Source organism: Paenibacillus sp. FSL R5-0923 (assembly GCF_038009145.1).
Lineage (GTDB): Bacteria > Bacillota > Bacilli > Paenibacillales > Paenibacillaceae > Paenibacillus_AQ.
On record NZ_JBBPAT010000001.1, the window covers coordinates 1153433 to 1211103 of the forward strand.

Below are 57671 nucleotides of genomic sequence, written 5' to 3' on the forward strand. Positions count from 1 at the left end.
GGCTTTCGTTTTACGAAGCAGCGCGGAGAGCTGTTTAATGTTATTTATGTCGCTAATAATATTGGTGTAGCACTGGGAACGGCGTTAAGTGGTTTTTTGGCCGATATTTCTTATATGCTCAGCTTTGTGATGAACGGCGTAACTTCAGCGGTATTTGCGGTATTCTTTTTTGTATATCTCAAGAAAGTCGGAGGAGATTCTCCACAGGAGGTCGCAGAACACCAGAAGGCTGGTCCTGACAAACAATCTACCTGGAAGCTAATGGGGCATACACGAATTTATCTTTATATGGGTATTGCCTCGATGTTCCTACTATTAGGGAACTCTATCTGGAATACAGGGGTATCTCCGTTCATTATTTCTGAGGGCTGGCCTAAGAAGACTTATGGTTTTCTCTGGACGCTTAACGGAATTCTCATTTTTGCAGCTCAGCCGCTCGTAACAGTAATTAAACGCTGGTTCGCATCTACCTCAACGGCGCAAATGACAGTAAGTGCTCTATTTTATTTGGGTGGGTATGCTGTTCTTTTATGGATGCCGACTTATTCAGGTCTAGTGCTTGGGATGGTACTCGCTACGCTTGGGGAAATGCTGATATCTCCGGCCATGCCTTCCTTTATTTCGGATCATGCAGGTCGCAGTGCTCCTTTTTATTTAGGGCTAAGTGGAGGCATGGGGGCAGTCGGCAGGGTGATTGGACCATACTTAATGGGTAGGTTATACGATAGTGGAGGCTTAGCGCCTACCGCATGGTTGGCATGTGCGATGGCACTGCTGTCCGTAGGATTCTTTATCGTTCATGCGTATATCAACCGCCGAGGAAATTCATTGGAGCGGTCAATAGGATAGTTGAGAGTTGAGCATAGTGGATTCAAATGATCTACTGTGAATTCTATAGAGGTGCAAGGCAAGGGGTGTACATCTTTATGAAACTTAGCAACAGAGATAGGTTTATAATAAGGTTCTCAGAGATTAAAGACGTGCGGGAACTGATTCATCTGGATCATATGATCTGGACGGAGAACACTAGCCCGGGGCCATTAATGTGGCGTTCCCAAGAGGATTATCTACTGAATGCTCCCCCGGGTTCGCAGCTAGTAGCACTAAAGGATGACAAGCTATGCGGATATGTTGGGTTTGGCTGCCCTAGTCGAATGGAGAGTAACAGGCATGTGTGCGAGGTCAATATTGCTGTTCATCCGGATTATCAACGTTTAGGTATTGGCCGGCAGCTCATAGAGGCTATTAAGGAACACGCCGCAGATAACGCCATTCGTAAGCTGCGTCTACGCGTATTATCCTGTAATGAATCAGCGCTTTCTTTTTATCGTAAATGCGGGTTTGTGGAAGAGGGACGTCTGCGGGAGGAGTTTTATCTTGGCGGTCGATATGTGGATGAAATCTTTATGTGCTGCATGCTGACAGGAGGAGAAGGATATGGAGATTATCTCGCTTAATGTGGGGCGGCCGGTAACAGTGGATTATCGGGGGAAACCTTTGGAGACTGGGATTTATAAAATGCCTGTAGAAGGATCAGTTCAGCTACATATGAGCGGATTTGATGGAGACGGGCAAGCAGACCTTAAACATCACGGCGGTCCTGATAAGGCAGTTTGTGCCTATCCGATCGAGCACTATTCCTACTGGGAGCAGCAGCTTGGGAAGAAGCTGGAATACTCTGCCTTCGGAGAAAATATAACAACTGCCGGCTTATTAGAGACAGACGTGTGCATTGGCGATGTGTACGAAATAGGTACCACTGTGCTGCAGGTCAGCCAGCCACGTTATCCTTGCTTCAAAATCTCACAAAAGCATGGCCCGGCAGATCTCCCGGCTCAAGTGCTGGACACTAGATATAGCGGATTTTACTTGCGTGTGCTTCGTGAAGGAAAGATCTCAACCGGAGATGCGATTGTCAAAAAAGAAAGTGGAGCTGGCGGTGCGTCCGTGGCGCATGTACTACATTTAATGCAAGTAGGGCTGCAAGAGGAAGCTGCACTGGCATCTCTTGCGGAGCTAGGAACTCTCTCCGCCGTAGTGCGGAACAAGTTTCGAAAACAGCTGGGTCTGCCGGAGAGTTAAACACTATCTAAAAACCAAAATAAGCCTGGAGGCGTATGCCTTCCAGGTTTATTTCTATTTATGAGCTTATACTTGTTGCTTGCTTAGCCTAACTTAACCGAGCAGCTGCCATTCACTACGTAATAAACCGTATACGGCATGGTTGACGTAGCCGTCAGGCAGTTTCTCTGACTGTCTAATCACACCCTCAAGGACAAAACCAAGCCGTTCCGGGATCGCCCGGCTGGAAACATTTCCGGTCGCGCAGCGAATTTCTACACGCTGCAGCTCCATTTCCAGTAGTGCATAGTCTACTAGCACCCGACAGGCACTGGTCATATACCCTTTACCTTCATATCCTTCACCCAGCCAGTAGCCGATCCCAACAGATCGGTTATGCCAGTCAATCTGGTGATACCCAATAACACCGGCGAGCTCACCGCGAACCCATAGTCCAGCGGTAAAAGCACCATTGTCAGTGCTTTGTTTAACCGCATTTTTGATGAAATTTAGAGTGTGGGCCTGTTCCGTAACGGCATCCACCCAAGGGAGCCATTGTCGTAGTCGTTCCCGTGAGTGCTCTACTAACGCGAACATGTGCCGAGCGTGCTCTGGCATTAGCGGCTTTAACATCAGCTCTTCATCGATGACATAATTAAACAAGCGGTTGCCTCCTTTTTGGCACAAGGCCTTATGTATGATTATGGATTATTTCTTATGATTATCATGCTACTCTATCGCCCTGACAGAAGTCAAAAGGTCTAAAGACACTAAAAAATGATCCGTCCCTTGTGCCCCCTTTTATTGAACAATCTACGGTTAACGGGTATATTAGTAGGAAACATGTTTATACAAGAAGTAGTGTAACACTACAGAATGAAAGGTTGATAGCTGTGGAGAACCGTAGCACCCCCTCCAATTTTATTAAGAATGTTATTACCGAAGACCTCCGTACCGGTAAAGTAAAAGAAGTTATCACACGCTTTCCGCCGGAGCCGAACGGTTATTTACATATCGGACATGCCAAGGCGATCTGGATTAACTTTACACTGGCGGACGAGTTCGGTGGCAAAACTAACCTAAGATTTGACGACACGAATCCGGCTAAAGAGGATACGGAATATGTAAACTCGATTCAGGAAGATGTAAAGTGGCTCGGTTATGAATGGGAAGAGCTGCGTTTTGCATCTGATTATTTTGAGGAAATGTACAAACGTGCCGAATTATTAATTACAAAGGGCAAAGCCTATGTCGATGACCTCAGTGCGGATGAAATTCGTCAATTGCGTGGAACGCTGACGGAACCAGGAAAGAACAGTCCGCATCGTGATCGTAGTATCGAAGAGAATTTGGATCTGTTCCGGCGTATGCGTGCAGGCGAATTCAAGGACGGTGAGAAGGTTCTTCGCGCCAAGATTGACATGGCGTCACCGAACATTAACCTGCGTGATCCTGTAATTTATCGGATTACACATGCACATCACCATAACACAGGCGATAAATGGTGTATCTACCCAATGTATACCTTCGCTCATCCGTTAGAAGATGCTATTGAGGGGATTACTCACTCCCTTTGCTCGCTCGAATTTGAAGATCAGCGTCCATTCTACGATTGGGTTGTAGCTGAATGTGAGATGCCAGCTGTCCCTCATCAATATGAATTTGGTCGTCTGAATCTGGCTCAAACGATGACTAGTAAGCGTAAGCTGAAGCTGCTTGTAGACGAAGGACATGTGGATGGTTGGGATGATCCACGGATGCCTACGATTTCTGGTCTACGCCGTAGAGGATATACGCCGGAAGCGATTCGTAAATTCGTGTATGAAGCGGGTATCTCTAAGAGTCAGGGTCTGGTGGACCTGCAAATGCTGGAGCACTTTATCCGTGAGGATCTTAAGCTAACTGTACCGCGTACTATGGCTGTGTTACGACCGCTTAAGGTTGTTATCACCAATTATCCTGAAGGTCAAACAGAATGGCTTGAAGCGGAGAATAATACAGAGAATGAGGAAATGGGCGTACGTCAAATTCCGTTCTCGCGTGAAATTTATGTTGAGCGTGATGACTTTATGGAGAATCCGCCGAACAAATATTTCCGGTTGTTCCCTGGTAATGAAGTACGTCTGAAGCATGCTTATTTCATCAAATGTAATGAGGTTATTAAGGATGAGAATGGCGAGGTAGTGGAGCTGCATTGTACGTATGATCCAGAAACGAAGAGCGGAAGTGGATTTACAGGCCGCAAGGTAAAAGGTACGTTGCACTGGGTTGAAGCTAGCCAAGCGGTTCCTGCGGAATTCCGTCTATACGAGCCTCTGATTTCTGCTGAAGAAGCGGATGAGGCTGTGGAGGTTGAAGGTTTGGATTCCTCGGTAGAGAAATCGGAGCCTAGCTTCTTAGATCAGCTTAATCCTAAGTCCATAGAAATCCTGCAAGGGTTTGTTGAACCTGCGCTTAAGGATAGCGTGGCTCAGGATAAATTCCAGTTCTTCCGTCATGGCTATTTTAATGTGGATAGCAAATATTCGGCGCCTGGACATCTCGTATTCAATCTTATCGTTTCACTGAAGAGTTCATTTCAGCCTCCTAAACAAGGCTAAATAGATAAATTAATCAAGGTAACACCAAAAAGCAGGCTCAAACGTCCCGAATAGGTACGTTTGAGCCTGCTTTTTGTTGAATTATAATGCTTCGATGTCGAAGATCTCTTCATCTTCCTCTGAAGGGGGGCGATACCCTCCACGGCTAACAAAGAGCCACATGAAACCAAAGCCAAGCGTTCCAATAAGCGTCAAAAATACACCCGTCTGATACATGCTTTGTGCACCCAGATACTGATACATCCAACCTCCGAGAATACCTCCAATGAAACCGGATATCCCACTCCAGCTTAGGGTGTAGAGCGCTTGTCCGGAAGAGCGATAAGGCCGTGGAATCAGGAGCATCGTCAATTGGGTACCTACATAGAAAAAGCCGCCGAACGTTATGCAGTGTAAAATTTGAATGAACACCACTTGAAGGGCAGTAGTCGCATCAGCCATAAACCACCAACGCAAAACGAACAAACCACTGACCAATGCAAGCCAGCCGAGCAGAACAGAAATTTTACGTTTCAGGAACCGGTCACAGAGAACGAATACGCCTACCTCCAAAATGGAGGAGAGGAATACGGCAAGACCGATCATTTTTTTTGAGCCGCCCAGATCCGTAATATACAAGGATATAAATGTGGTGTTCATAGTGTTTGGAATGGATACCAGAATACCAAACAATAAAAAGCACAAGAAAAAAGGATTGAAAATCAACTTACTTAAGCCCTTATACGGCATCGGAGCTCTCATAATGGTATGGTTAATTTTAGGCAATACAAGAACGGATAGGATTGATGCACCTAGTAACGCTGTAAGCAGATAGGTCAAGATGGATACATCAGCCCAATCCAGGATAAAGCCGGCGACAATCGCAATCAGTGCCCACCCTATTGAACCCCAAAGCCGGAAAGAACGGAAGCGCTGATTAGTTCCGTCAATATAGCTGAGAATCATCGTGTTGCTTTGAGCAAATAGTGGTCCTTGGAAGAAATAGAACAAAATAATGGCGTTGTAGATCGTTTCATATGTATTTGCTCGAAACATAAACTGTGAGAACACTAGCGTTCCGAATAACATTAGCAAAACGATACGCCGTATATTCTGAGAACGGTCTGTTAAGAACGCCCAAAATGGATTTGCAAATATGGATACTAGCGCTCCCATAGAGAATAAGACACCAATCTCTAATTTGTTCATCCCTACATCCAGCAGGTATAGTTGAAAGAAGCTGGTGAAGAGGACCATGGTTCCATATACAAAAAAATTGAACCATTTTAAAGACGTGATAGAAGATGGAATAACGCCTTTTCGCAAATGGTTCACTCCTTTCTCACTAAATATCTTGCATGGAGTAGAGTGGCCAATAGTAGGCCCTTCTATCACTGTAACACGTGTTGAAAAGGGATACAAACACCCTTTTTTACTTTTTTACATTATTTTGGGTTTTATTTATGTTTGAGACGATAAGCGACAAAAAATGCGTGAACGCGTGCGTAGAAGGTACAAACGCTAAGTGTAACGGGCGTTATTTTGGCCTTTGACTATTCCCGCAGGATGGGAAATGACAAGGCAGTATTGTCTGATCGGCGCGTTTAACTTCAGTTTACAATCTGCAGATAGGATGGGTGTAAGGCGAGAAAGATATTACTATGCTTTTCTCGTAGAGCTATTTAGAAAAGGGGAGTCATTGTCATGAAGAAATCCGAATCCAAGCGAAAGATGGCGCTGAAGCCGTTCTTAACGCTACTAAGAGAAACCAAGCCTTCATACGGCTTATTGGCTATAGCCATTGCGTTAAGCATGATATCGACATTGGTCAGTCTGGTCATCCCGATGTTCACTAAGAACTTGGTGGATGGCTTCTCTTTGGCCTCCGTGAGCAAGCTGCAGATTGCGGGTATAGCAGCTGCATTTATTGCGCAGACCATTGCGGGAGGGATCTCTATCTATCTGCTCAATTATGCAGGTCAGAAGATGGTTGCAGGTCTGCGGGACCGACTGTGGCGTAAATTTCTAGTTCTGCCTGTGGCTTATTATAATGACAACAGAACGGGAGAAAGTGTCAGCCGCATGACGAATGATACAGGGATCATCAAAACGCTGATTTCTGAACATCTAGCCAGCTTATTTACCGGAGTGATCTCCATTGTAGGTTCGATCTCAGTTCTGCTATTTTTAAATTGGAAAATGACACTTGTTCTATTCACTGTTCTTCCACTTTCGGCGCTGATACTAGTACCACTTGGGCGGCAGATGTACAAAATTTCCAAGGGAATGCAAGATGAGACAGCTTCTTTTACTGCTACACTTAGTGGTGTTTTATCTGAGATCCGTCTGGTCAAATCCTCAGGCGCAGAGAAAAAAGAGTACGAGGCAGGCAAGACTGGAATTATGAACCTGCTTTCCTTTGGTATTCGTGAGGGCAAGATTAGCGCGATGATCAGTCCACTCGTCTCCTTTGTTTTTATGATGCTGCTTGTGGTCATTATCGGTTATGGTGGGATGCAGGTATCTTCCGGCGTCTTGACGGCTGGAGAACTGGTCGCCTTTATTCTTTATCTTATTCAGATTATTATGCCACTTACTCAGCTGACTACGTTCTTCACACAGATTCAGAAAGCTAAGGGTGCCTCAGAGCGTATTATTGAGACCTTGGCAGCAGAAGAGGAAGTATATGAGGGACAGGAAGAGGCAAATGGCGCAGAAGGTCCGATCTCAGTAGAGGGATTAAGCTTTGGATATAAAAATGGTGAGAAGGTATTGAATGATGTAAGCTTCCAGATGCTTCCTGGTCAGGTAACGGCTATTGTCGGACCGAGCGGGGGCGGCAAGACCACTTTGTTCTCGTTGCTAGAACGTTTTTACGAGCCTCAGTCAGGTCTGATAAAGCTGGGTGACAAGCCAGTGTCTACATTCTCATTGCGTTCGTGGCGGAAGCTTATAGGGTATGTCTCGCAGGAAAGTCCACTGTTGGCTGGTACGATTGCTGAGAATTTAACCTATGGATTGGATCGTGACGTTAGCAGGGAGGAGATGCACGCAGCAGCAGCAATGGCTTATGCAGATGGTTTTATTGATGCACTTCCTGAAGGATATAATACGGATGTCGGCGAAAGAGGCGTGAAGCTGTCTGGTGGACAGCGGCAACGGATTGCTATTGCTAGAGCACTGCTGCGGAACCCGAAGATTCTTATGCTTGATGAAGCCACTTCCAGTCTGGATAGCCAATCAGAAGCCGTGGTGCAGAAGGCACTGTCCAATCTGATGAAGGGTCGGACTACGATTGTAATTGCGCACCGTTTGGCTACTGTTGTAAATGCAGAGCAGATTATTTTTATGGAAAAAGGTCAAATTACCGGAAAGGGAAGTCATGAGGAACTACTGGAAAACCATGAGCTGTATCGTGAATTTGCGACCCAGCAGCTACAGATGAATAACCCCGAGGTTCAGGACATTGAAGAGGAGGCTCCAGTGCTACATGACAAAAATACTAGTAGTGGACGACGATCCACACATCCGCGAATTGGTAGAAGTATTTCTGAGAGCTGAAGGAATGGATGAGATCTATGGAGCTTCCGATGGACTGGAGGCTCTTCAGATTCTGGAAGGTAATAACATAGATTTAGCTATTATTGATGTGATGATGCCCAACATGGACGGCTGGGAGCTATGCCGGCGGATGCGCCAGAACTATGATTTCCCGATTTTAATGCTGACAGCCAAAGGGGAAACCTCACAAATTGTAAAAGGCTTTGAGCTGGGTAGTGATGATTATTTGGTCAAGCCATTTGAGCCGGTTGTACTTATTGCGAGAGTAAAGGCGCTGCTTAAACGATATCAGATTTCTGCCGCGCAAAGTGTGACCGTAGGCCGATTGCGTATGAATCGCAAAACCTACGAGGTGTCCTCAGAGTATGGGGAAATTACCTTGCCGCTTAAGGAATTTGAGCTGTTGTTTAAGCTGGGCAGCTATCCGGGGCAAACATTGACAAGAGACAGGCTGATCGAAGAAATTTGGGGTTATGATTTTGAAGGGAATGAGCGGACACTCGATGTGCATATCAACCGTTTGCGTGAACGGTTCAATCAGGATAACTATGGATTCGTTATTCGTACGATCCGTGGTCTAGGGTATCGGTTGGAGGGGCATGCATGAACTTGTTTAAAGATATTGTGAAGCATGTTTTGATGTTTATTCTCTTTCTTGCTGCAGCTGCGCTTTGCTGGACTGCGGCTTATTTTCTAATGAACCAAGTGAATGCTGCATATGGCTGGCCTTCCTCGAAGTATGTTTTGCAATTGGTCACCTTTCTAGTTGGCTTTGTGATTTTACTGCTGGTCTTTTTCTTATTTTCTATTTTCTTTCGTGGCTGGGAACGTGTCTTTTATAAATCGGTTATTGAAGGAATTCGCCGTATTTCCAAGGGAGACTTTGATGTTGTACTTGAACAAAATAGGGAATACCGTGAATTCGGCGAAATTGTAGAGAGTATTAACGAAATGGCTAGTGAGCTGAGTCAGATGGAGACCATGCGCCAGGATTTTATCTCCAATGTATCACATGAAATTCAATCCCCGCTAACCTCCATTCGAGGGTTTGCGCTTGCGCTGCAGGACGAAACCTTAAGTATGGAGAGTAAGAGGCACTATATTGATATTATTGTGGCTGAGAGTACCCGCGTATCTGGGCTCAGTGATAATTTATTGAAGCTATCAGCGCTCGAATCGGGTAATTTTCCGTTTGAAAATCAGGTTTATCGTCTGGATAAACAGCTTAGAGATACAATTCTGGCTTCTGAGCCACAGTGGCTGGAGAAAAATATTGAGGTAGAGGCCGAACTGGAAGAAGTGAATGTAACTGCGGTAAAAGATTTAATGACCCAGGTCTGGACCAATCTTCTTCATAACAGCATTAAATTCACTCCCGAGAATGGATGTATTCATATCAAGCTTCGAACGGTAGATGAGCGGGTAGAGGTGGAGATTCAAGATAGTGGGATTGGTATCTCTGAAGAAGACTTACCTCGCATCTTTGATCGCTTCTATAAGGCAGACAAAGCTAGAACAGCGAGCGGGGGCGGTAGTGGCCTGGGCCTATCACTGGTTAAGAAGATCGTTGAGCTGCATAACGGTAAAGTAACCGTGACCAGCCGACCGGGTGAAGGAACGGCTTTTGTAGTGAGCTTGCCAATGCCAAAGAAATAAATCGGCATTGTTTATGAAAATATGAATATTTACATAAACATGCAACAAAATCCGACATGTCTTTACAATTTTCTACTATTCTAAATATAGAATCTACGAAAATCCAAAAGACATCGGAGGATTAATCATTTTGAAGAAGAGCAAAATTCGCGTTTTTCTAACTAGTTCGCTTGCCGTATTATTGTTAGCACCCAACTTTTCATTACAGACAGTTTATGGTGCTTCAGGTGAATCGGCGCCTGATTTCAGGGATACAGCCTCTGAGCATTCAGGGAAATGGATGACAGGTGAATACCATGCACATACGTTTGAATCGAACGATGCTCAGGAGTCATTAAAAAGTGTGCTCGATGCTGCATTTGAACAAAATGGTTTTGACTGGATGGCATTGGCTGATCACCTTCGGGTATCTGACCGGGATGACGAAGGGGTGAATCTACCTGGCGGCTCCATTCCGATGTCTCAAGGTATTGTGGATTATCAGAATGAGAAAATTAAGAAGTTACAGGCAGAAGGCAAATATGCTGGAAAAATCATTTTTTCAGGCTTTGAGTGGGATATGCCCCAATACGATCATGCTGCAGTTGGGATTGTTACAGATCATCCAGGGTCCGCAGAAGCTTTGAAGGCTATTAATCAATTTGAATATTTATTTACTAATCGTGATGTAAGTATGTTCGATCCGGCAGATGTGGCTAAGTGGAGTGCGGCGGATACGAGAGCTTTTTCTACAAAAGAAGATACTCGCACAGCTATGAAATGGCTCAGTAGTCATTATCCAGATAGCTATGTACTGATCAATCACCCCTCCAGAAAAAATGGTACAAGCTCGGAGCTTAAAATAGAGGATATCCGTGACTTTAACAATATCAATCCGAATCTTGTCTTCGGCTTTGAAGGTATGCTGGGCAATCAGATGGCGAGTGATCGGGGAGAGACGCCTGAGACTTACGGAGGTACAGACGTCAAGGTTGCACAGCTTGGAGGAATGTGGGACGCACTGCTGGGTGAGGGCCGCAGATTTTGGAATTTTGCTAACTCTGATTTTCATTTCAAAACAAAAAATGATCAATTTTCCAGCGGTTACTGGCCTGGTGAATATTCCAAGAACTATACCTGGGTGGATGGCTCCGATATTAACGCTGTCGTAGATGGCATGCGGTCAGGGAAATCCTTCTCTGTTTTTGGGGATCTCATCAACGCATTAGAGTTTAACGTGTCTGGAGATGGACAAGAGGAAGAAATGGGTGGCGAACTGGACGTAAAACAAGGGGACGACCTAGAGCTTACGATCCGTTTCAAAAGTCCACAGCAAAATAATAATGGCGACGCTGTTAAGGTAGATCATGTAGATTTGATCTCCGGTGAAGTCCATGGCAAGGTTGATCCAGGTACACCTGATTACACCAAAGCGACTAACGATACAACAAAAGTGTTGAAACGCTTCACAAGCGAGGACTGGACTACAGATTCCGAAGGCTACAATGTTATTAAGTATAAGGTAGAGGCAGCGGACAAGGATCGTTATTTCCGGTTAAGAGGGACTAACCTTGGAACTGATGTTGCGGGAGAAACGGTTAACGGTGAACCGCAGATTGATCCAAAAAATAATACCGTCGATAACCTGACTCGTTTCGAAGAAATCAACGCCCGTAATTATAGTGATATGTGGTTTTATTCCAATCCCATTTTTGTGGATGTGGAGTCGTACAGCGATCAGCAGGCAGTTAACGATACTATGACTGCATTAGATCTAGGAGATACAAGCGCAGTAACTTCTGATCTAACGTTGCCTACCGAAGGCAAACACGGGACAAGTATTGTGTGGAAAAGCTCCAATCCGGTTCTAATGACGAATGAAGGTAAAATCATCTACCAACCTAAGAAGGATACGAAGCTGACCTTAACAGCTACAATTCAGCGGGGATTGGCTACGGAAACGAAGACTTTTGAAGTAACGCTAAGCGGAGATGATAGTATCACCCCATTGGCGCTTCATAGCACATTAAAGACTGAGAACGGACAAGCTTATTTAAGTGGTGACTGGACGAATCAGAGTGTTTCGGTAAGCGTGTATGCTAGCGTATATATTCCTGGTGCGGATGTATCCATTCAATTAGCGACTGATGTAAACGGAAATTTCCTGCCCTATGAAAGTGGGAAAGTGGTTGAGATTTCGGAAGAAGGCCAACATCAACTGCAATTCAAGGCAACGGATTCTTTAGAAAATAAGACAACATTGCCGCTTGCTGTGAATATCGATCGTACAGCACCTGTGATTACCCTGAAGGGGGATAGCCGTCTTAGTCTGACCCAAGGGGATGACTTCAAGGACCCGGGCGCAGACGTTACTGACAAGGTTGGGATTGCAGGCTCTATCCTGGTGACGGGAACAGTGGATGTTCAGACTCCAGGAACCTATACACTGAAGTACAATGCGACAGATTTGGCTGGCAATGCAGCTACTGAGATTGTACGCACAGTAGTTGTAACTGCGGGCACTAGCAGTGGAGAGGGGAATAATAACGGAGGAGGCAACGGACCAGTTGCAACTCCAGCTCCTACCGCGGCGCCATCTCCTACAGAGCAGCCTTCTACAACTCCGCGTGTGGAATTGGAGGTAAAAGCACAGCAGGGAGGAACGGGCACACTTAAAGACGTGGGCAGCTTTACGATTCCGGCTGGAGCGTTGTCTGGTAACAGCGAAATTGCCTTTTCGGTTATTGCTGCTGATGAGACACCAGCAATGGGCGCTCTTCAGGCTGTGAGTGCAGCAGTAGAGCTTACTAGTGACAAGGCAGGCATGCTCAATAAGCCTGTGAAACTGTCCCTCAATTACGATGCGACCAAGATTACATCGGGGCATAAAGCAGCTATCTACTATTACAACGAACAGCTTAAAAAGTGGATTTATGTTGGTGGTCAGAGTCAAACGGGTGGGACTATAACTGCAAGCTTAAATCAGCTTGCCAAATATGCTGTGTTTAATTATCAGGCCCCATCGATTACCGATTTGAATACTCATTGGTCCACGGCGTTTACAGACCGTCTAATCGGTATGGGTGTCATGAAAGGGTACGAGGATCATACCTTCCGTCCGAATGAGGATGTTACTCGGACACAGTTCGCTTCTATGATTGTACGGGCGCTTGGTTTGCAATCAACAGGTAGCACAGTGAAATTCGCGGATCAAAGTGCGATTCCAGCTTGGGCTGCAGATGATGTAGCAGCGGCGGTAAATGCCGGAATCCTTCGTGGATATGATGTGAACGGCAAAATGTTCTTCGAGCCTTCAGAAAAGATTACCCGTGCCGAAATGTCAGTTATGCTCGCGAATGCTTTGAAGGCTAATGCCCATAAGCAAACGGATAAAGAGGGGGACTTCGCGGATCTTACCTCCATTCCACAATGGGCACAGGCATCTGTAAAAGCGGGTGTTGAAGCGGGTATTTTGGGTGGATTCGAGGATAACACATTCAGACCTGAGAACAATGCTACAAGAGCGGAGGCAGCAACGACGCTTTACAAGCTGCTCGAGGCTCTATATCTATAATAGTGGATGGTGAAGGCTATCCTTTAATCTCTAAATGAAACGCCGCTTTTCCCAGATGGCTTGGGGAAAGCGGCATTTTTAATGAGACGGACTAGCCTCCAATTTGAGACATACGCCGAGCCGTCGGCGTGTGGCTTTGTGCTTTTTTCTCCAAGGCTAATGCCATTTCGTGGTTATGTGGCTTGTTACCCAGAGCTTTGCGGAATAAGGCCTGCACTGCTGCGGGATCGCTTATTAGGGGGCGGACATTGTACTCATCTTCCCAATACAGACAAGCTTTGATATGGCCATCTGCTGTTAGTCTTAGTCGATTGCAGTTATCGCAAAAGTGATCGCTTACGGGATGGATTAATCCGAACGTTCCTTGCGCTCCAATAACCCGCCGATTCTGGGAAGGGCCATTACCAGATGGCATCTCAGCTTCCTCGGTTTCCCAACCAGCTGAAGTACAAGCTTCTATTACAGTTTCCAGCGGCAGATAGGATTGGCGCCAAGAATCAGTAGCACTTCCGATGGGCATATATTCAATAAAACGTACATTTAGTGGACTGTTCAACGTAAGGGAGATGAAGTCTTTGATCTCGTCATCATTAATCCCTTTCATCAATACAACGTTAAGCTTGATCGGCTCCAGCCCGGCAGCTTGTGCTGCCTCGATCCCCTTTAGTACCTTGGAGACCTCACCGCCGCGTGTAATCATAGAGAAGCGATCTTGCCGTAAAGAGTCCAGACTGATATTCACCCGTGACAACCCGGCTTCTTTTAGCAGTGCTGCTTTAGCTGGAAGCATTAATCCGTTCGTAGTCAGTGAAATATCCTCGATCCCCGGAATGGCGGATATCATAGTTACTAGCTTCTCCAGGTCTTTGCGTACAAGAGGTTCTCCACCTGTTAGCCGTACCTTGCGTAATCCAAGTGGTGCTAGCGATTCCACAACTGCGGTGATTTCCTCATAGCTCAGAATCTCGTCCTGCGGCTGGAATTCCATCCCTTCCGCTGGCATACAATAAATGCAACGCAGGTTGCAGCGGTCGGTAACCGAAATGCGGATGTAGTCATGTAAACGTCCAAAAGGGTCCATCAGCGGCTCCATAGCGTTGCTCCCTTCATTTGTTGGTGTTTTGAATGCTTCCCGTCTTAAGAGGAGGCGAAGGTGTTTATACTTGTTTAGAATTTTAAAGATCACTCGCGGGTACGTCAATGAGCAAACTATTGAACGGGTTAAACTCCCCCTATTTGAATAAGGAGGGTTGTGATTTAATTGCATAATAATGGACAAACTAAATAGAATGACAAAGCCGAAATAGACTTGCGAAAATGTGACAAAAGTACGACAAATGAAGTGATTAGTCATAGAATGCTCACGGAAAGCGTTTTTAATATCCGATATAATCTAGGTGCGGATTACTTTTACGTTCACTTTTGCGAAAACAGAAAGGATACCGGAAATTGCACGTCGATCATGTGACGGTGTGTGACCGGGAAACCCAATGAGGAGGATTTGCAAAATGACTATGCAAACTGTTCCATCGCTCGCCGTGCCGGAGGCATTTAGCCATTGGTTGGAAAGTCGGGGATTAATATATCAGCTTTTAGTGGATTTTTTGGGTAGAAAACCATCACTCTCACTTGTGGCTCAGTGGAGCCGCAATCGCAAGATGAGTGTTGCTGCAGAGATGACGGAAGGCGGACGGGAACTGAAGCGCTATCTGAGTCAGGAACCGAATAAGCTACCCCATATATGTGAGAAAGAGACCCAAGAGTATAAACGGCTTATGCACGAACAGACAGTAAGCTCTTTTAAATTACGTGAAGCTGCTATTCTGGGTCGTTCTGAAGATTTCTGCAACGTGCTTGCTGATGTGTATACTTCCGCAGGAATTGTATTTAACAAATGTAATGGTGAAGCTGATGATCATATTGCTATTGAGCTGGAATTTATGGCAGTAATGCATGAGCGGATGTTGTACAATAGCTTCTCAATTAGAAGTGCTATGGATCTACTTGATATTCAGGTAGCCTTTTTGGAAGATCATTTACTGCAATGGACTCCACAGTTCTGTGAGAAGTTAAATGCAGCAACGAATAGTACGTTGTATTTGGGGCTTTCCCATATGCTCGCTGAGTTTCTACCCCTTGATCTGCAGATGCTGCGTTCCTGGAGAGCTTCGCTGGAGAGCAGTGCAACAGCAATGGTATAACAACACTATAATGCAGAGCCCGGCCTATAAATTAGGTCGGGTTTTTCTTGCTGTGGAAGTGTAAATAGTGATTTAATTGAAGCTCTAAGTGGAGCGATGAAATGAAGATCTGAGTGAAGTCCCAAATGACGATCCAAGTGAAGCTCTAGAAGAATAATTAGGGAATTTCTCCCTAAAACTCTGAAATTATTGGTCATAAGACATGTAATTAGGGAAAACCTCCCTATAATTCACCTGATTTGGCGCTAAATCAGGTGAATTAGCTATTTTTTAGGGAGGAATTCCCTAATTTCGTACATTTAGAGTGATTATCGGAAATTTTTAGGGAGTTTTTCCCTAATTAGTTTAGACCTACTGTCCACCGCACAACTACCCATCGCAAATCATGCACCGCCTACCGCACAACCGCCTATCGTCAATCCCCCGCCCGTCCAACCACTCATCTCCCACCTACAAAAGTCTACTGGGTTACTTTGCCCATTCCATAAAAAAGAAGCTGCCCCATAAGTAGTATTCACTACTTTGGAGACAGCTTCTTCATTTAGCATGTTTACTTGATTCGCATTTAGTGTTCTAGTCAATTACCTTTTTACTGCGGAATTTCATCAGGAATTCATACACGACTGGCACTACTACAAGTGTCAGCAGCGTGGAGCTGATCAAGCCGCCGATAACGGTAACGCCTAGCCCCTTGGAGATGATCCCTGCACTGTTTTCAAGTCCTGTAACCAGTGGCAGCAATGCACCAATCGTTGCAAGTGCAGTCATCAGGATTGGACGTAAACGTGTGCCGCCTGCTTCAAGCAAGGCTTGACGTGTGGTCATTCCTTCTTTTTCCTTATGAATAACGCGGTCGATGAGGACAATGGCATTCGTGACTACGATACCAATCAACATCAGCGCACCCATGAGGGAGGAGACGTTTAAGGTTTCCCCAGCGATCAGAAGGGCTACGAGTACCCCAATAATGGTGAAAGGAAGTGAGAACAGGATAGCAAATGGAGCTAATCCACCGCCAAACGTAACCACAAGCACGAAGTATACGATGGCAATAGCCGCCGCCATAGCAATACCTAATTGACCAAATGTGTCATTGATCTGCTCGGTTACACCACCGAAGCTAACCGTCACGCCATCTGGTAATTCCATAGCATCTATTTTTTCTTTCACGAGGTTTGAAGCACTATTGACGTCACTTGAAATAATCTCGGCAGTGACATCCACCTTCATTTTACCGTCCATACGAGTAATCGAGTCAGGGGAAGAGCCGTTTTCAATTTTAGCGACTTGCCCGATTGGCACGGAAATGCCTAGTGGCGAAGTCAATGTAGCCTCTTCCATTTCTTTAATACTCTTATACGTTTCTTTATCAGTTTCGATATAGACTTTGTAGTTCTTGCCGTCCATTTCTACTTCTGTGAGTACTGGGCGTGTACCTGCAGGAGCAAGCTTCATCGCAATTTGTCCCGCTGTAAGTCCAAGGGAGCTAAGCTTTTCTTGATCCGCTACAATCGTATATTGATCGTAAGCTTCTTTGAGACTTGTTTCGCCATCCTTGAAATTAGTGGTGTCAGCCTGTACGATCTTGGCGATCTCATCCGCTACCGGCTTAATTTGATCTAGTTCGTCTCCGAATACATTCACGGTTAACGTGCTTCCACCCATACCTCCGCTCATCATCGCGGACATATCGCCCCACACACCATCTGGGACTTCTGCGGTTAAGCCTTCGATCACCTTCTCTTTTACATTTTCGAAATCAGGAGTATTACTATCGTAAACGATGAAAAAGAGTCCTGAGTTGCTGGATCCGCCCATACCCATCGGGCCGCCGCCACCAATGGAATATTGCATTTTATCTACATGCTGCTGCGCTAAAATATATTTCTCAGCTTTCAGGCCTTGTTCTTGAACTTCTTCAGTTCTTTGTCCAGCCTTCGGTGAGTAGGTTAGCATAACCGTTTTATCCTCTTGGGAAGGCATAAAGCTAACGCCGATAGGCTTGATCAGGAACAAGCTGCCCGCCAGGAGCAGAACCGCTACTCCGAACGTAACGAGTTTATGGGAAAGACACCAGTTCAGAATCTTTTGGTAACCGGCAGACATTCTGTCTGGTTTCTCACTATGCGTCTTCTTACCTTTCAATCCGTTGCGGAACAGGGAGTGTGCCATTGCAGGAACCAGGGTAATCGCAACTACCAACGAAGCGAGCAGGGCGAAGACCATGGTTAAAGCGAAAGGCAAGAACAGCTCTCCAACCATACCACTTACTAGAGCAAGCGGTAAGAATACCGCGATGGTTACAATCGTAGAGGACATGATTGGTACGAACATTTCACGAGTGGCTGCACTGATTAATTCCCGGCCTTTTAGCTTCTCGCCAGATAACGAGAGTCGCCGGTATATGTTCTCTATGACTACAATCGAGTCATCGACTACCCGTCCGATGGCAACGGTCATCGCACCAAGGGTCATCATATTAAGCGTAATGTTCATTTGACGCAGACATAACACTGCGATCAGCAATGATAAAGGAATAGAGATGATAGAAATGATTGTCGAACGAATATTCCGCAGGAAGACCAAAATGATAATTACTGCGAAAAGGGCGCCAAATACAGCTTTGGACAACATTGTATTTACGGAGTCCTCAATCGGCTTACCTTGGTCAAGCAGAACTGTAAGGTCAATGCCTTTATATTGTGCTTTTAATTCTTCAGTTTTGTCCTTAACACCATTTACGACATCAACAGTGTTGGCATCGTTGGCTTTGACAATCTGGATACCGATCGATTCTTTACCATTCGTACGGGAGATCGATTCAGAATTACCAACAACCTCAATTGTAGCAAGCTCTCCCAGCTTCACGGTTGGCAATCCCATATTTGCAGCTCCGCCAGCAGCACTTCCGGCACCTGCATCGGCAGCGCCAGCTCCAGGAGCCCCAGCAGCACCAGTTGGCATAACTGGAATGGTCACATTTTTAAGATCTTCAACGGTGGTGATGTTGCCATCCACGACAACTGCCTTTTGAGCTTTGTCCATCTCGAACAGTCCTAGTGGAACACGGAGGGAAGAACCTTGAATGATCCCTTTAACCGTATCTTCGGTCAGTCCGTATTGCTTGAGCTTCTCTTGATTGAACTTAAGCGAAACTTCTTTGACGTATTGTCCAGAGATTTGAATAGAAGCAACACCCTCAACATCTTCAAGGGCAGGGCGAATATCGTTCTCGGCAATACGGGTTAGTTCCTCGAGATCTTCTGAATCCCCATTCGATAAACTAAGGGAGACGACAGGCATTGAGCTAAGGCTAAAACGGGAAATGGAAGGCTTTTGCACATTGTCTGGCAATGAGACCTCATTCAGCGCTTCGCGAACAGCTGCTGTAGCATTATCCAGATTCGTTCCATAATCAAACTCGATTTGGATACTGGAGGCATTCTCCAGAGAAGTGGAGGTGATTGTCTTTACACCATCCACATTGCGCAGCTTTTGCTCCAACGGTTTACTGACATCATTAACGACGCCTTCTGGTGCAGCCCCCGGATAAATAGTTGTTACGCTAAGATAGGGTATACTAATATTAGGTAAGGTTTCTTGCTTCATTGTCAGTCCGCTATACAAACCGGCAAATACAATAATTATCGTCAGAAGCCAAATGGCAAATTTGTTCCTGAGCGAGAAATTAATTAAGCTTTTCATAAGTGTTGTTTCTGCTCCTCTCGGGCCTTTTCTTTACGAAATAGGGCGCCATTTTGAAAATTTATAATACTCGCTATCCATGTTCTTCTCTCTCACGAACTCTTTATAGAGCAATTAACGAAATACGCATGAATGATTTGAAAAAGAGGTAACCAGCTTCCTCAATTCTTCCAATGGTGTAGTGAGCTCTGAGCAGGATTGGAGGTTGGACAACATCCCCTGTATGATTGCTTTGCGTGGGTGTGGTAAGAGGACTTCGCCTTCTAGAATGTTTAGTGATTCCAGCAAATCGGCTGACTCTTCGGGTTCTATACTATCTAATTTACTGACCGCAGTCTTCATGTCCTTAATGATCTGCAGTGGATTCTTGCGCTTACTCTCCTCATTCTCCTCCATCCAGCTTGCAAGAATGGTAGAGTTGATGAGAGGAGCCTGCTTACTTGTAAGAAGACCAGCTACAATAATATCTAGCAGATTCATTAGATGATCAGCCATAACGGCAAGGGACAAGTGGGTATCCTGACGAAAAATAACCGCAATATATGACTTGATTAGTCCATGACCTACAATACATAAATCTCCGGTATAGGGGATGATGTCTTTTCCATAAAGGGTCTCCATCTTCACCTGAAACCAGCGCAAGAAGGAAGCATTGTTTCTACGCAGCCATTCCGGTACTTCAGTATCAAATCCTTTTCCGGCAACTTCCTGAATTTGACGCTGTAAGAACTCACGTAATTCGTACACATGACTCAGTAGAATTTCTATTTGATTCCTAAGCTTTTCACGCGGTGTTCTTTGGGTTTCTTGTTCTTCACGTAATAAGGGATCACGAATCATTCGGTAACAATAGAGAAAAATACTGCGTTCCAGTTCTTCTTTGGATTTGAATACTAGATACAAGCTTCCCTTCGAAATTCCGCATAATTCGGCGATCTCTTGCATGGACGTGGAAGAAGAGCCTTTCACAGCGAATAACTGCATGGCGATCTTAATAATCTGTTCCTGCTTGTCCACAGTTTTATCGCTCATTGGGGGGATAACCTCCTTTCTGACTACCCAGTTCTATAATTGACTAATCGGTCAAAATAATTATATTCGATCCATCTTGTCATTACAAATTTCAGAACAGAAGGGTTACAGTTTTGTTGTAAATAGATTTTTACACAGTAATTGTCTAGGAAGATATAGGTTCTTCATGTAATATATAAAATGTGTCATTTTGGTGTTGCTTTTATGAATAAGAAGGTAGGTACAATATGAGAAGAGGACTTCAATCTATAATTATTATTGGGGCTTTCATAGCATTTTATTATTTTGGTTTTGGTATTTTTGGGAGTACTGCTGGAACAATTATTAGTATTTTCTCCACACTGACAGTCGTTTCAATTAGCTTAGCTATTTTTATGGAGAACCGTAATCCTTCTACTACGATGTCATGGATTCTTTTGCTTGCGTTGATCCCGGTGCTCGGTTTGGTCTTTTATTTTCTATTTGGACAGAATGTATTTAAACGTCGTAAATATGATAAAAAAGCACAAAGAGATCTTATGGCCTATGAGCGGATTGAGAATGACGCTTTGCGTACGCATCAAGATTGGTCGGTCTTTGACCCCTCGCGTCAAAAACTACTATTATTATCCAAGACTCTAGCGCGTACTCCTATTTCCTTTGCTTCAGAGACGCGCATCCTTACCAATGGTGAAGAGACGTTTGGAACATTACTGCTAGAGCTGCGACAAGCGAAGCACCATATACATATGGAGTATTACATCTTCCGTGCAGATCACATTGGAACGCGTATTCAACAGATTTTGATCGCAAAGGCGCGTGCGGGTGTATCTGTCCGATTTATGTATGATGCTGTGGGTAGTTTTCAGCTTTCTAAAGCTTTTTTGAAAGAGTTGGTTGATGCTGGAGTACAAGTGGCATCGTACGGTAATTCCACCTCCTTTTTCTCTAGCCGGGTTAATTACCGGAATCACCGAAAAATCGTCGTCATCGACGGTGATGTCGGGTTCATGGGTGGACTGAATGTGGGGGATGAATATTTAAGCCGCAGCAAAACTTATGGATTCTGGCGTGACACCCATATGTTAGTTAGAGGTGAAGCGGTACGGACGATGCAAATCATCTTCTTGCAAGATTGGATGCATACTACAGGTGAAAAAATACTGGAGCAGGATTATCTAACACCACAGCTACACTTTATGACAGGGGACGGAGCAGTACAGATCATTGCGAGTGGGCCGGACAATGAACGCCGTGCACTCAAAAATATATTTTTCTCCATGATCACCTCAGCTGAGAAATCAGTTTGGATTGCCAGCCCTTATTTCATTCCGGACGAGGATATCCTGACTGCGATACGTGTAGCGGCTATATCTGGTTTAGATGTTCGATTGTTATTCCCTGCTAAGCCGGATAAATGGATTCCGTTTCTGGCTTCGCATTCTTATTTCCCGGCATTGCTGGAGGCTGGAGTGAAGATTTATGAATACGAGAAGGGCTTTATACACTCTAAGCTGTTAATCGTGGATGGTGAAATAGCGACTATTGGTACAGCAAACATGGACATGCGGAGCTTCCATCTTAACTTTGAGGTAAACGCATTGCTTCTTCAGACAGAGAGCGTTACACGAATTGTTGCTGATTTTGAACGGGATTTATTGTCCACCACTCAGATTGTGCATGAGACCTTTATGAATAAACGCATGGTGGTACGTATACTGGAATCTGCCGCCAGATTAATGTCTCCATTACTATAACTTCATTACAGATTAAACCACCGCGGAGGGTGCTGCCTTCTCTGCGGTGGTTTTTGTTTAAAAAGTAGTAAAGCCCAGGTTAGTCTGCAGCCGGAACAGGATGTACTTGAACCAGGTCACATCGCTCTGGTAGGCCTCAAAAGGTAAAGTGAACGTATGACCCTCGTTATTCCATAGCCGATTAAAGTAGGCTTCCATATCTTTGAACAGCGGCTGATCTCGCTTCATAGAAATCCACAGATCATTCTCCAGATTGTAGTCATCTAGATTGCGTGTGGTGAAATTGGTGGAACCCCCAAGAATGATGGAGCTGCCGGTTTGTTTGGCGATAAAGAGCAGCTTTGGATGATATTGCTCTTTGGTTGTATTGTACCAACGAATAGAGATTTCACCGTTCGTGCGTTTGTTCAGATCCATGGCAACTGGACGGTTGGGGATCCCGATTTTATCACGCCCGAAGGCGTTCTGATTTGGATCCAGGATTAGGTTTACCTTAGCCCCGCGTGATGTAGCCTCTACCAACGCATCCAGAATGGCATCATCAGCAAGATAAAACATCCCCATCCATACGGTATCCCCCTTCCGGGCGGACCTAATGCCTTGCAGCGCATATTTGTATACCTTTCCTTCTGTTAAATAGCGAACTTCTAGAGCTTCCGCTGATGGTAGGTTCTTTTCTTGGGTGAAATTGGGCTTATGAAGTAGCAATGGACCTGCATCTGAAAGATTGGCTGCCGCCTGCTCGGTCTGGAGAATATCGGCAATAATTGGACCTTGTACCTCCAAAGCAATATTGGAGTGGTAGGCGCTGGCATCGTGAACATTTCCAGAGGAAATTAGTGCAGTGTTCTCACTGACAATTACTTTGCGATGGTTCGCCTTCACATTCAGCAGCTTCAGATAAGATCGAGCGGTAATATCCGGTCCACCACTGGCCATAAGATTGGGGATAAAGCCCTTACCGGATTGTCCGAACCATTGAATGAAGGTGCGCCAGACGGCTGAATAGGCAGGTGTAGAATCTCGCAGGTCATTAACATCGGTCATGATGACTCGGATCCCCACCGCCTTCATTTCTTCCAGAAGATGATTGGGCGCTGAGTTGTAATTGGTATTGACCTCATCGGTGATGAAGACAATCTCCATTTCGGGATAGGTTTGCTTTTGTGAGATTAATTTATCTGTCAGCATTCGACTGACTGGAGGGAATGACTGATCTTTATGGGTATAATCATTGAACAGGAACAGGTCGATGACTAAGAACTCCCTTGACTCCTCGATGATATGTAGCATTCTCGGAAGAATTTCACTCTCCTGCTTACCTGTGTCCGTACCGTCTGGATAGGTTAGGTCATGCCAGAAGGATACATTGTTCACTTTGTATATGGGACTTTCATAGGAAATCCCAACGGGTAGAGGTTTATGTGTCTGGTATATCATGACGCCGATTAACCAGAGAATTAGAATGACGCAAGCCCATATCACTCGTTTGCGGCGTCGTGAAGAGGTGCGTTTCTTTGGAGCAAAAGCATGGGTTCTATTTTGTATCGCTTGGGGCTGAACGGGTTGTTCACGATCTGATCTCATCGGAAGTTCCTCCTGAAAGTATTGCAGAGCACTTCCTTTATAATTATTGTGCTCCGGCGTGTACCAACCTATTAACACCTAGTGGGTAGAAATGAAGCATCCCTCGTATTTCACTCACTTCATATTGTAAATTCATCTGGAGGGATATGTTATAATAAGTACAGTTTAGGAATAGGAGGAACGGAGCATGAATCATACGCCAGAAGAGGCCGTACCATATGATGCGAATAGGCAGTCTGGCGCGGATCATGGCAATGGCCTACCAATTGTAGAGGTTTCGGACAAGAATTCTTTATTGCCTGCATCAAGGACAGGTGAACGCAAAATAGAGCATGTACGCCTTTGTCTAAATGAAGAAGTCGGTGGCGTCGGTGTGACTACGGGGTTTGAACATTACCGATTTCGGCATAATGCTCTTCCAGAGCTGAATTTCGATGATTTATCATTGCAGACCACGTTCCTGGAACGTGAACTGCGTACACCGCTGCTGATCAGCTCGATGACAGGCGGCAGTGCAGCTACAGGAGCCATCAATGCCCGACTAGCAGAGGCAGCACAGCGTCGTGGATGGGCGCTGGGGGTTGGTTCTGTACGAGCGGCGGTGGAGCGCTCTGAGCTAACCGAAACCTTTTATGTACGGGACAAAGCACCTGATATACCGGTTATCGCTAATATTGGCGCCGTACAGCTGTCCTATGGTTTCGGGATTGAGGAGTGTCGCCGCGCTGTGGATATTGCTGGTGCGGATTTTCTTGTACTGCATCTCAATGGTCTTCAAGAGGTCTTCCAACCGGAAGGGAATACTGGCTTTGCTTCCTTACTATCGCAGATAGCAAAAGTATGCCGTGCACTTGAGGTTCCTGTAGGTGTAAAAGAAGTCGGCTGGGGCATTGACGGTGATACAGCAGCACATCTTTATAATGCAGGGGTAGCTTTTGTTGATGTAGCGGGTGCAGGTGGAACATCCTGGAGTCAGGTCGAGAAGTTTCGGAGTAGAGACCCTATACGGCGCGCAGCGGCTGAAGCTTTCGCAGACTGGGGCACTCCAACCGCAGATTGCATTGCAGAGGTACGTGCTGTCTCCCCGAAGGGGGCATTGATTGGCAGCGGCGGCTTGAAGCATGGTGTGGATGCGGCGAAGGCATTGGCCCTCGGTGCTGATTTAGCAGGCTTTGGACGCAATCTTTTAGGACCGGCAGTAGATTCTGAAGAGGCGCTAGATGCTGCACTGGCTCAGGTAGAGCTGGAGCTTAAGATAGCAATGTTCGGCATCGGAGCTCCCGATTTAGCAACTTTACGCGGGACTTCCCGTTTAATACGTAAATAAAAGTATATGGTAAATATAGAAGTGAGGAAGTGAAAAAAGATGATGATTAAATTGGTTCATATGGATGAGTCTGCTTTTCAATTTTTCTTAGGTCAAGCTACTCGTGATTACGCTGAAGATAAGATTAAAGCCGGCGCTTGGGACCCTGAAATCGCGATGAAGCTGTCTGAGGAAGCTATAACACAGTCTTTACCTAAAGGGTTGAGCACAGATGGCGCTTATCTATATTCTATAGTAGAAATAAGTAGTGATATCCAGGTAGGATACATTTGGTTTAATGTAAGTGAAGGCCGCAGTGGCCGAGAAGCTTTCATTTATGATTTCTATATTTTTGAACCGTATCAGAGTAAAGGCTATGGCAAGCAGGCTATGGTCGCACTCGATGAAGAAGCCCGTGAGATGAACGTCACCAAAATCGGGTTACATGTCTTCGGTCAGAACAATCGTGCATTTGAGCTCTACAAAAAAATGGGATATACCGTAACTGACATTACGATGTCTAAAGATTTGTAATACTTAACGTGGAGACCTCGAAGGAGGTCTTTTTTGTGTTGTTCTAAGAAAACTAATGTAAATAATTGTGATAAATATATTTGAATTAGGAGGAATAGAAAAATATGATTATTAAATAAATTCCTGAAAATGGATTCAGCTATATGGAATATTGGAAGGGGGATTAAGGTGAGACCAAGGATTGTATTACCAGCGGCTTTATCTGTAGCTGCAATACTGTTACTGGTTAGTTGCAACCGTGGGGATTTGCCAGGGAAAAAGCAATCTGAGTCGGGGCAAGTTCAGGCAAGTCCGGTAGCGCCGGTAGCCTCTTCAAAGGTAGCGGAAGAACAGCTAGAAGCGGCGTTGTCTCCATTGACAGTGGAACAAAGATTAGAGGATTTTGATTATATGTGGAAGATTATTGAGGAGAACTACCCTTTCCTAGAGGTAAATAAGCGTCTAAATGGAGAGGATTGGCTTGCGAACAAAGAGGAGTACCGTAATGAAATTGCAGCAGTGAAGACAGATGATGAGTTTTTTAGACGAATGAGATTCATACTTAGCAGGTTAAATAATGGGCATACCAATTTTTTATCTAAGGAAGAATATCCATGGTTTCTAAACGCCTATGTTCAGGCAGGTTTTGGTTATGAGCCTTGGATCAACGTGTTTCAACAGCCAAATGTGTTGGCTCGTTACAACCAGAAACCTTTAGCGGAGCAGCAAAGCTCTAATGGCATCGTTAACGATATGAATAGTGGTGAGGCAGGGAGTCAGACAGGAAAGACTTCCGGGAATGTAAAAAAGGTTATTATAGAGCCAGAGAAAATAGCGTATCTAGGCATGCGAAGCTTTGCCGGAAGTCTCATGGAGATGGATAGTTCGGAGATTCGTGATTTTTTAATAGAAGTTAAAGATTATAAGACATTAATTCTAGATATCCGCGGAAATGGCGGAGGAAACAGTAATTACTGGAGAGCTCATATTGCTCCTCTGCTGATCAATAAACCTATCGAATACAATACATACTTACTTTATACAAGAGGCAACTATGCTGAGACCTTTATGCAGGCACGTCAGATCACAAGGGGGCAGCAGCCTATTACCAGCATCAAAGACGAACAGTTGCCTAATTTACCATCGGAGGCATTAAAAATGTTCAAGACATATAGTAAAAATACAGATGTAGTAATCCCACAAGAATCCGTTGGTTTTAAAGGAAAGATCTATTTGCTGGTTGATAACTCTGTGTATTCATCAGCGGAAGGTCTTGCAGCCTTTGCAAAAGGCACCGGGTTTGCAACGGTTGTTGGTGGCAGAACAGGTGGGGATGGACTAGGGATGGATCCACTTGTCGTTGCATTGCCTAATAGCGGTTATGTATTCAGATTTTCCTTTGAGATGGGACTTAACTCTGATGGAAGCTGCAACGAGGAAGTGAAGACAGTCCCTGATGTGGAGGTTGATCCAGATACTTCTAAGCCCCTATTGGATCAGCCGGCGGTGCAAAAAGTATTGGAACTTGCCAAATCCTATTGAAATGGGTTCGCTTGGATAAGGCTGGATTGACACAACTGTAAGACATCCGGTGTTGCTGGAGAATATGTTCTAATATATAATGGTTTAGATCGTATTACTTATTCGGATGATCAATTTAGCTGAAAATAGGAGTTGTCATATAAATGGCTTTGAAAGCGGGAATCGTCGGTCTTCCTAACGTAGGAAAATCCACATTGTTTAATGCAATAACGCAAGCGGGAGCAGAATCCGCAAACTACCCTTTTTGCACGATTGACCCTAACGTTGGTGTCGTTGAAGTTCCGGACGAACGTCTTGATAAACTGACTGAGCTGGTACAACCTAACAAGACTGTACCTACTGCTTTTGAATTTGTTGATATCGCTGGTCTTGTGCGCGGTGCGAGTAAAGGTGAGGGACTAGGCAACAAGTTCCTAGCTCATATTCGCGAAGTAGACGCTATCGTTCATGTCGTTCGTTGTTTTGAAGATGAGAACGTTACCCACGTGGATGGAAAAGTAAATCCGATCAGCGACATTCAGACCATTAATTTGGAACTGATTCTTGCTGACATTGAGAGCATTGAGAAGCGGATTGAGCGTTCCCGTAAGAACATCAAAGGCGGCGACAAGAAATACGCTCAAGAAGTTGAACTGCTTGAACGCGTCAAAGAAGTGCTCTACGAAGATAAACCTGCACGTAGTATAGAATTGTCCGATGACGAGAAGGTTATTATCCGTGATCTTCATTTGTTAACATTGAAGCCTGTGCTGTATGCAGCGAATGTAAGTGAAGAAGAAGTAGCAAGTGCTGAGAATAATCCTTATGTGCAGCAAGTACGTGAATTTGCAGCAACTGAAGGTGCTGAAGTTGTTCCGATCAGTGCTAAAGTAGAAGCTGAAATTGCCGAGCTTGAGGGCGAAGATAAAGCGATGTTCCTAGAAGAACTTGGGCTAGAAGAATCTGGTCTGAACCGCTTGATCAAAGCGGCTTACAAACTTCTAGGCTTGTATACGTATTTCACGGCAGGCGTTCAGGAAGTTCGTGCGTGGACCATTCGTAAGGGAACTAAAGCACCCGGAGCTGCTGGTGTAATTCACACAGATTTTGAACGTGGATTTATCCGTGCTGAGGTAGTGGCTTACGCAGATCTTTTGGCAGCAGGCTCAATGAATGGTGCCAAAGAACGTGGTCAACTGCGTCTAGAAGGTAAAGAGTATTTGGTGCAGGACGGCGACGTTATGCATTTCCGTTTCAACGTTTAAGAGGACTGAAGCATACTAATGATAAGAGGGTCATCTCAGTCGGTAGAGGGTATCTACTGCTGGGATGATCCTTTTTTTAAAATATAAGACATTTATTAAGGGATTTACGCGTACAGAACTGTAGCCATTTCACAATATCTTTGGTATAATATAAAGTCGTATATCTAATTTTATGACATATGTTTTAATCGCTTTATTTGCGAATTTGAAATTGAACTAGGAGAGGTGAATTCCCTTGTTGGACCGATTGCAATCCCTGGCGGACCGCTATGAGAAGCTCAGTGAACTGCTTTGTGATCCGGATGTTGCAAACGACAGTAAGAAACTGAGGGATTATTCCAAAGAACAATCAGACCTACAGCCTGCATTTGAGGCGTATACTGAATATAAGAGTGTAATGGAAGAGCTTGAAGCTGCTAAGCAGATGCAAGGCGAAAAGCTTGATGATGAGATGAAGGAAATGGTCAAGATGGAAATTGACGACCTTTCCAAACGTCAGGTAGAGCTGGAAGAGCAAATCCGTGTATTGCTACTGCCTAAAGACCCGAATGATGATAAGAACGTAATCGTCGAAATTCGTGGTGCAGCGGGTGGAGATGAAGCTGCATTGTTCGCTTCCGACCTTTATCGGATGTACACCCGGTTTGCAGATTCACAAGGCTGGCGCGTGGAGCTAATGGATGTCAACGCGAGCGATCTTGGTGGATTTAAAGAGGTAATCTTCCTTATTAACGGCCGCGGTGCATACAGTAAGTTGAAATACGAAAGTGGTGCGCATCGCGTACAACGTATCCCAGCGACTGAATCCGGTGGACGTATTCATACCTCTACTTCTACAGTATCGGTGATGCCGGAAGCTGAAGCATTTGAGATTGAAATACATGATAAAGATATTCGTGTGGATACCTTCTGTTCAAGTGGTGCAGGCGGACAGTCTGTAAATACGACCAAGTCTGCAGTACGTGTAACCCATGTACCTACGGGCATCGTTGCTACCTGTCAGGACGGTAAGTCACAGAACTCCAATAAGGAAAAGGCGCTTCAAGTGCTTCGTGCCCGTATCTCCGATATGAAGCGGCAGGAAGAAGAAGCAAAGTATGCTGGTGAACGGAAGAGCAAAGTAGGTACGGGTGATCGTAGTGAGCGTATCCGGACGTATAACTTCCCGCAGAGCCGGGTTACAGATCATCGCATTGGCTTGACACTGCACCGTCTGGAGCAGGTTATGAACGGAGAAATCACTGAAATTATTTCGGCTCTTTCAATTGCTGAACAAGCTGATTTGATGGATAGTATGGACAATGGATAATAATGCTTTGAACGATGGCGTATTTGTCATGTCGGAAGTGAAAAGCATCCGGGAAGCCTTTGCGGAGGCTTCTTCTTTTTTGAGCCAGAGCGGTTGTAATGAACCGCAGCGCAGTGCGCAGTTACTGCTTGAGCATGCGCTTGGCTTATCCGGAGCGGCGTATTATATGGCGCTGGCGGATCCTTTTCCAGCTGCGATCAAGGAAGCGTGGGAGGCGGGAGTTACCCGCCGTAGTAAGGGTGAGCCGGTGCAGTATATCATCGGCGAGCAAGAGTTCTACGGGCGTCCTTTTGAAGTGACGCCAGATGTGCTTATTCCACGGCCGGAGACGGAGCTGCTCGTCGAGGCGATTTTGCGGTACGGCGCGGAGCTTTGGCCGGACGGCACGGTTGCGCCGAGTGAACCGGCGCAGGAAGAAGGCGCTGCTTCGTTAGCAGCAGCGCAAGATCGTGCGGGCGGCGCGGAAGGTGGACGCGCCGTACGGCCGCTGACCGCCGTCGATATCGGCGCCGGCAGCGGAGCGATTTCCGTCACGCTGGCGGCGGAAGCGCCGGCGTGGCGGGTCTGCGCCGGCGATATTTCGCCGGCGGCCCTAGCTGTGGCGAAGCGCAATGCGATGCGCTCCGGCACAGCCGTGGACTTTCGGCTCGGCGATCTGCTCGAGCCGTTCGCGGGGATGGAGACGGATATTCTCGTCTCCAACCCGCCGTACATTCCCGGCGAGGATATCGCCGGGCTGCAGCGTGAGGTGCGCGACCATGAGCCGCGCACTGCGCTGGATGGCGGAGCGGACGGGCTGGACCCGTACCGCCGCATGATGGGGCAGCTGGCGCTGCTCCCGGCACCGCCGCGCCTGATCGGCTTCGAACTCGGCTTCGGACAAGCCGAGCAAGTGGCCTCGCTACTTGAAGCGGCGGGCCATTGGAAAGAGATCATCACCATTAATGATCTGGCTGGAATTCCACGTCATGTGCTAGGTATAGCACGATAATACTGCATGCTGTGCAGGGGACTCCTGTTGATCGGGGAGTAAAATTGTATTTTCAACCCGACTTCCTTTACAATAGAATTTAACCGGACTTCTTGGTGAAACATAAAAGAAAGCCCAGATTTAGAGTAGGGAGGCAGAACGTGCTTCAGAAGATTAAAAAAATTGATGGTGCTATCGTAGTCGTTCTGTTATTGCTCATGACTGTCAGCATCTTCGCCATATATAGTGTGACTCATGGAAGAGAAAAGCTGGACGGACATCATATCCGTATGATGATGTATTATGCAATTGGCTTTATTGCTTTTATTGGAATGACCTTTTTAGATTACAGAATTTTAGTGAAATACGCGCTATATATTTATTTGTTTGGAATAGGTATCCTGGTCCTCGTCAGCTTTTTGGGCGAGACCAAGAATAATGCCCAAGGCTGGTTGTCCCTCCCTGGAGGACTGAGCCTTCAGCCTGCCGAGCTATTCAAGCTAATATTGATTCTATTTCTGGCAGCGATGCTTGTTCGTAAGAATAAGAGTAAACTCTTGTTTTGGCGGGATGTTGTGCCGCTCGGCCTCTTAACCTTATTTCCGTTTCTTATTGTCCTTACACAGAATGACCTTGGGAATGCCTTGTCTTACATCGTGATTCTTGCAGGTCTGTTGTGGATTGGAAATATTAAGTACACTCACGCATTAATCGCTTTGGTGATTGTAGCAAGCTCTGCGATTGCCGGAATTATGAGTTATATCCATTATCATGACGAAATTAAAACGTTTCTTAACGATATTGGCCGTTCGCACTGGATTGAACGTTTCGACCCATGGCTTGTTCCGGATAAAGCGACAGCGAAAGCTCTTTATCATACCAAAAACGCCAAGCTTGCGATTGCCTCAGGTGGGATGAGTGGAGAAGGCTATATGAACGGTAGCTCTGTTCAGACAGATCGGGTGCCTTATACGTATTCAGACTCTATCTTTGTGCAGATTGCCGAGGAATTTGGCTTTGTCGGTTCTGCATTTGTGCTGCTACTGTATTTTATCCTGATTCACCGAATGATTCTGATTGCGCTGGAAGCCAGAGATCGAGCAGGTCCATTTCTGATCGTCGGCATTGTCGCGATGATGCTGTATCAGATTTTTGAGAATATCGGTGCGTTTATTGGTCTGATGCCTTTGACAGGTATCACATTGCCATTCATCAGCTTCGGAGGTACCTCCCTGCTTATTAACATGGCCAGCATTGGGCTGGTAATGAGCGTGCGTCTGCATGGTCGAGATGTAGAGGAAGATTTGCCTAAGCCTACTCCTTATGCAGCCGCCAAACAGGTTTAATCACTAAATCAAAAGATAACCGTCAGAAACTCGTCTTTTAAGGATGGGAACTGGCGGTTTTTTATTATGGGAAGTGAATCTCTGATATCGGGTGTATTACATAAATTTGGAATTGTGGCCTTGAATGCTCTACAATAGAAAGGAGAGACTTTCCTCAGGTGAGGGTGGTTGGAACCTTAATAGAGTAAGGGGTTTGCGTATGCTTAAAAAGCTCAAGAAGATCGATAGCGTGATTCTTATTGTTCTGGTTATGCTGATGGTTATTAGTATTCTTTCGATATACAGCGTGACTAATGGTAGATTAGTTCAGAAACTAGATGGGTTCCATCTACAAATGCTTAAATACTACATTGTAGGGTTTGTAGCATTTTTTGTGCTTACCTTCGTGGACTATAGGATATTTGTTAAATATGCTCTTTATATTTACATCTTGGGTATTGGTCTGCTAGTGTCGGTTAGTTTTTTTGGTAAGGTAAAGAACGGTGCGCAATTAGGGCTAGAGATAGGTGGACTTAGCTTTCAACCTGCGGAGCTTTTTAAGTTGATATTGATTCTTTTACTCGCGTCCATACTGGTCCGTAAACAAGGAGCCACGCTAACCTTCTGGAAGGGAGTCGTTCCGCTGGCGCTTCTTACATTGCTCCCTTTTGCCATAGTTATTGTACAGAATGATCTCGGAAATGCGCTAAGCTACATCGTAATATTAATCGGTCTTCTATGGATCGGGAATATCAAAATTTCACATGCACTCATCGGATTACTAATCGTTGGCGGATTGGGTCTTGCAGGAATTCTGAGCTATATTCACTATCATGATGAAGCGGTATATTTTTTTGAGGAGACCCTTGGCAGGAAGCATTTAGTGGATCGTTTTGATCCTTGGCTCGTACCTGATTTGGCGTCAGATGATGCAAGCTATCACACGAAAAATGCTAAAGTGGCTATTGCCTCCGGAGGGATGAGTGGCGAGGGGTACATGCAAGGAAGCTCTGTGCAGAGTAACCGTGTTCCATATACCTATTCGGATGCCATATTCGTACAGGTTGCGGAGGAGTTTGGGTTTGTGGGTTCAGCGCTGCTGCTGCTGCTCTTTTTTATTCTTCTTCACCGGATGATACTGATTGCTCTAGAGAGTAGGGAGCGTAGTGGTCCGTTTTTGATTATTGGAATTACGGCAATGCTGCTATATCAAATCTTAGAGAATATTGGAGCTTTTATCGGCCTAATGCCGCTTACGGGAATTACACTTCCGTTCATCAGTTATGGAGGCACATCTCTTTTAATTAATATGGCATGCATGGGGATTGTAATGAGTGTGCATCTTTATGGTCGGGATGTTGAGGAGGATTTGCAGTTGCCTAAGGCGCTTGCTGTAAAATTATAGATTTAATAGATTCATAGGTTTGCAGTCTCTCATCTCTGGACATACTACTAGCATGAGAGTTAAGAGGAGAGGGGCTGCGACAAATGAACGATAATCATATGGATAAAAGAGATTCCTTACGTGTAACTTTTAAGTATACTGCCATTTTAATTTGTTTTTTTATGATCGTTATCATGGCCTGGGAAGGTCAAAAAACCGATGCAGCAGTAGCCGAAGTATCGATTCCACAGGATTCTATCCGGCTGCGTATTCTGGCGAATTCGGACGGAACACAAGATCAACTAGTGAAGCGGCAAATCCGCGATACAATCGTAGAGCAAATGAACCAGTGGGTAACTGCACTTGAGGACCCACAGAGTTTAGAGCAGGCACGCGCTTTAATTAGAACTCATCTACCAGAGCTTAATGCACTAGTTGGATCGGAGCTAGAGAAACGTGGTATTCAATATTCTTATAAAGTTGAGCTGGGTGTAGTTCCTTTTCCGACCAAATTATACGGTGGAACAGTCTATCCGGCCGGAGAATACGAGGCTGTTCGGGTAACGCTGGGTGAGGGAAAAGGGCAAAATTGGTGGTGCGTACTGTTTCCGCCGTTGTGCTTTATCGATGCGGGTTCTGGAGATGCGGCGGCACCTGCTGCTAACAAAGGGGCGAAGACCGTTTCGGCTGCCGGGGCAGATAGCGGAGTTAAGGCGCAACCAGCAGTAGGAACAGCTGTACAAGCAGATTCTTCGGCAAAGGATGTTGCGGCAGCGGATTCCGCAGAGCCAGAGGTACGGTTCTTCGTTTGGGAACTGTTGCAAAACCTTTGGAACTGGATTAGCGGATTATGGTCGTAATGCTGATGTTAGCCCTTTGGTTTTGTGGAAATGGTCTATAGTTTTGAATCTAGATATGTTACTATTTCATAAGCAGATCGACTGCGGCGCCTTCATTGGGGCCGCTTTTTGGTAAGATTAGAGTTAATGAACCTCCAGAGTATTTATCCTAAGATTGCAAGAAAAGCTATTGTTCAATATATATCCTGTAGAAAGCCTGTGATGAGAATGAATGAACCACACGACCCTTTATTCGCCGTTCAGCGGCGGAGTGGAAATAGAAATGAGACTGTATATTGGGAACTGGATTTGCTGGAAGATGCAGCTTCGGATTCCGGTGTACTTCAGCCAAGTGAGGAGAATAAGTTAGCCATCGTGGAGGCGGCAGCCATGCTTCGTGAAGGTGGAACGGTCGCTTTTCCAACCGAAACGGTCTATGGACTTGGAGCGGATGCACGAAATACTGCGGCAGTTGAGGCTGTTTTTGCGGCAAAAGGGCGACCGTCTGACAATCCCCTAATCGTGCATATTGCTGATCCAAGTGCTTTGGACGAGCTGGTTACAGAAGTGCATCCTACGGCTGCGGTATTGATGGATGCTTATTGGCCAGGACCGCTGACAGTTGTTCTTCCTGTTCGTGAGGGTGTTTTGTCATCCTGTGTAACGGCAGGACTGGACACGGTAGGTGTTCGTATGCCTGATCATCCGGTAGCTTTGGCGCTGATCAGTGCAGCGGGCTGTCCCGTTGCGGCACCTAGTGCTAACCGTTCCGGTCGTCCGAGTCCGACCTTAGCTTCACATGTGATGGAAGACTTGGCCGGATACATTGGCGGTGTACTTGATGGCGGCGCCGCCGGAGTTGGACTGGAGTCAACTGTGGTGCAGGTGCAGCCTGATGGAAAGGTTGCCGTACTTCGCCCTGGTGGGATTACTTTGGAGCAGTTAGCTGCTGTAGTGGGAGCAGAAGCTATTGCTGCTGAGCCGGTTGTGGTTAAAGAATTTGGAGCTTCCGCAGCAGCGGAAGCTCCAGTAGCCACTGCACCGAAGGAGCGCCACGGTGCAGAAGCTGTTTCCGCCAGCTTGGCGCCACGCGCGCCGGGCATGAAGTACACGCACTACGCGCCGCGCGGCTGGCTCGGTGTGGTGAGCGGATCTTCTCCGCAACGTGTTGCGGATGAAGCCGCGAGTCTACTTCAGGCGGCACAGCTGAACGGCGAAGTAACGGGCTTACTCCTCTTCGAGGAGCATAAGCCCCTCTATCCCGCCGATCCTGCCGCCTGCGTTCTTTCCCTCGGCTCGTTATCCTCGCCGGAGGAAGGGGCGCGCTCCCTATATGCCGCGCTGCGGCGCTTCGATGAAGCGGGAGCGACTTACATCTTGGCCGAGGCTTGTCCGTATACGGGCCTCGGCGTAGCTATTATGAACCGGCTTATGAAGGCAGCCGGTGGTTCCGTCATTGATGCCGGATAGCCACGGCGACCTTTCTATCCAGCTATAGTATAGGTTCTTCGAATCTGAAATCTCCTATGAAGTCATGATTACCCCCTTGTCCGCATATCGTTGTTGTACAAGATATTTCGGACTTGGGGGGTTAAGCATGGGCATAGGAGATGTATATGCCGGTTGGGGACAGACAGTTACTATTGCTATAATGGCGATTGCATTAGGGATGGATGCCTTTTCGCTCGGAGTAGGGATCGGGATGAAAGGGATTCGTCTGCTGCATATTCTGCAAATGAGTGTGCTCATTGCTTTTTTTCATATGCTGATGCCTCTTCTAGGTTTATTGACTGGAAGTTATGTCGGACATTTGCTAGGTCAAGTAACAACTTATGCCGCAGGAGGGCTACTTGTGCTGTTAGGCGGACATATGGTGTATAACTCCTTTCGTCCGGAAGTGGTAGGTACGCGAGCTATGAATCACCGAACCTTATGGGGAATGCTGCTTCTATCACTCAGTGTAAGTGTGGATTCTTTTTCCGTTGGGGTATCCTTAGGGATGTTTGTGAATGGTGTACTTCTGACTATACTAGCTTTTGGTGCCTGTGGAGGTCTGATGTCAATTATCGGCCTGCTTCTTGGGCGGCATGTCAGTCGTGGACTCGGGGAATATGGGGAAGCACTGGGCGGGGCTATTTTATTGGGGTTTGGCTTGCTATTCATCTTTTGATACAATAACGGCATTACAATATTTTAATTTCATGGGGGTGCAAAAGCATGTTGCATATTTTATTCGTCTGCACCGGTAACACATGCCGTAGTCCTATGGCTGAGGGGCTTTTACGAAAGCTTGCGAAGGAACGCGGAATCGACCTGGAAGTGCGGTCTGCAGGTGTATCTGCCATTTCTGGTACTTCTATATCGAGACATGCTGCAGCTATTTTGCGAGAAGAAGGCATTCATGATCATTTAGAGTCGTCGCAATTAACAGGGCAATTCGTCGCTTGGGCCGATCTTGTACTTACCTTAACCAGTGGACATAAGCAACATTTGCTACAGTATTTTCCGGATGCCGTAACAAAAACATATACATTGAAGGAATACGTGCATAACGAAGAAGCTGTGACTGAGGATATTAAAGAATTGGACAGCCTTTATGCAGATGCTGAGTTAAGCATAGCTCTAGGTGGTGAACCCAACGCAACGGATCTACAACGAATGATTGAAATCCGCCAGCGTATCCCAAGCTTTGATATTTCTGATCCATTCGGGGGTACGCGTGAAGATTATGAGCTTACTGCTGCTGAGATTCGCACTTCGTTGTTTAGTTTATTAGATAAACTGGAATCCTTACGCCATTTGTAAATGGTTGATTTTCAGTCGGCTTTGCTTTAAGATGAAAGTACAACTAATCGGTTCCGATGTAACTGGCGACAAATGTGGATCAAACCACGATGGAGCATCGGAATAAACGGCCGGTCGCCTGGGCAAAAGAGCAAATCCGCAGCTACCTGCGGACTGCTCTTTTTTGTTTAAATGAAGCTTGTTTGAAGCTTGAGGAGGTAGGGTGATGGACAAAGTTGTGGAGTTATCTTTAACTGAAGCTACTGTCACTGTGTTAAGGGAGTTGGCGGAAGCTGGTAACCTTGGATCTGGTAAAATTGTTGTCCTAGGAGTTAGCACAAGTGAGGTCGCTGGTGTCCGTATTGGAACCGGTGGTGCGCTTGAAGTCGCACAGCAACTGCTTGAAGGGGCTCGTTTGGTCGCAGCGGAAAAAGGATTTCATCTCGTTTATCAGTGCTGCGAGCATCTGAATCGTGCGCTTGTAATGGAACGCTCTTTGCTAGAGTCGCTTGGGCTAAATGAAGTTTCAGCTGTACCTATACCTGGTGCTGGCGGTTCGATGGCTGCGGCTGCCTATCGCTCTATGAAAGATCCTGTTCTGGCGGAAACGATAGAAGCGCATGCTGGCTTAGACATTGGTGAGACTCTTATAGGTATGCATTTGCGCCGCGTGGCAGTTCCTTTTCGACCGACCTTACGGTACATTGGAGCAGCTAGAGTGAACGCAGCATGGGCCAGACCTCCGCTTATTGGCGGCGAACGTGCGGTTTACCGCACTCTTGAAGAGAGTGGTTCACAGGTTTGTGATTGATGAACTTAGATTTATGTTTTTGCAGAAACGTAGACCTAAAGCTTTTTCGTGGCGGGCAAATCGTTTCTATTTAAATACAACATATCTACACACACTAGGGAGGAAATAAGAACATGGAACAATTACGTAAGAGTGACCCGGCAGTACTGGAAGCAATGGAACTGGAACTGAAACGTCAGCGTGCCAACATTGAGCTTATTGCCTCAGAGAATATCGTTAGCGAAGCCGTAATGGAAGCCATGGGCTCAGTGCTTACGAACAAATATGCAGAAGGCTATCCAGGCAAACGGTATTATGGTGGCTGTGAAGATGTGGATATCGTTGAGAATCTGGCTCGTGATCGTGCAAAAGAATTGTTCGGTGCGGAACATGTCAACGTACAGCCTCACTCTGGAGCACAAGCGAATATGGCTGTATATCTCGCTGCACTTAACCCGGGCGACACGGTTCTTGGCATGAACTTGGCGCATGGCGGACATTTAACGCATGGTAGTCCAGTAAATGCTTCTGGATTACTCTATAACTTCGTAGCTTATGGGGTACAAGAAGATACTTTCCTAATTGATTATGACGAAGTACGCAAAGCAGCCTTCAAGCACCGTCCTAAGTTGATTGTTGCTGGTGCAAGTGCGTATCCGCGCATTATTGATTTCGAAAAACTTGGTGCTATCGCCAATGATGTCGGCGCGTTGTTTATGGTAGATATGGCCCATATCGCAGGTCTTGTTGCTGCTGGTCTTCATCCGAGCCCGGTTCCTCATGCTCATTTCGTTACAACTACAACACATAAGACTTTACGCGGTCCCCGCGGAGGTATGATTATGTGCAGACAGCCATGGGCAGCTGCTATCGATAAAGCCGTATTCCCTGGTTCCCAAGGTGGACCGCTGATGCATGTCATTGCTTCAAAAGCAGTCGCATTCGGCGAAGCTTTGCTGCCATCCTTTAAGACTTATGCTGAGAATGTAGTGAAGAATGCAAATGTTCTCGCAGAAACACTGATTAGCGAAGGGGTTAACATTGTATCCGGTGGTACAGATAACCACTTGATGTTGCTTGATACACGTAACCTGAACATTACCGGAAAAGATGCGGAAAAAGTACTAGATTCCATCGGAATCACTGTGAATAAAAACGCAATTCCATTTGATCCTACAAGTCCTTTCGTAACAAGCGGTATTCGTATTGGTACACCTGCGGTTACTTCCCGTGGTATGGACGAGCAAGCTATGGTGGTTATTGGCCGCATTATAGCTAATGTTCTGAAGAATCCGAAGGATGAAGTGAAATTAGCTGAGGCAGCTCGTCAAGTTGCTGATTTGACGGATCAGTACCCACTATATCCAGAACTGAAGTACTAGTTCCTATTCGTATTCATTAATAAATTCACCTCCACCGAGTCCTGATTTTAGGGTTTGGTGGAGGTTTTTGTTGTTTATTGTTCACAATATTATATGGGTGAATTGATGGAAAATCATGAAATCAATCATGAAAGTTCATGGAACTTTCATAAACAATAGTGAAAAAAATGTGAATAGTATGAAAAATGCAAATTTGCACAACCTAATCAAGGTTTTATTCCTGAAAAGGCAATGGAATTTCCAATCCTTACCTTTATAAGCGAAGGAAAATACAGGGGTAGGGGTTCAATATGGATACATGTGCCTTTCTAGGTGAAATGCGGCGATGGGAATGCTATAATAGACAGGATTTAGCCATAGAGAAGCAAAAGCGCTTTCTAGGGTTATAGACACGACTTACAATTACCGGAGGGACAGGAAATGGGAAAATTGGTGATTTGCGATCATCCTTTAATTCAACACAAACTAACATTTATTCGCGACGTAAGAACAAACACGAAGGATTTCAGAGAGCATGTTGACGAAGTTGCCACATTGATGGCTTATGAGATAACACGTGATATTCCTCTAGAAACCATTACAGTACAAACACCGGTCACTGAAACGGAAAGCAAAGTGATTTCTGGAAGAATGCTTGGGCTTATCCCTATTCTTCGTGCTGGTCTGGGTATGCTTGAGGGCGTTCTGAAGCTTCTTCCTGCTGCTAAAGTAGGACATGTTGGCTTATTCCGTGATCCGGACACGCTTCAACCGGTTGAGTATTACATCAAGCTTCCTACAGATGTACAGGAACGTGAGCTGATCGTAATTGATCCAATGCTAGCTACGGGGGGATCTGCGATTGCTGCTATTACCTCGCTGAAGAAGCGTGGCTGTACACAAATTAAAATGATGAACCTGATTGCAGCTCCAGAAGGTGTTGCTGCGGTTCAAGAGGCTCACCCAGATGTTGATATTTATGTAGCTGCGCTTGATGATCATTTGAATGAGCATGGATATATCGTTCCGGGACTTGGCGATGCTGGAGATCGTTTGTACGGAACTAAGTAAATAGTAATTCATAATAGGATATAAGAAATTTGTTTATTTTTTGATGAGAGGGTAGGGGTTATGTCCAAAATTAAAGTGATGACTATTTTCGGAGTGCGCCCCGAGGCGATCAAGATGGCTCCTCTAGTTCTTGAACTGAAGAAGCATCCTGAGCACATCGAGTCAATTGTATGTGTAACAGCACAGCACAGGGAGTTGCTCGATCAAGTGTTGGAAGTGTTCAATATCACTCCTGATTACGATCTGGATGTGATGAAGGATCGTCAGACGCTTAATGAGATTACTATTCGAGTACTTGAAGGCCTGGAACCTGTACTCAGAGAGGTTAAACCTGATCTCGTATTGGTGCACGGGGACACATTAACGACGTTCCTTGCAAGCTATGCCTCTTTCCTGCAGCAAATTCAGGTTGGGCACGTAGAAGCAGGACTTCGGACATGGAACAAATTGTCTCCGTATCCTGAAGAAATGAACCGTCAGCTTACAGGTGTATTAGCAGACCTGCATTTCGCTCCAACGGATTGGTCAGCTAGTAATCTGAGACATGAGAACAAAAAAGAATCAAGTATTTATATCACAGGCAACACTGTAACCGATGTGTTTCAATATACCGTACAGCCTGATTACCGGCATCCTGTTTTGGATTTTGCTTCAGGAAAAAAACTTATTTTGATGACTGCTCACCGTAGAGAATCGCAAGGTGAACCGCATCGGAATATCTTCCGGGCTGTCAAAAGAATCGCTGATGAATTCGAAGATGTAGCCATTGTTTATCCTGTGCATCCGAGTCCTGCCGTTAAGGAACCTGCACATGAAATTTTGGGTGGACATCCAAGAATTAAGCTGATTGATCCGCTGGATGTCGTGGATTTGCATAATTTTTATCCGCATACCCACTTGATATTGACCGATTCTGGCGGTTTACAAGAGGAAGCTCCTTCATACGGAGTACCAGTACTTGTGCTTCGTGATACGACGGAGCGTCCTGAAGGGATAGACGCTGGAACGCTAGAACTTGTGGGCACGGACGAGGAGAAGGTGTATGCACGGACACATGCTCTTTTGACTGATAATGAGCTCTATCAGTCGATGAGTCGGGCCGCCAACCCGTACGGAGATGGCAAAGCCTCCCAACGAATTGTCAATGCGATTTTGCACCATTTTGGTGTAAATAAGGAACGTCCTGAAGAGTTTCACAGAATGTTCACAAAAAATAAATAATTTCATTTAAAGTAATATCTGATCTGATTAAAATCAACATACAGTGAAACTGTACGGTTTATATGGTTTTGGAACATTTTGCTGTGATTATTTTCATGTTTTCAAGGGTTTTTGGGCAATGTTCAATGAATTGACAAAGACTCCAGAAATTCAGTAAAATTAGTTGGGATTGTAGCCATGAAAGAACAAAATAGCAGGGACAGCTTGTTACAGACCGCGCTTATCATTGGAAGTGCAGGCACTATACTCGCCGCTTACATTGTTATTGGTTTTTTTGCGGCAAGGTGGCTGAAAGACTTGATGGAGGGGCCAAAATATTGGCTCGCTATTGGCACTATAACCGGAATGATTCTGGGAATTGTGAACGTCGTCCTGTTAATTAAAAAATTTTTGGGGGAGCAGAATGGATAATATGACTCCCATGATCAATACCGTCACTAGAGTTACGCTCGTCCTTATGGCAGGACTCTTAATGGGCTGGGCGCTTCATCATGAGACCAGGGATTTTACACTGGGCATGACTCTGGGTCTGGTGGCGGGATTGGTAAACTTTCGTTATCTGGCCGTCAAGGTTCGACGGGTAACGCAGTCGATTGCGAGCAACGAAGGGAATGCCTTCAGCCTCGGTTTTGTTACACGGATTAGCTTCGCAATTTTGGTCACCATGTTCGCGGTCAAGATTGAGCATTTTTCCCTGGTAGCAACTATTTCGGGCGTATTCATTCCTCAGCTTCTCGCCATTCCTGCGGGGATATATCTGAGTGTGAAGAACAAACTTTAACCAGATTAAAGAGAAAGGGGGATGATACTATGCATGAGATGCCGAAAATCTTTGTCGGGGGAATACCGATAGATATATCAGCCGTATTGATGCTTCTGATCAGTTGTACAGTAGTATTTGTGCTGGTGATGCTGTCGGTTCGTAAGCTTTCGGTTGAGAATCCATCTAAGCTTCAGAATTTTATGGAATGGGTTGTTGAATTTGTAGAGGGTGTCATAAGCAGTGCCATGGACCTGAAGAAAGGAAAACCTTACATATCTTTGGGGCTAACGTTGATTCTGTTTATCTTTGTTTCCAACCTTCTTGGATTGCCCTTCTCAGTTGTAACTGAAGCACATGGACCTGTAACCGTGTTTGGCCATGTGATTGAAGCAACCAGGAACTTGGCGCATGGTGATCATGTTGAGATCTTATGGTACAAGTCGCCGACTGCTGACATTAATATCACTGCAGGATTGGCAATTATTGTGTTTATACTGATGAACTTCCTGGGCATTAAGCTCAATGGCAAGCATTATTTCAAACACTATATTGAGCCGTTTCCAATCTTTTTGCCACTGAACATTATCGAGAACTTGGCAAAACCAGTAGCTCTGGCAATTCGTCTATTTGCTAACATCTTTGCCGGAGAAGTACTGATTACAGTCATTTTGAAACTGGGGATTCTCAGTATTCCTTTCCTGGCTGTATGGCAAGGCTTCAGTATTTTCGTCGGGGCACTACAGGCGTTTATCTTTACGATACTGACGATGGTTTATATCGCACAGATGACGATTCACGAAGAAGAAGCACATTAATGAACTGCTGCGAAGGGAACGGTTATCGTCTGATTTTCTTTCGCGGGAGATATCTTATATCATTAAACACAATATGAACCAAAATTAAAGGAGGATATTTACAAATGGAATATTTAGCAGCAGCAATAGCGGTTGGTTTGGGTGCACTTGGTGCAGGTCTTGGTAATGGTATGATCGTTAGTAGAACAGTTGAGTCCATCGCTCGTCAACCAGAAGCTCGTAATGCGCTTCAAACAACAATGTTTATCGGTGTAGGTATCGTCGAAGTTATTCCGTTGGCAGCAACAGTTATCGCATTCCTAATCATGTTTTCATCTTAATAAACCGTATTTACGGTTTGGCGGGGACGGCCGATGCCATCCGCGCCTTACTTTTGTATACGTCCGCATGACGCGGTAATGGAAGGGAGTGACCTCAGTGGAAATTGTTTGGACAAACATCTTATTTTCAATTGTAGCCTTTGGGATTCTATATTTCTTGCTCAGTAAGTATGCGTTCAGCAAACTGTTCGCAGTTATGGAGAAACGCCGTGAGCTGGTAATGCAGCAAATGGATGAAGCTGCGAAGACTAGAGAGCAAGCGGTCGCGTATGTGGAAGAGCAGAAGCAGGCGCTGAACAGTGCACGCCAGGAAGCTCAACAGATTATTCAACAATCGCAAATTACTAGTAATCAACAGGTAGAACAAGCTTTGGCGCAAGCTAAAGTTGAAGCTGCACGCGTCAAAGAAGAGGCCGTGCGCGATATCGAGAACGAGAAGAATAAAGCAGTGGAAGAGTTGCGCAGCGAAATTGGAACGGCATCTGTTCGTATTGCTTCTAAACTTCTTAAGAAAGAAGTTAGTGCTAGCAGTGAGCAGGAGCAGCTTGTGAACCAATACCTCAATGAGGTAGGAGGCCGATCATGAGCCGCGATACGGTAGTTGCCAAGCGCTACGCTAAAGCATTGTACAGTGCAGCGGTAGAGAAGGGGATTACCCTTGAAGTAGAAGAACAGCTCAAGGCAGTGGTCGAAGTATTACATTTAGACCAAGAGGTACAGCGGTTTATTCTTGCACCACGTATCTCGGAGTCCGACAAGCTGAAAGTGCTGCGCACAGCACTTCAAGATAAGCTCTCTCCTATTGTAATGAACATTGTAGAACTGTTAGTAGAGCGAGGCAGAACCGATATTTTTGCCGAACTGCTGGATACGTATATCAAGATTGAAGGAGACGCTCTTGGCATTGGTGATGCTAAGGTATACTCCGTTTATTCTTTAAGTGAAGAAGAACAAGCGGCTGTAGCTGCAGAATTCGGCCAGCTAGTAAACCGTAAAATTCGGGTTACGAATGTGGTCGATCCAAGCCTGCTGGGAGGACTGAAGGTTTATATCGGCGATACGCTGTATGACGGAAGTCTTTCTAGTAAATTGGAACGTCTCGAGAAATCCTTTAATGATAAGCATAGAAGATAGGGGTGAGGATATTGGGCATCAGACCTGAAGAGATCAGCACTTTGATCAAAAGTCAAATTGAGCAATATAAAGCCGATATCGAAGTTGCCGAAGTGGGCACCGTCATTCAAGTCGGAGACGGTATCGCTCGTGTCTACGGTCTGGAAAACGCAATGGCAGGCGAGTTGCTAGAGTTCTCCAACGGTGTAGTGGGCATGGCGCTCAATCTGGAAGAAAGCAACGTCGGTGTTGTAATTCTGGGTGAGTACAAGGAAATTCGTGAAGGCGATCAAGTAAAACGTACTGGACAAATCATGCAAGTTCCAGTTGGAGAGGCCCTTCTGGGTCGTGTTGTTAACGCACTCGGTATGCCGCTTGACGGTAAAGGCCCAATTCAAACGACGGAGTTCCGTCCGGTTGAGAATAATGCTCCTGGTGTTATCGACCGTAAATCGGTTCATGAGCCAATGCAAACTGGTCTTAAAGCGATTGATGCGATGGTACCAATTGGTCGTGGACAACGCGAACTTATCATTGGTGACCGTCAAACAGGTAAGACTGCAATCGCAATCGATGCGATTATCAACCAAAAAGGCAACGGAATGAAATGTATTTATGTTGCCATTGGACAAAAACAATCCACAGTAGCACAGGTTGTAGAAACTCTCCGCCGTCATGGCGCGTTGGAATATACAATCGTTGTAACTGCTTCGGCTTCAGAGCCATCCCCACTGTTGTATATTGCTCCATACGCAGGTTGCGCAATGGGCGAGTACTTTATGTACAAGGGCGAACACGTATTGATCATTTATGATGACCTTTCAAAACAAGCTTCGGCTTATCGCGAATTGTCCTTGCTGCTTCGTCGTCCACCGGGTCGTGAAGCGTTCCCTGGTGACGTGTTCTACTTGCACTCCCGTCTTTTGGAACGTGCGGCTAAGCTTAGTGATGAGCTTGGTGGTGGTTCATTAACCGCGCTTCCGTTCATCGAAACACAAGCATCTGACGTATCGGCTTACATTCCTACGAACGTAATCTCGATTACAGATGGTCAAATCTTCCTTGAATCCGATCTGTTCTACTCTGGTCAACGTCCGGCGATCAACGTCGGTATCTCCGTTTCCCGTGTAGGGGGCTCCGCTCAGATTAAAGCGATGAAGAAGGTAGCTGGCTCGCTCCGTTTGGATCTTGCTCAATATCGTGAACTTCAAGCTTTCTCACAGTTCGGCTCAGATCTTGATAAATCCACGCTTGCTCGTCTGAATCGCGGAGCACGTATGATGGAAGTTCTGAAACAAGGTGTAAATCAGCCGTTGTCTGTTGAGCATCAAGTGCTTAGCTTGTACACAGCTGTAAAAGGATACTTGGATGATATTCCTGTTAAAGACGTAAAACGTTTTGAAAAGGAATTCCTTGCTTACATGGACAGCAGTGCTGCTGAAGTTGCTCAATCCATCAGAGATACCAAGGATTTGACAGCAGATAACGAAGCCGCTCTTAAAGCAGCGATTGATAAATTTAAAAGAGGCTTTGCTACTAGCTAATATAGATCGTACCTAAACGATTCTTACTAAGTGAGCTTTGGCTATGCCGAAGCTCAGGCTATTACTTATAAAGTTGGCTTTGAATTCGTCAAAGCTAAGAAGATGCTTACGAAGTTAGCTTTGACTTCGTCAAAGCTTTAAGGTGGTGAAATCATGGCAAGAAGCATGCGTGATATTAAACGTCAAATTAAGAGTGTTCAAAACACAAGACAGATCACAAAAGCGATGGAAATGGTAGCCGCCTCCAAGCTGAGAAAAGCCCAGGAGAAGGCAATTGCCGCCCGTCCTTATGCTGAGAAGCTGAAAGAGGTTGTATCGAGCATTGCTGCCGGTACAGAAGGCGTTCAGCATCCCATGCTGGTCAGTCGCCCTGTGAAAAAAACTGGTTATCTTATCGTGACCTCTGATAGAGGGCTTGCGGGAGGATACAACGCTAATATTTTACGTAAGGTGACGATGCTCATCGCGGAACGACATAAATCCAAAGATGAGTACGCCTTGTTCGTTATCGGTCGTAAAGGCCGTGACTTCTTACGCCGCCGTGAATATCCGATTGTACAGGAAGTTACTGAGCTATCGGATGCGCCGAAATTTGCTGACATTAAGTCTATTGCTAATTCGGCAGTACAACAGTTTGTAGATGGTACGTATGATGAGTTGTACGTTTGCTACAACCAATTCGTCAATGCGATTACCCAGATCCCAACCGTTGATCGACTGTTGCCTATGGAAGGCGTAGGAAATCATGAGCATCATGAAGCGACTGCAAATTACGAATATGAACCTTCACCAGAAGGCGTACTCGAAGTACTACTTCCGAAATACGCCGAAACTTTGATTTATAGCGCAATTCTGGATGGCAAGGCCAGTGAGCTGGGTGCGAAAATGACAGCGATGGGCAGTGCAACAAAGAACGCGTCGAAAATGATCGGAGAACTTACCCTTACGTACAACCGTGCCCGTCAGGCGGCAATTACGCAGGAAATTACCGAGATCGTGGCCGGAGCGAACGCTCAGTCTTAAAAATACAAGAACAGTTAAGCAGCGTGCTTGACTTGCCTTGTATTTTACGAGAAACAGTGCCGCATGGAGCGATACATAGTATCGCCCGCTTCTGGAGTATGGCTCCTTAAGAACGGCACTGCAGTTCTTCTTAAAATATAAGAAAGTATAGGTTTTACACTATACAAAATGCTTATATTTCTACGAGAAACGGTTGTCATCTTTATATGACGACAACGTCGTTTCTTCTTGATGTAACAGCTTTCGAGGAGGGAAATGAAGATGAACAAAGGACGCGTTGTAAGCATTATGGGTCCGGTTGTCGATATTGAATTTGAACGCGGCCAATTGCCCGAGATATTCAACGCTATCAAAATTGAAACCGTCTTGGACAATGGTCGCCAGATTAACCTAACACTTGAGGTTTCCAATCACTTGGGAGACAATTTGGTACGTTGTATCGCGATGTCTTCTACAGATGGTCTGGTTCGCGGACTGGATGCGATTGACCAAGGTGGTCCTATTTCGGTTCCTGTTGGGGAAGCGACATTAGGCCGGGTATTTAACGTACTTGGAAATCCAATTGATAACGCTGGTGAAGTTGTTGCTGAAATAAAGAACCCGATTCACCGTTTGGCTCCGACATTTGATGAATTGTCGACACAAGCCGAAATTTTGGAAACGGGTATTAAAGTTATCGACTTGCTTGCACCTTACGCTAAAGGCGGTAAAGTTGGTCTGTTCGGCGGTGCCGGTGTAGGTAAAACAGTAACGATTCAAGAATTGATTAATAACATTGCCCAAGAACACGGCGGTATTTCCGTATTCGCGGGTGTGGGTGAACGTACTCGTGAAGGTAATGACCTTTATCACGAAATGACGGACTCCGGCGTTATTAAGAAAACAGCAATGGTGTTCGGACAAATGAATGAGCCCCCAGGCGCGCGTCTACGCGTAGCTTTGACCGGTCTTACTATGGCGGAATATTTCCGTGATGTAGAAGGTCGCGATACGCTGCTCTTTATCGATAATATATTCCGCTTTACCCAAGCGGGTTCCGAAGTATCCGCTCTTCTCGGACGTATGCCGTCCGCGGTAGGTTACCAACCAACCCTGGCTACTGAAATGGGTCAGTTGCAAGAGCGTATCACTTCTACCAAAAAAGGATCCGTTACTTCCATTCAAGCAATCTACGTACCAGCGGATGACTACACTGACCCTGCTCCGGCAACGGCGTTTGCTCACTTGGATGCAACAACTAACCTTGAGCGTAAGATTTCCGAGAAGGGGATTTTCCCAGCGGTTGATCCACTGGCTTCCAGCTCGCGTCTGCTAGCTCCGGAAATTGTTGGTGAAGAGCATTACAATGTGGCACAAGGTGTTAAACAATTGCTGCAACGTTATACCGAACTTCAAGACATCATTGCCATCTTGGGTATGGATGAATTGAGTGAGGATGATAAGGTTATCGTAGCTCGTGCTCGTAAAGTTGAGCGGTTCCTGTCACAGCCTTTCCACGTAGCTGAACAGTTTACCGGCTTCAAGGGTAAATACGTGCCAATCAAAGAAACTGTACGTAGCTTTAAGGAAATCCTGGATGGTAAGCATGATGATCTTCCAGAAGCAGCGTTCCTTTTTGTGGGTACAATCGAAGAAGCGGTTGAAAAAGCGAAATCGATGTAACACTGAGCTTATTGAATGCTTTCGAAGCGAGCTTTACTTCGTAAAGCTAAGTGTATGCTTTCGATGAGAGCTTTACTTCGTAAAGCTTTAAGGAGGAATGGAAGTGAATACCTTTTTGTTGGAAATTGTCACGCCGGAGCATCTCGTCTATTCTAAACAAGTGAATAGCTTGACAGTACGGGGAGTCGAAGGCGAGTTGGGTATTTTGCCGGGACACATTCCGCTTGTGACTCCACTTCAGGTTGCTCCGTTATCCGTCAAATCGGACGGTGTTACGATCTCCATCGCCGTTCATGGCGGTTTCGTTGAAGTGCATAAGGACAAAGTAACAGTGCTGGCCGAAAGTGCCGAACTGCCAACGGATATTGATATTGAACGCGCCGAGGCTGCTAGAGAACGCGCTCAGCGCCGTCTCCAGACTCGTAGCAAACAAGATGATATCGATCACCGCCGTGCGGAGTTGGCGCTGCAACGCGCTGTTACACGGATTAAAGTGTCCACTGGTAAAGGACAACAGTAGGATATAAGCGGTCAAGCTCTAAGCTTGACTGCTTTTTTTGTTATAGTAATCTATGTAGTAAAGGTTAAGATTTCTTCATTTTTTTGGATATTGGCATTGAATTGTTTAAAAATTTGTAAAAGTACTGGATTCTTTTGCCCTGCACAAGTATGATATAAGAGTCGATTTCCGAGTAATACGAACACGGAGGGTTAGCATGGGGGATATATTGTCCAATGGATGGTCTAGTGCCGCTGGAACCAGCAGCATGATCTCAATGATTGTTTCTTTGCTCAGTGTTGTATTATCTTGGTGGGCATTGCAGAACCTTAAGCTGGATTTGGTCATAAGATATCCCAAGAGTCCTCAAGGAAGGCTGCTGCACTTGCTTCTGGCTATTGTACTTGGTCGTTTTGTTGCAGGATTCTTTCTGGATTACCTTAGCTGGAGTGGGATGATCCGCTATATGTTTTAGGAATATGTAGTTTGGTTATAAGTGTCATAGGTCGCAATGGTCAAAAAGTGTCGAATAATAAGGTTTTATTATGTCAACACTGAACTTTAAGGAACATGCCCGGCTGAATGGGCGTATTGATGGAGTATGCGAATTTTTTTGCAATTACTTTTAATCTAAAAAATAATTTAAGAAATAATGGACGCGGAGGGAAACCGAAAATGAGCAAATTTATCGTCCGCGGTGGCAACAGATTGACCGGGAGCGTGAAAGTTAGCGGCGCAAAAAATTCCGTATTACCGATCATAGCCGCCTCTCTATTGGCAGAAGAAGGAGTAAGCGTCATTGTGGACGCACCTCCGCTTGATGATGTAATGACGATTTCAAAAATGTTGGAATCTCTGGGTGCAGGGGTTACATATCAAAACGATATTATCCAGGTGGATGCTACAAACATCACTTCCTGTGAAGCACCTTATGAATGGGTACGGAAAATGCGGGCATCTTTTTTAGTCATGGGTCCTCTGTTATCACGGCTTGGTCATACAAGAATTTCTTTGCCTGGTGGCTGCGCCATTGGCACACGACCGATTGATCAGCATTTGAAAGGATTTGAAGCGCTTGGTGCAGAGATTAGTCTCGGCCAGGGCTACATTGAAGCGAAAAGTAACGGTCGCCTGCGCGGAGCCAAAGTGTATTTGGATGTAGCTAGCGTGGGTGCGACCGAAAATATAATGATGGCAGCGGCACTCGCCGAAGGCGTGACCGTGATTGAGAATGCGGCTAAGGAGCCTGAAATTGTCGACCTGGCCAATTATTTGAATGGTATGGGCGGAATCGTTCGCGGTGCGGGTACAGGTGTTATCCGTATTGAAGGCGTAGAACGTCTGCATGGCGTTAAACATCATGTGATTCCTGACCGTATTGAAGCTGGTACCTATATGGCTGCCGCAGCAATTACAGGTGGGGACGTATATGTGGAAGGCGCAATCGCTGATCACTTGGGACCTGTTATTGCTAAGATGGAAGAGATGGGTGTGACCATTATTCCTGATGAGAATGGGGTTCGTGTAATTAGTGACAAACCTCTTAAAGCTGTTGATTTGAAGACTTTGCCGTATCCAGGCTTTCCAACGGATATGCAGTCACAAATGATGGCATTATTGCTGCGCTCTGAAGGAACTAGTGTTGTTACAGAAACTGTATTCGAGAACCGGTTCATGCATGTGGATGAATTCCACAACATGAATGCTGAGATTAAGATCGAAGGTCGCTCAGCAATCGTTACAGGTAATGCGCAATTGGTCGGAGCCAAGGTTTGTGCTACGGATTTACGTGCGGGAGCTGCGCTTATTTTGGCAGGTCTTGTTGCTGAAGGCACTACTGAGGTAAGCGGAACTCATCATATCGACCGTGGATATGTACATTTGGCTGAGAAGCTGTCTGGACTAGGTGCGGAAATATGGCGTATCTCCATGGAAGACACAGCCGCGCAAACGGTGAAGGACGAAACTCTTAAACCAGAAGTAGCCAAGAGCGAATCAAGCAAAAGCGATGAGGTTAAACCTCGCTTTCAGGTTCAAGCAACTTGGGTATAATATCAGTCATTAGGTGAGAACAGGCTGCAGTGATGCGGCCTGTTCTTTTTTTAAATAGAAGAGTTTATATGGTCTACGCTATAAAATATCCTTATATTTCTCGCATAAACGCTTACCGTCCTTATAGGGACAGCGAAGGCGTTTTTGCTTGTATTATTAGAAAGTAAATCTGAATCCTCATCTAATGAGGTTTTTTTTCGTTTGTGATTTTTTAACGCGGGGCATAGTGATAGATACGAGAAAGCTACTCTCTTTCTCTCAAATATTGTTCTAGTAGTTGCTGTAAATTCATATCTATAAGAATCAACAGTGACTCACGGAAGGAGCCATAGAGATGAAAGATTTCCGCTACTTGCGACGTAACAAGTCAACGCGCTGGCACTCGCGTCCCCTTGCTCCCCGGCTCAGGCGCCTCAGTCCCGCCGCCTGGCTCGCAGCGCCTATTCTGGCGGCGCTGCTGATTCCACTGGCGGTTGTCCCGCTGCACCGGGGACAACCGGCACCTCCGGCCTTGCCGACGGTAACGGCCTCACCAGCCGCACCAGCGGGGCCGGAGGCGGCTGTGCAGGAAGCGCCGCAGCCGAAGGTCTCCGTTTATTTGTCGCGTAGCGGACAAATAGAGACGTTGCCGCTGGAGGAATACGTCAGCGGCGTGCTTGCGGCCGAGATGCCGGCCAGCTTTGAGCTTGAAGCGCTCAAAGCGCAGGCCGTAGCGGCCCGCACCTTTATCCTTCGCCGCCTGCTGGCTGGCGACAGAAGCGGCGTCCCCGTTCCGGGGGCGGATGTAACAGATACGGTAAGCCATCAGGCTTACGTATCTAAGGATACGCTGGAACGGAAGTGGAAGCTCGGCGGAAGAAGCGCCGACCTTGCAAAGCTTCAGCGCGCGGTCCTTGAGACGCGCGGTGTCATTATGACCTATAAAGGGCAGCCGATTACGGCCTCCTTTTTCGCCTCCAGTGGAGGATATACCGAGAACTCGGAAGAATACTGGAATGCAGCGATTCCCTATCTGCGCAGTGTAACTAGTCCTTGGGAGAAAGAGATTACCCCAAACTATGCGGTGACATCTACATTCACCATCTCGGAAATACTTACTAGACTTGGGCTAAACGACAGAGTAATTCCTGCTTCAAAAAATACTACCCAATCAGGCATGACAAAAAATATCTCTACTTCCTCTGAATTGCCGGTAGAAGTGTTGTCTCTCACCACTGGACATCGGGTTAAGGAAATCTCTATTGGAGGTACTATTTTTACTGGAAGAGAAGTGCGAGAGAAGCTAGGGTTACGTTCCAGCCAATTCAGTTGGGGGCGAAAAGGGAATAAAATCTATATAACTACCTTCGGAAATGGGCATGGTGTGGGAATGAGTCAGTGGGGAGCTAATGGGATGGCGAAGGAAGGCGGAACGGCTACTCAAATTCTCAAACACTATTACAGTGGTATCTCTTTTACGCAAATCTCAACTCTTCTGAAAAAATAACTTGAAAGATACGTATAAAAGATAGAAGCCCGGTAACACTGGTTACTGAGGTGATAACCATATGAATGAACAAGACAAAAACAAAACAAACCATGATGAATCTCTCAAAAAATCGCAGGGAGATTCAGGTGCTAAACCTTCTTCATGGAGCAAGATGTTATCTAAACGTTGGGTGTTCCCAGCAGTCTACACGGCGGCAGCGGCAATTATACTAACTTTGGTGTGGGTCTATCAGGATGCCGGCCAAAAACCGCTGGACACCGCCGCCACATCACAGCAAGTAGGAGCTTCAACTAACGAAGCTGGTACTGCAAACAGTAATCCAGATGCCCTTGAAGTTCTTGCTTCAGCGGAAAGCTTGGTTTGGCCAGTAGCCAATCCAGGTGAAGTAGAAGTGGTCAAACCGTATTATGATGAGAATGGTACAGAGGACAATCACGTTGCCGCAATGGTGCAGTATAACGACAAATTTATTCCTAATGTCGGTATCGATCTTGCCCGTGAAGACAACAATACGTTCGACGTCAAAGCAGCACTTAGCGGTGAAGTTACTAGAGTGGACGATGTTGCAGTGTTAGGTAAGGTCATTGAGATTACCCATCAAGGTAATATGAAGACCGTCTACCAAAGTCTTGGCGAAACGAAAGTTAAACAAGGCGATGTTGTGAAGCAAGGAGATACGCTTGCAACCGCAGGTCGCAGTGAAATCGAGAAGGACCTTGGCAATCATGTACACTTTGAAGTGTATAAGGATGGCAAAGTAGTTAATCCATCTGAGTTACTGCCAGGTCGATAAGAATATTTACTGCAGGGGGCTAACGCCCCCTGTTATGCTTGTATGTAAATAAGGCTCTTCGTAAGCAGCATGCTTATAAAGAGCCTTATTTTTCTATGAGAAACGGTTATTGTCTTTAAAGGACTAATGACGTTCCGTCTTGCTAATAACAAGGCTTCTTGGGTTGTCCATTAAATAAAATGAGCCCTCACAGGCTTGTCATGTCTTGAAAGCGCGAATATATAAGCCCGCCCCTCATATAATGTACCAAACTATCCACAGTTGGGAGGCGGGAGCGTGCACGATTACATCAAGGAACGTACGATCAAAATCGGACGCTGCATCGTGGAAACCAGGCATACGGTCCGGACCATAGCCAAGGAATTTGGCGTTTCAAAGAGCACGGTGCACAAAGACTTGACGGAGCGTCTGCCAGAGATCAACCCTGATCTGGCCGATCAGGTGAAGCACATTCTTGAATATCACAAATCCATCCGACATCTTCGGGGGGGAGAAGCCACAAAAATTAAATATAAAAAAACGACGGGGAAAAAACGTGAGGTTGCTGTAGCATCAAAGCCATAAGATTTTCGGAAATTTAAGGAAATATTCAGCTTTAAAACATTGTGTAGTTCCCCTAAAGTATGTTATTTTTAAATTTAGTACTAACTGCTGTTTTTTCAATTAAAATAACACTTTGGGGGCTCTTTCATTATGTTTAGCAAGGATATCGGAATCGACCTCGGCACGGCCAATGTGCTCATACATGTTAAGGGAAGGGGAGTCGTTCTGGATGAACCTTCCGTGGTCACACTTGAAAGTGATACGAAGAGAGTCCTTGCGGTGGGAGAACAGGCACGTCGCATGGTTGGACGTACACCCGGAAATATAACAACTATCCGTCCTTTACGGGATGGTGTCATTGCAGATTTTGAAGTCACGGAAATGATGCTGAAGTATTTTATCGACCGTGTTGGCGGTCGCACCTGGTATTCACGACCTCGCATTCTGATATGCGCCCCTACAAATATTACATCTGTGGAACAGAAGTCCATTCGGGAAGCGGCAGAACGCAGCGGGGCTAAGGAAGTATTTATGGAAGAAGAGCCAAAGGCCGCTGCGATTGGAGCGGGAATGGACATTTATCAGCCAAGTGGTAACATGGTCGTCGATATCGGTGGCGGAACGACGGATGTAGCCGTACTTTCTATGGGCGACGTCGTTACCGCTTCTTCGATTAAAGTCGCTGGAGACAAGTTCGATGAGGCCATTTTAAGATATATTAAACAAAAGTATAAATTGTTGATCGGTGAACGGACGGCAGAGGATATTAAGGTTACTATTGGTACGGTTCGACCTGGTTTGATGAAGTCCGAAATGGATATTCGTGGCCGGGACATGGTAAGCGGACTTCCCCAAACGCTCACTATTACGGCGGCTGAGGTTAAGGAAGCATTATGGGATCCGGTTTCTTCCATTGTGGCTGCAGCTAAATCGGTACTGGAGCGTACACCACCAGAATTGTCTGCGGACATCATTGACCGGGGTGTGGTTCTTACTGGTGGAGGTGCTTTGCTTAACGGATTGGACGAGCTACTCTCAGAAGAATTACATGTACCTGTTTGGGTAGCGGAAGACCCTATGCACTGTGTGGTAAAAGGAACAGGAATTATGCTGGACAATTTGGACAAGGTCGTTAAGAAAAAGTTCTAAGCAGCCGATATAAAAGGTAGCATTAGATTCGGAAGGAGACTACCTTCATGATAAGAGGTTTATATACGGCCGCTGCAGGTATGGTTGCGCAGCAACGTAGACACGATACGGCAACACAGAACATCGCTAACTTAAATACAACGGGATATAAGCAGGTTGACAGTGTTAATCATGCTTTTCCGGATGTCTTGATCTCGGCTATGATTAATGGCAATACCACGCCGGTGGGGCGCCTTAACACGGGAGTTTTTGCAGAACAGTCAATATCCCAATATTTACAGGGTGATTTAAGGGAGAGCGGCAAGTCTATGGATTTTGCTTTATCTACAGATTTGCAAGTCGCCGACCCTGTGACGGGTCAAAATATAGCCTTTGATGGTTCAGGGAAATATGTAAGTCCTGAGGGTGAGGTTATTTACCGTCCACAGGCTTTCTTTACTGTTCAGGATGCTGAGGGCAATAACTTATTTACCCGAAATGGAAGCTTCTCAGTAAACGCGGCTACGGGAGAAGTGTTGAGCAGTGGAGGCTTCAAGGTTCTGGATTCCACTGGCAAGCCTCTTGTCTTGACAGGAAATCAGGACACCCTTAAAGTGGACGGGCAGGGGAATGTACTAAATCCAGTAACAGGACTTCCGACAGGGACCAAGATTGGTGTGAGTGTAGTTACAAAGCCGCAGGAGCTTGTGCGTGATGGTAAAGGTGTGTTTCACGCTGATGATATAGCGGCGGCAGACATTCGTTACTCCAATGCAACTGATAACTTACAGGTGCGTCAAGGATATTTAGAGGGTTCCAATGTTGACCCTACTCAGGTTACTGTTGATTTGAATGCCGCATACCGGGCGTATGAAGCGAACCAAAAGATCGTCCAATACTATGATAGCAGCTTGCAGAAGGCTGTAACTGAAGTCGGCAGGGTATAAGTGCTGCTTATGAAGTGGGTTTTACAGGTACAGCTTATAGGAGGTTTGATCTATGAATAACTCAACGATTAGTGCAGCAGTCTCCATGTCCAGCCTTCAGCAGCGGCTTGATATTATAGCGGATAATCTAGCCAATATGGATACAAATGGTTATAAGAGCAAGAAAGGTTCCTTTGAGGATGTGCTGACTCGTGTGCAGCAGCAATCGGATGACTATGATCAGCCGGGCCGCGCTACACCTCTAGGCTTTAATATCGGTTTTGGGACTTATGTGCCTTCGATTACGACTAATTGGGAAGAAGGCCCCCTTAAAGAAACAGGTAATCCAACCGACTTGGCGCTTCAGGGTAATGGGCTGTTTGGAGTTCAGGTCAATGGAACTACAGCTTATACAAGACAAGGTGACTTTCACTTTACGCCTGACACCACCGATGCAACGAAGATGGTCCTTGTAGATAATACGGGGAATCCGGTACTGAATACAGCAGGTAATCCTTTAACGGTCCCTGTGGGCGTGAATGCAGCTATCGATGAATCCGGTCGTGTATTAACGAAACAGTCAGAGAATGGACCTGTTCGGGTAGCAGGTACTATAATGATTGTAGAACCTAAGACACAGAATGCTTTAAAGGCAGTGGACGGGAATTTCTATATGCTTGCCGATGGAGTTACAGCACAGCAGGCTTTTGTACAAAGAGCGGCAGGTGAGGCGTCTGGAATTGGAGTACGCTCAGGGTGGCTGGAGCAGTCAAATGTCGATATGACCACAGAAATGACAGAAATGATGCAGATTCAACGTACGTATCAACTCGCAGCTCGGGCGCTTTCTTCCAGTGATCAGATGCTAGGTCTGGCCAATAACATGCGCGGGTAGAGGTGAAGGAATGGAACGTCAGAAAAAGGTGAAGTCGGAAGACAAACCAGAAGACAAGAAAGAGCCGAAGCGGCGAGGATTATCAAAATGGACACTCATCCAGTGGATTCTTATTCCTTTGCTTCTCATAGCTGCACTTGGAGGCGGACTGGTTGTCGGTTACGTTGTCCTTGGCAAAAAAGAGTTTAGCGATGTTCTACAATGGAGCACATGGAAACATGTCTATGATTTGGTTTTTGCTCCATAATTTAAGATGATAACGACTCCCTTCTTGCTTAAGGGAGTTTTCTTTTTTATACGGATAAATGTATAATGGTGGGGGGCCTCGGGCAGCAAAAAGGGCCCTCTCCGCCATGCTATCGCATCCGGTGGAGAAAGCCCCTTATCTCAACCTCCACTTCTGCAGGTGGTGAAGGATATATATAGTTTTTACCGAAGCTGCCTAAATTTATGCAGTTCGGCGAAGAATAAATGAAGTAACATCCGAAAGGAGTTTTGTTAATAATGCTGGATATCAACCAAATTCAAGAAATCATCCCCCATCGGCCTCCATTTCTGCTGGTGGACAAGATCACTGAGATTGAAATGGGTAAACGGGCTGTTGGCATTAAAAATGTAACGATCAACGAACCTTTCTTCGTAGGTCATTTTCCAGGTTATCCGGTAATGCCGGGCGTACTGATTACAGAAGCTCTTGCACAAGTTGGTGCGGTTGCTATTTTAGGGGTAGAAGCGAATCGCGGTCGAATTGGCTTTTTAGCCGGGCTCGATGGATT

General features: G+C 45.7%; 53 protein-coding genes and 1 riboswitch (2 of these 54 running past the window's edge). Of the genes, 46 read left to right on the plus strand and 7 right to left on the minus strand.

The window, feature by feature from the left end:
- The 3 genes from MKX35_RS05110 to MKX35_RS05120 all read left to right on the plus strand — a co-directional run.
- Positions 1-849: the 3' portion of an MFS transporter gene (locus MKX35_RS05110; protein ID WP_076297928.1), read on the plus strand. Its footprint begins 372 nt before the window's first position; 849 of the gene's 1221 nt are visible here — the last part of the coding sequence; the start codon falls outside the window, past its left edge; its stop codon occupies positions 847-849.
- Positions 850-926: 77 nt separating this feature from the next.
- Entirely contained in the window at positions 927-1457 is a 531-nt protein-coding gene (locus MKX35_RS05115; RefSeq protein WP_076297927.1) for a GNAT family N-acetyltransferase, read from the plus strand.
- Positions 1438-2082 (plus strand): MOSC domain-containing protein, encoded by a 645-nt coding sequence (locus MKX35_RS05120; RefSeq protein WP_076297926.1) that lies wholly within the window; start codon positions 1438-1440, stop codon positions 2080-2082. The genes MKX35_RS05115 and MKX35_RS05120 overlap by 20 nt, the downstream gene beginning before the upstream one ends.
- A gap of 93 nt (positions 2083-2175) precedes the next feature.
- On the opposite strand, the gene MKX35_RS05125 is transcribed toward MKX35_RS05120, so the two are convergent.
- Positions 2176-2724: a GNAT family N-acetyltransferase gene (locus tag MKX35_RS05125; protein WP_076285633.1), complete on the minus strand. Its 549-nt coding sequence runs from the start codon at positions 2722-2724 to the stop codon at positions 2176-2178.
- 230 nt (positions 2725-2954) lie between these two features.
- Here MKX35_RS05125 and MKX35_RS05130 point away from each other — a divergent pair, with 230 nt between their 5' ends.
- A complete protein-coding gene (locus MKX35_RS05130; RefSeq protein WP_076285634.1) occupies positions 2955-4661 on the plus strand; it encodes a glutamine--tRNA ligase/YqeY domain fusion protein in 1707 nt (568 codons plus the stop codon).
- Between the two features lie 81 nt (positions 4662-4742).
- On the opposite strand, the gene MKX35_RS05135 is transcribed toward MKX35_RS05130, so the two are convergent.
- Positions 4743-5975 carry an MFS transporter gene (locus MKX35_RS05135; protein WP_371915739.1) on the minus strand — a complete coding sequence of 411 codons (1233 nt, stop codon included), beginning with the start codon at positions 5973-5975 and terminating at the stop codon, positions 4743-4745.
- A 369-nt stretch (positions 5976-6344) separates the two neighbouring features.
- Between MKX35_RS05135 and MKX35_RS05140 the strand changes: the two genes are divergently transcribed.
- The 4 genes from MKX35_RS05140 to MKX35_RS05155 all read left to right on the plus strand — a co-directional run bounded on the left by MKX35_RS05140 (position 6345) and on the right by MKX35_RS05155 (position 13410).
- On the plus strand, positions 6345-8201 hold the full coding sequence (locus MKX35_RS05140; RefSeq protein ID WP_076297925.1) for an ABC transporter ATP-binding protein: 1857 nt from the start codon (positions 6345-6347) through the stop codon (positions 8199-8201).
- Complete coding sequence (locus MKX35_RS05145; RefSeq protein ID WP_076285637.1) at positions 8131-8808, plus strand: response regulator transcription factor; 678 nt, start codon at positions 8131-8133, stop codon at positions 8806-8808. The genes MKX35_RS05140 and MKX35_RS05145 overlap by 71 nt, the downstream gene beginning before the upstream one ends.
- Positions 8805-9857 carry a sensor histidine kinase gene (locus MKX35_RS05150; protein WP_076297924.1) on the plus strand — a complete coding sequence of 351 codons (1053 nt, stop codon included), beginning with the start codon at positions 8805-8807 and terminating at the stop codon, positions 9855-9857. The genes MKX35_RS05145 and MKX35_RS05150 overlap by 4 nt, the downstream gene beginning before the upstream one ends.
- A gap of 130 nt (positions 9858-9987) precedes the next feature.
- Complete coding sequence (locus MKX35_RS05155) at positions 9988-13410, plus strand: S-layer homology domain-containing protein (RefSeq protein ID WP_256716180.1); 3423 nt, start codon at positions 9988-9990, stop codon at positions 13408-13410.
- Positions 13411-13501: 91 nt separating this feature from the next.
- On the opposite strand, the gene moaA is transcribed toward MKX35_RS05155, so the two are convergent.
- The gene (gene moaA, locus MKX35_RS05160) at positions 13502-14503 is read right to left on the minus strand and encodes a GTP 3',8-cyclase MoaA (protein ID WP_076297922.1); all 1002 of its coding nucleotides are present in this window, start codon (positions 14501-14503) and stop codon (positions 13502-13504) included.
- A gap of 415 nt (positions 14504-14918) precedes the next feature.
- Here moaA and MKX35_RS05165 point away from each other — a divergent pair, with 415 nt between their 5' ends.
- The gene (locus tag MKX35_RS05165) at positions 14919-15611 is read left to right on the plus strand and encodes a TorD/DmsD family molecular chaperone (protein ID WP_042192508.1); all 693 of its coding nucleotides are present in this window, start codon (positions 14919-14921) and stop codon (positions 15609-15611) included.
- Between the two features lie 383 nt (positions 15612-15994).
- Here the strand turns inward: MKX35_RS05165 and MKX35_RS05170 are convergent, their stop codons facing one another.
- The 3 genes from MKX35_RS05170 to MKX35_RS05180 all read right to left on the minus strand — a co-directional run bounded on the left by MKX35_RS05170 (position 15995) and on the right by MKX35_RS05180 (position 20348).
- On the minus strand, positions 15995-16159 hold the full coding sequence (locus MKX35_RS05170; RefSeq protein ID WP_341043879.1) for a hypothetical protein: 165 nt from the start codon (positions 16157-16159) through the stop codon (positions 15995-15997).
- A 25-nt stretch (positions 16160-16184) separates the two neighbouring features.
- Positions 16185-19316, minus strand: a complete 3132-nt coding sequence (locus MKX35_RS05175; protein WP_076297921.1) for an efflux RND transporter permease subunit — start codon at positions 19314-19316, stop codon at positions 16185-16187.
- 114 nt (positions 19317-19430) lie between these two features.
- A complete protein-coding gene (locus tag MKX35_RS05180; protein ID WP_076297920.1) occupies positions 19431-20348 on the minus strand; it encodes a TetR/AcrR family transcriptional regulator in 918 nt (305 codons plus the stop codon).
- A 227-nt stretch (positions 20349-20575) separates the two neighbouring features.
- Between MKX35_RS05180 and cls the strand changes: the two genes are divergently transcribed.
- Positions 20576-22084 carry a cardiolipin synthase gene (gene cls, locus MKX35_RS05185; RefSeq protein WP_042192502.1) on the plus strand — a complete coding sequence of 503 codons (1509 nt, stop codon included), beginning with the start codon at positions 20576-20578 and terminating at the stop codon, positions 22082-22084.
- A 57-nt stretch (positions 22085-22141) separates the two neighbouring features.
- On the opposite strand, the gene MKX35_RS05190 is transcribed toward cls, so the two are convergent.
- On the minus strand, positions 22142-23671 hold the full coding sequence (locus MKX35_RS05190) for a phospholipase D family protein (protein WP_076297919.1): 1530 nt from the start codon (positions 23669-23671) through the stop codon (positions 22142-22144).
- Positions 23672-23858: 187 nt separating this feature from the next.
- Here MKX35_RS05190 and fni point away from each other — a divergent pair, with 187 nt between their 5' ends.
- From fni to fabZ, 36 genes are all read left to right on the plus strand, one after another.
- The gene (fni, locus tag MKX35_RS05195) at positions 23859-24998 is read left to right on the plus strand and encodes a type 2 isopentenyl-diphosphate Delta-isomerase (RefSeq protein WP_081382660.1); all 1140 of its coding nucleotides are present in this window, start codon (positions 23859-23861) and stop codon (positions 24996-24998) included.
- A 39-nt stretch (positions 24999-25037) separates the two neighbouring features.
- A complete protein-coding gene (locus MKX35_RS05200; RefSeq protein WP_256716179.1) occupies positions 25038-25511 on the plus strand; it encodes a GNAT family N-acetyltransferase in 474 nt (157 codons plus the stop codon).
- A 168-nt stretch (positions 25512-25679) separates the two neighbouring features.
- Entirely contained in the window at positions 25680-27032 is a 1353-nt protein-coding gene (locus MKX35_RS05205; RefSeq protein WP_179086620.1) for a S41 family peptidase, read from the plus strand.
- Positions 27033-27175: 143 nt separating this feature from the next.
- Positions 27176-28276 (plus strand): redox-regulated ATPase YchF, encoded by a 1101-nt coding sequence (gene ychF / locus MKX35_RS05210; protein ID WP_060625988.1) that lies wholly within the window; start codon positions 27176-27178, stop codon positions 28274-28276.
- A 235-nt stretch (positions 28277-28511) separates the two neighbouring features.
- Positions 28512-29585: a peptide chain release factor 1 gene (gene prfA, locus MKX35_RS05215; protein WP_042192496.1), complete on the plus strand. Its 1074-nt coding sequence runs from the start codon at positions 28512-28514 to the stop codon at positions 29583-29585.
- A complete protein-coding gene (prmC, locus tag MKX35_RS05220) occupies positions 29578-30576 on the plus strand; it encodes a peptide chain release factor N(5)-glutamine methyltransferase (protein WP_076297918.1) in 999 nt (332 codons plus the stop codon). Before prfA ends, prmC begins: the two co-directional genes overlap by 8 nt.
- A 140-nt stretch (positions 30577-30716) precedes the next feature.
- Positions 30717-31901, plus strand: a complete 1185-nt coding sequence (locus MKX35_RS05225; RefSeq protein WP_076285646.1) for an FtsW/RodA/SpoVE family cell cycle protein — start codon at positions 30717-30719, stop codon at positions 31899-31901.
- Positions 31902-32100: 199 nt separating this feature from the next.
- Entirely contained in the window at positions 32101-33285 is a 1185-nt protein-coding gene (locus MKX35_RS05230; RefSeq protein WP_076285647.1) for an FtsW/RodA/SpoVE family cell cycle protein, read from the plus strand.
- Between the two features lie 83 nt (positions 33286-33368).
- A complete protein-coding gene (gene spoIIR, locus MKX35_RS05235; RefSeq protein WP_081382658.1) occupies positions 33369-34124 on the plus strand; it encodes a stage II sporulation protein R in 756 nt (251 codons plus the stop codon).
- A 207-nt stretch (positions 34125-34331) separates the two neighbouring features.
- Positions 34332-35573 carry an L-threonylcarbamoyladenylate synthase gene (locus tag MKX35_RS05240; protein WP_076298118.1) on the plus strand — a complete coding sequence of 414 codons (1242 nt, stop codon included), beginning with the start codon at positions 34332-34334 and terminating at the stop codon, positions 35571-35573.
- Positions 35574-35700: 127 nt separating this feature from the next.
- Positions 35701-36273 carry a manganese efflux pump MntP gene (locus MKX35_RS05245; RefSeq protein ID WP_042192488.1) on the plus strand — a complete coding sequence of 191 codons (573 nt, stop codon included), beginning with the start codon at positions 35701-35703 and terminating at the stop codon, positions 36271-36273.
- A 47-nt stretch (positions 36274-36320) separates the two neighbouring features.
- Entirely contained in the window at positions 36321-36908 is a 588-nt protein-coding gene (locus MKX35_RS05250; RefSeq protein WP_076297917.1) for a low molecular weight protein arginine phosphatase, read from the plus strand.
- 48 nt (positions 36909-36956) lie between these two features.
- Positions 36957-37039: riboswitch (ZMP/ZTP riboswitch) on the plus strand.
- A 74-nt stretch (positions 37040-37113) separates the two neighbouring features.
- Positions 37114-37698: a TIGR01440 family protein gene (locus MKX35_RS05255; RefSeq protein WP_076297916.1), complete on the plus strand. Its 585-nt coding sequence runs from the start codon at positions 37114-37116 to the stop codon at positions 37696-37698.
- A gap of 113 nt (positions 37699-37811) precedes the next feature.
- Positions 37812-39059, plus strand: coding sequence for a serine hydroxymethyltransferase (glyA, locus tag MKX35_RS05260; protein WP_042192482.1), 1248 nt, complete (start codon positions 37812-37814; stop codon positions 39057-39059).
- Between the two features lie 420 nt (positions 39060-39479).
- Positions 39480-40109 (plus strand): uracil phosphoribosyltransferase, encoded by a 630-nt coding sequence (upp, locus tag MKX35_RS05265; RefSeq protein WP_042131376.1) that lies wholly within the window; start codon positions 39480-39482, stop codon positions 40107-40109.
- A gap of 60 nt (positions 40110-40169) precedes the next feature.
- Complete coding sequence (wecB, locus tag MKX35_RS05270; RefSeq protein WP_042192480.1) at positions 40170-41330, plus strand: non-hydrolyzing UDP-N-acetylglucosamine 2-epimerase; 1161 nt, start codon at positions 40170-40172, stop codon at positions 41328-41330.
- A 177-nt stretch (positions 41331-41507) separates the two neighbouring features.
- Positions 41508-41741 (plus strand): AtpZ/AtpI family protein, encoded by a 234-nt coding sequence (locus MKX35_RS05275; protein ID WP_042192476.1) that lies wholly within the window; start codon positions 41508-41510, stop codon positions 41739-41741.
- On the plus strand, positions 41734-42111 hold the full coding sequence (locus MKX35_RS05280) for an ATP synthase subunit I (RefSeq protein ID WP_076285650.1): 378 nt from the start codon (positions 41734-41736) through the stop codon (positions 42109-42111). The genes MKX35_RS05275 and MKX35_RS05280 overlap by 8 nt, the downstream gene beginning before the upstream one ends.
- Positions 42112-42140: 29 nt before the next feature.
- The gene (gene atpB / locus MKX35_RS05285; protein ID WP_042192471.1) at positions 42141-42908 is read left to right on the plus strand and encodes a F0F1 ATP synthase subunit A; all 768 of its coding nucleotides are present in this window, start codon (positions 42141-42143) and stop codon (positions 42906-42908) included.
- Positions 42909-43012: 104 nt separating this feature from the next.
- Positions 43013-43228 carry a F0F1 ATP synthase subunit C gene (gene atpE / locus MKX35_RS05290; protein ID WP_060625974.1) on the plus strand — a complete coding sequence of 72 codons (216 nt, stop codon included), beginning with the start codon at positions 43013-43015 and terminating at the stop codon, positions 43226-43228.
- A gap of 97 nt (positions 43229-43325) precedes the next feature.
- Complete coding sequence (gene atpF, locus MKX35_RS05295) at positions 43326-43814, plus strand: F0F1 ATP synthase subunit B (protein WP_060625973.1); 489 nt, start codon at positions 43326-43328, stop codon at positions 43812-43814.
- Complete coding sequence (locus MKX35_RS05300; protein WP_042192468.1) at positions 43811-44362, plus strand: F0F1 ATP synthase subunit delta; 552 nt, start codon at positions 43811-43813, stop codon at positions 44360-44362. The genes atpF and MKX35_RS05300 overlap by 4 nt, the downstream gene beginning before the upstream one ends.
- Positions 44363-44373: 11 nt before the next feature.
- Positions 44374-45885, plus strand: coding sequence for a F0F1 ATP synthase subunit alpha (atpA, locus tag MKX35_RS05305; RefSeq protein ID WP_042131369.1), 1512 nt, complete (start codon positions 44374-44376; stop codon positions 45883-45885).
- Positions 45886-46038: 153 nt separating this feature from the next.
- On the plus strand, positions 46039-46908 hold the full coding sequence (atpG, locus tag MKX35_RS05310; RefSeq protein WP_042131368.1) for an ATP synthase F1 subunit gamma: 870 nt from the start codon (positions 46039-46041) through the stop codon (positions 46906-46908).
- Between the two features lie 261 nt (positions 46909-47169).
- Positions 47170-48570: a F0F1 ATP synthase subunit beta gene (atpD, locus tag MKX35_RS05315; protein WP_042192466.1), complete on the plus strand. Its 1401-nt coding sequence runs from the start codon at positions 47170-47172 to the stop codon at positions 48568-48570.
- A gap of 103 nt (positions 48571-48673) precedes the next feature.
- Positions 48674-49090: a F0F1 ATP synthase subunit epsilon gene (locus MKX35_RS05320; RefSeq protein ID WP_076297915.1), complete on the plus strand. Its 417-nt coding sequence runs from the start codon at positions 48674-48676 to the stop codon at positions 49088-49090.
- 196 nt (positions 49091-49286) lie between these two features.
- Positions 49287-49544, plus strand: a complete 258-nt coding sequence (locus MKX35_RS05325; RefSeq protein WP_076285651.1) for a DUF1146 family protein — start codon at positions 49287-49289, stop codon at positions 49542-49544.
- A gap of 200 nt (positions 49545-49744) precedes the next feature.
- The gene (gene murA / locus MKX35_RS05330; protein ID WP_042192464.1) at positions 49745-51121 is read left to right on the plus strand and encodes a UDP-N-acetylglucosamine 1-carboxyvinyltransferase; all 1377 of its coding nucleotides are present in this window, start codon (positions 49745-49747) and stop codon (positions 51119-51121) included.
- A gap of 334 nt (positions 51122-51455) precedes the next feature.
- Entirely contained in the window at positions 51456-52607 is a 1152-nt protein-coding gene (spoIID, locus tag MKX35_RS05335; protein ID WP_076297914.1) for a stage II sporulation protein D, read from the plus strand.
- A gap of 61 nt (positions 52608-52668) precedes the next feature.
- On the plus strand, positions 52669-53403 hold the full coding sequence (locus MKX35_RS05340) for a M23 family metallopeptidase (RefSeq protein WP_042192459.1): 735 nt from the start codon (positions 52669-52671) through the stop codon (positions 53401-53403).
- Positions 53404-53679: 276 nt separating this feature from the next.
- A complete protein-coding gene (gene spoIIID, locus MKX35_RS05345; protein WP_019915029.1) occupies positions 53680-53967 on the plus strand; it encodes a sporulation transcriptional regulator SpoIIID in 288 nt (95 codons plus the stop codon).
- Between the two features lie 129 nt (positions 53968-54096).
- The gene (locus MKX35_RS05350) at positions 54097-55095 is read left to right on the plus strand and encodes a rod shape-determining protein (protein WP_042192456.1); all 999 of its coding nucleotides are present in this window, start codon (positions 54097-54099) and stop codon (positions 55093-55095) included.
- A 47-nt stretch (positions 55096-55142) separates the two neighbouring features.
- The gene (locus MKX35_RS05355; RefSeq protein ID WP_076285653.1) at positions 55143-56021 is read left to right on the plus strand and encodes a flagellar hook-basal body protein; all 879 of its coding nucleotides are present in this window, start codon (positions 55143-55145) and stop codon (positions 56019-56021) included.
- Positions 56022-56073: 52 nt separating this feature from the next.
- Positions 56074-56895: a flagellar hook-basal body protein gene (locus MKX35_RS05360; protein ID WP_076285654.1), complete on the plus strand. Its 822-nt coding sequence runs from the start codon at positions 56074-56076 to the stop codon at positions 56893-56895.
- Between the two features lie 10 nt (positions 56896-56905).
- Positions 56906-57142 (plus strand): DNA-directed RNA polymerase subunit beta, encoded by a 237-nt coding sequence (locus MKX35_RS05365; RefSeq protein ID WP_042192450.1) that lies wholly within the window; start codon positions 56906-56908, stop codon positions 57140-57142.
- Positions 57143-57399: 257 nt separating this feature from the next.
- Positions 57400-57671, plus strand: the 5' portion of a protein-coding gene (fabZ, locus tag MKX35_RS05370) for a 3-hydroxyacyl-ACP dehydratase FabZ (protein WP_076285655.1). 151 nt of this gene lie beyond the right edge of the window; the window shows 272 of its 423 coding nt (coding positions 1-272); its start codon is at positions 57400-57402; its stop codon lies beyond the right edge, outside the window.

Coding starts and splice junctions, on each gene's coding strand:
- MKX35_RS05180 (WP_076297920.1), bottom strand. CDS start 20,348: ATGAGCGATAAAACTGTGGACAAGCAGGAACAGATTATTAAGATCGCC.
- MKX35_RS05115 (WP_076297927.1), top strand. CDS start 927: ATGAAACTTAGCAACAGAGATAGGTTTATAATAAGGTTCTCAGAGATT.
- wecB (WP_042192480.1), top strand. CDS start 40,170: ATGTCCAAAATTAAAGTGATGACTATTTTCGGAGTGCGCCCCGAGGCG.
- MKX35_RS05145 (WP_076285637.1), top strand. CDS start 8,131: ATGACAAAAATACTAGTAGTGGACGACGATCCACACATCCGCGAATTG.
- moaA (WP_076297922.1), bottom strand. CDS start 14,503: ATGGAGCCGCTGATGGACCCTTTTGGACGTTTACATGACTACATCCGC.
- spoIIR (WP_081382658.1), top strand. CDS start 33,369: ATGAACGATAATCATATGGATAAAAGAGATTCCTTACGTGTAACTTTT.
- murA (WP_042192464.1), top strand. CDS start 49,745: ATGAGCAAATTTATCGTCCGCGGTGGCAACAGATTGACCGGGAGCGTG.
- prmC (WP_076297918.1), top strand. CDS start 29,578: ATGGATAATAATGCTTTGAACGATGGCGTATTTGTCATGTCGGAAGTG.
- MKX35_RS05255 (WP_076297916.1), top strand. CDS start 37,114: ATGGACAAAGTTGTGGAGTTATCTTTAACTGAAGCTACTGTCACTGTG.
- MKX35_RS05250 (WP_076297917.1), top strand. CDS start 36,321: ATGTTGCATATTTTATTCGTCTGCACCGGTAACACATGCCGTAGTCCT.
- upp (WP_042131376.1), top strand. CDS start 39,480: ATGGGAAAATTGGTGATTTGCGATCATCCTTTAATTCAACACAAACTA.
- spoIID (WP_076297914.1), top strand. CDS start 51,456: ATGAAAGATTTCCGCTACTTGCGACGTAACAAGTCAACGCGCTGGCAC.
- MKX35_RS05275 (WP_042192476.1), top strand. CDS start 41,508: ATGAAAGAACAAAATAGCAGGGACAGCTTGTTACAGACCGCGCTTATC.
- MKX35_RS05245 (WP_042192488.1), top strand. CDS start 35,701: ATGGGCATAGGAGATGTATATGCCGGTTGGGGACAGACAGTTACTATT.
- MKX35_RS05340 (WP_042192459.1), top strand. CDS start 52,669: ATGAATGAACAAGACAAAAACAAAACAAACCATGATGAATCTCTCAAA.
- atpB (WP_042192471.1), top strand. CDS start 42,141: ATGCATGAGATGCCGAAAATCTTTGTCGGGGGAATACCGATAGATATA.
- atpD (WP_042192466.1), top strand. CDS start 47,170: ATGAACAAAGGACGCGTTGTAAGCATTATGGGTCCGGTTGTCGATATT.
- atpG (WP_042131368.1), top strand. CDS start 46,039: ATGGCAAGAAGCATGCGTGATATTAAACGTCAAATTAAGAGTGTTCAA.
- MKX35_RS05280 (WP_076285650.1), top strand. CDS start 41,734: ATGGATAATATGACTCCCATGATCAATACCGTCACTAGAGTTACGCTC.
- MKX35_RS05350 (WP_042192456.1), top strand. CDS start 54,097: ATGTTTAGCAAGGATATCGGAATCGACCTCGGCACGGCCAATGTGCTC.
- atpE (WP_060625974.1), top strand. CDS start 43,013: ATGGAATATTTAGCAGCAGCAATAGCGGTTGGTTTGGGTGCACTTGGT.
- MKX35_RS05150 (WP_076297924.1), top strand. CDS start 8,805: ATGAACTTGTTTAAAGATATTGTGAAGCATGTTTTGATGTTTATTCTC.
- glyA (WP_042192482.1), top strand. CDS start 37,812: ATGGAACAATTACGTAAGAGTGACCCGGCAGTACTGGAAGCAATGGAA.
- MKX35_RS05190 (WP_076297919.1), bottom strand. CDS start 23,671: ATGAGATCAGATCGTGAACAACCCGTTCAGCCCCAAGCGATACAAAAT.
- MKX35_RS05365 (WP_042192450.1), top strand. CDS start 56,906: ATGGAACGTCAGAAAAAGGTGAAGTCGGAAGACAAACCAGAAGACAAG.
- MKX35_RS05240 (WP_076298118.1), top strand. CDS start 34,332: ATGAATGAACCACACGACCCTTTATTCGCCGTTCAGCGGCGGAGTGGA.
- ychF (WP_060625988.1), top strand. CDS start 27,176: ATGGCTTTGAAAGCGGGAATCGTCGGTCTTCCTAACGTAGGAAAATCC.
- MKX35_RS05300 (WP_042192468.1), top strand. CDS start 43,811: ATGAGCCGCGATACGGTAGTTGCCAAGCGCTACGCTAAAGCATTGTAC.
- MKX35_RS05355 (WP_076285653.1), top strand. CDS start 55,143: ATGATAAGAGGTTTATATACGGCCGCTGCAGGTATGGTTGCGCAGCAA.
- MKX35_RS05360 (WP_076285654.1), top strand. CDS start 56,074: ATGAATAACTCAACGATTAGTGCAGCAGTCTCCATGTCCAGCCTTCAG.
- MKX35_RS05120 (WP_076297926.1), top strand. CDS start 1,438: ATGGAGATTATCTCGCTTAATGTGGGGCGGCCGGTAACAGTGGATTAT.
- MKX35_RS05200 (WP_256716179.1), top strand. CDS start 25,038: ATGATGATTAAATTGGTTCATATGGATGAGTCTGCTTTTCAATTTTTC.
- fni (WP_081382660.1), top strand. CDS start 23,859: ATGAATCATACGCCAGAAGAGGCCGTACCATATGATGCGAATAGGCAG.
- MKX35_RS05165 (WP_042192508.1), top strand. CDS start 14,919: ATGACTATGCAAACTGTTCCATCGCTCGCCGTGCCGGAGGCATTTAGC.
- MKX35_RS05170 (WP_341043879.1), bottom strand. CDS start 16,159: ATGCTAAATGAAGAAGCTGTCTCCAAAGTAGTGAATACTACTTATGGG.
- MKX35_RS05230 (WP_076285647.1), top strand. CDS start 32,101: ATGCTTAAAAAGCTCAAGAAGATCGATAGCGTGATTCTTATTGTTCTG.
- MKX35_RS05325 (WP_076285651.1), top strand. CDS start 49,287: ATGGGGGATATATTGTCCAATGGATGGTCTAGTGCCGCTGGAACCAGC.
- MKX35_RS05140 (WP_076297925.1), top strand. CDS start 6,345: ATGAAGAAATCCGAATCCAAGCGAAAGATGGCGCTGAAGCCGTTCTTA.
- cls (WP_042192502.1), top strand. CDS start 20,576: ATGAGAAGAGGACTTCAATCTATAATTATTATTGGGGCTTTCATAGCA.
- MKX35_RS05175 (WP_076297921.1), bottom strand. CDS start 19,316: ATGAAAAGCTTAATTAATTTCTCGCTCAGGAACAAATTTGCCATTTGG.